This is a genomic window from Devosia psychrophila (genome assembly GCF_000971275.1).
GTDB lineage: Bacteria > Pseudomonadota > Alphaproteobacteria > Rhizobiales > Devosiaceae > Devosia > Devosia psychrophila.
This window is the reverse complement of record NZ_LAPV01000023.1, coordinates 1-55,963: the sequence shown is the minus strand read 5'-3', so window position 1 is coordinate 55,963 and position 55,963 is coordinate 1. Positions and strand designations below refer to the sequence as shown.

Here is a 55,963-nt window from a genome sequence, read left to right as displayed (position 1 = left end):
GGTGCGTAGTCCTCGGCCAAGTCCTCGACGTCGTCCGAGGTTCCGAAAACCGTGTATTGCGCGGTGAGGCTGTCCTCGGCGCCATTGATGCCGCGCGGGCGCTGCTTAAGGCGGCGATTGTATCGACGCAGGCGCTTTTCGATGTTGAGCGCCATCAATTCATAGGCGCTGGTGGCGTCGCCGCCCTGGGCATTGGCCTGTAGCGTGGCGCCGGAGTCGAGGTGGACTACGCAATCGGCGCGAAAGCCGATGCCGTCGGGGGTGAGAGTGAGATGTCCGTCATAGCCGCCATCAAAATACTTGCCGACAACCGCAGCGAAATGATCTTCCGCCTTGCCACGCAAGGCGTCGCCTACGTCCATGTTCTTTCCCGAAACGCGTAAAGTCATGGCTTCCTCTTCCTTTTGTCGTTGGAGAAGCCTTCCCGCTATGGGCAGGCTCCAGTGCTTCCGGTCACGTTTCCAAACCGCAAAAATGGCAAGCACTTTTGCTGGAAACGCGCCAGTCGACGCGAGGTCTCGAAAAGCCGGTTCCCGGGTTTTCGGGATCACGTCTGTCACACACTCGATCTGGGTATGTGACAGGCGCAATGCTAGACCCGCCTGCGCCAGTGACGCAATGCGCAAGTGCCCTTCGGGGTTCGTTTATCGCTTGGACTTCGCCTCACAATGGCCTTAGCCTTCGCGAGCGGTTAAGGCAGATCGGGTGATTTGTTGGGGGTGGGCAACGCCTCAATCCCGCGGTCGGTCACCATGCGGCATGGATTCGCGTTTAACCATCACCCCACCCTCATTCCCTCCCCATTCAGGGGAGGGAAGCGCCAGCGCTGAAGCCCGTGTTCATCGTCTCCCTCCCACCTGTGGGGAGGGATCAAGGGTGGGGGTCGTTTGGCCCCAATAGAGGTTCAATTCACCGCGCTGATTTTCCCTCGGGCTTGACCCGAGGGGCGTTCTCAATTCGGCGCAAGCGGTGAGTGGCCCTTGGATCGAGCCCGAGGGAGAAGGAAGGGGGGCGGAGCGTTCGTGCCATTCGGGCATAGCCCTCATGACCTTCTCAGCTACGTTCGCCGCACTGGGGCGAATTTGCCTTCGGCCGCTTCGAAGTTCTTCTTCTGTCGCCTTCTGATCACCGACGACGGGATGTTCATGCCTTCGCGGTATTTGGCGACGGTGCGGCGGGCGACGTCGATGCCTTGTTCTTTTTTGAGCATTTCGGCGATGGTGTCGTCGGAGAGGACATCGATCATAATTTCGGCATCGATCAGCTGGCGGATGCGATGGCGCACGGCTTCGGCGGAATGGTCGCTGCCGCCGTCGCTGGACGAGATGGCGGTGGTGAAGAAATATTTCATCTCGTAGAGGCCTCGCGGCGTCGCCATGTATTTGTTGGAGGTAACGCGGCTCACTGTCGATTCATGCATGTTGATGGTTTCGGCGACCATCTTGAGCGTCATCGGCCTGAGATGGGCGATGCCGTGGGTGAGAAAACCATCCTGCTGGCGGGTGATTTCGGCGGCAACCTTGAGGATGGTCTGGGCCCGCTGGTCCAGACTCTTGGTCAGCCAGTTTGCGGTGGCGAGGCAATCGCTGAGGAAGCTCTTTTCGCCGGGGCCGCGGGCCTTCTTGGTCACTGTGGCGTAATAGACCCGGTTGACCAGCACGCGCGGCAGGGTCTCGGAATTGAGCTCGATCTGCCAGGCACCATCATTGCCCCGGCGCACGAATACATCCGGCACCACCGATTCGACCGGGCCGGAATCAAAGGCCAGGCCCGGCTTGGGGTCGAGCTGGCGGATCTCGGCCAGCATGTCCTTGAGGTCTTCGCGGTCGCAGCCGACGGCGCGCATCAGGCCGGCCATATCGTGCTCGGCCAGCATGCCGATATTGTTCAGCAAATCCATCATCATCGGGTCGAGACGGTCACGATCGCGCAGTTGAATGGCGAGGCATTCGGGCACCGAACGGGCAAATACGCCGACCGGGTCGCAGCCCTGCAGCGCCTCCAGCACGGCGACGATATCGGCGAGTTCGGCGCCAAGCTGTTCGGCCAGCGCATCAAGGTCGGTGGTGAGATAGCCGGCTTCGTTCAGCCCATCGATCAGGTGGCGCGCGATCAGCCGGTCGGCCGCCGTACGCAGGATCATGTTGGACTGGTTTTCGAGATGCTCGCTGAGCAAGGGTTTTGAGGCAACGAACTGGTCGATGTCGGGCGCTTCGCCGCCTTCGCTACTGCCGTTACGGTCGAGCCGACTCTGCGGGTTGAGCTGGTCCTGCGCGGTCTGGTCAGGGAAGACGTTTTCGACGGCGGTATCATAGCCATCGGCGATGGAATCGGCGTCCTGGATGCGGTCGCCGCGATCGACGGTGTCTTCGTAGGCGTTGATTTCCTGGCTACGTTCGGGAATTTCGGCGGGCTCGGCATCGCCGGGTTCGGAGCCGTCTTCGCGCTCCAACAGCGGATTGCGCAACAGTTCGGCATCGACGAAATCATTGAGCTCAAGATGGCTCAACTGCAGCAGCCTAATCGACTGCATCAGTTGCGGCGTCAGTGTCAGGCTCTGGGCCTGACGGAATTCAAGACGCGGCGAAAGTGCCATTAAGTCCAGACCCTTAGTGCAAAACCATTGCCGCTTCCGGCGACTTCCCGGGCGGACCATGACTGATTTTTTGGCAGCGGGCAAGAGTGAGGGCAAGTTCTGTGCCAAGTGATTAACTCAGCGAAGAGTAGTCAGGAAGGAAGAATACCCCCACCTAGCCTCCCCCTGAAAAGGGGGAGGGACAGATCGCGTGTTTGGTACGGTCTGTGCCGGACACCGGACGCGACACCTCCCCCATCAGGGGGAGGTTGGGTGGGGGTACTGGGATGGTTCGGCTTTAAAGCTCGAATCCCTCGCCAAGATACACCCGGCGCGCGTCCGGGTCGGCGCTGATGGTTTCGGGTTTGCCCTGGATCATCACCTTGCCGCCGTGGATGACGTAGGCGCGATCGACCAGGCCCAGGGTTTCGCGCACGGCGTGGTCGGTGATCAGCACGCCGATGCCGCGGCGAGTGAGCTGGTGGACAAGGCCCTTGACCTCGATAACGGCGATGGGGTCGACGCCGGCGAACGGCTCGTCGAGCAGCATGAACACCGGATCGGCAGCGAGGGCGCGGGCGATCTCAACGCGGCGGCGTTCACCACCGGACAGGGCCAGCGCATTGGATTTGGCGAGGTGACGGATTGAGAATTCTTCCAGCAGGGCTTCGAGCCGAGCGTGGCGCTCGTCGCGATTTTTTACGTGGTTTTCGAGCACCGCCATGATGTTGCCGGCGACCGTGAGGCCGCGGAAAATCGAGGGCTCCTGCGGCAAATAGCCGATGCCGAGCCGGCCGCGCTGGAACAGCGGCAGCCGGGTGATGTCGCGGCCATCGAGGCTGATCAAGCCGCTGTCGGGCTTGAGCAGACCCATGATCATGGTGAAAACCGTGGTCTTGCCGGCGCCATTGGGGCCAAGCAGGCCCACCGCTTCGCCACGCCGCACGGCGATGGACACGTCACGCACGACGATGCGCTTGCCAAAACTCTTGGCGAGTCCATGGGCAACCAGCCAGCCGGTCTGGTCGACGCGCGGCTTGTCGGTTTGAGCGGTCATTGCGAGGTGAATACCCCGGTGACGCGGCCACCGCCGGTGCTGGTAAAGGTCGATACGTTGGTCTCGAGATTGACCACCAATTCATTGGCCGCAACGGTACCGCCACTGTTGACCACATTCACATTGCCGGTGAGGCGTAACATCTGGTCGCCGGGGGTGAAAACGGCCTTATCGCCGGTCGCGTCCTGCTCGGGGGTAACCAGGCGCACCGAGCCGGTAGCGACAAAGCTCTCGATATCGGTAGTGCCGCCTTCGCCATAAATGGCGACGACCTTTTCGGCCCAGACCTTTACCGATGGATGGACGACCACGACACTGCCGGTGAACACGGCTTCGCGGGTGGTCTCGTCGACGGTGAACAGATCCGCGGTGATTTTTACCGGTTGCTGGGCGGCAACGGGCAGCGCGAGCAGGGCCAGGGCAGCAATCAGCAACAAGCGCTTGATCATGGGACGGTCATCTCGGTTGTCTTTGCGGCTTCAGGATCGGCAGCTTCAGGATCGGCGCCTGGCGTATCGGGCAAGGTGACCGTGGAGCGGGTGAATGTCCAGATCATCGTGATCGCATTGTAGGTCAGGCCTTCGGCAACCAGATGGGTGCCATCGGCATAATCGATGGTGACCGGACCCTGGCCGACCAGCGACTGCGTTTTATAATCGAAGATGGAATCGGCGACGACGCCCTTGGTTCCCTCGGAGGTCGAGACATGGGCGATATCCTTGATCACCACCAGTTCACGGGTGGTATCCAGCAGGGCCGCCTCGGCCTCGACCGTGGTGGCAACGCCAGTGGGGCGGGTCATCACCAGCCGCGAATGAGTCAGCGCTATCTGGTCGGTCGCACCGGTTGCCGCCTGCGCCGATGTAGCCGAAACGCGATATGCGGTGCCATCATCGAGCAGGCCGGCATATTGGGGAGCATCGACGCTGACGCTCTCGCGGGTCACGGTGATCTTGCCGACGCCGAAGCGGCTGCCGAGGCTGGACAGATAAATCTGGCCGACCAGCAGCGCCAGCGCCACCGCACCCATGGCCGGCACGCCAAGGCGCAAAACGGCAACAACGCGATTGCGGGCCTGCAGACCCTGGTAGATTTTAAGGCGTTGAGCCGCGTCGGCGTGCAGATTCATTCATCCTCCGCCTTCAGCTGTGGGCGAAGATATCGGTTTCTTCCCAACCTAGCAGATCAAGCTCGCAGCGCGTTTTGAGGAAATCGAAACAGGCCTGTGCCAGTTCCATGCGGCCTTCGCGCTTCAGCATGCGATCGAGATGGCGCTTGAGATCGTGCAGGTAGAGCACATCGGAAGCGGCATAGTCGAGCTGCGCATCACTGAGCTTTTCGGCACCCCAGTCGGAGCTCTGCTGCTGCTTGGACAGGTCGACATTGAGCAATTCGCGCGCCAGATCCTTGAGGCCGTGGCGGTCGGTATAGGTGCGCACCAGCTTGCTGGCGATCTTGGTGCAATAGATCGGGCCGGTGACGACCCCAAAGCGGTTCTTGAGGGCCGCCACGTCGAAACGGGCATAATGGAAAATCTTGGTGACGGCCGGATCGCCGAGCAGCTTGACCAGGTTGGGGGCCTCGTTGACGCCCTGGGGAAGCTGGATCACGTCGGCACTGCCGTCGCCGGGCGACAGCTGGATAACGCAGAGGCGATCGCGATGCGGATCAAGCCCCATGGTCTCGGTATCGATCGCCACATCGCGGCCATAACGGGAAAGGTCCGGCAGGTCGCCGCGGTGGAGTCGGATGGCCATGGGATGCTCTCGAGAAATCAGTCGTATTCGTGATGACACAGCATCGGGGCAATGGAAAGGCAAGGGACGTGTTGCCGATGCTGCCTCAATAATCGATGTCATCCCGGCCTTTGAGCCAGGATCCATCCTGAGGTGGTTTATGCGCCACCTTGGGGCTGCCGCGCGGATCTGGGATGGGCCTCGGCTCAAGGCCGAAGTAACACCCTGGGTGGGTACGATCGTGAAAACGCAATAACAAGCCGAAAAAGCAAAACCCCGGCCGCGACTTGCGTCGAGACCGGGGTTTTGAAAATTGGTGCCCAGAAGAGGACTCGAACCTCCACACCTTGCGGTACACGGACCTGAACCGTGCGCGTCTACCAATTCCGCCATCTGGGCTAGCGGGGGTGTAACTAGGGGTGGCGCAGGCCCATGTCAATGCGCTTGTTGCGAGTTTGTCATTTTGCCAACATGGGCTTACCAGTTGGCGCCATCCCAGTGCTTGATCATGCTGCGATCGACCGCGATGGCGGGCTCGAGGCAGTTGACGTTGATCATAACCATGGCATTGCCCTTGCCGTCGCCACCGCGGGCAAAGCTCTCGATGCCGCAGGTCTTGCAGAACAGATGTTCGATATTTTCGGTGTTGAAGCGATAGCTGGTGAGGTTATCGGCGCCGCTGAGCAAAGTGAACTGACCGGCGGGGGCCGATTGCAGCACCCAGCCGACGCGGCGGCAGCGCGAACAATTGCAGTCGCCCATGCCATCGAGCGCCGTGCTGACATCATATTGTACGGCGCCGCAGTGACACTGGCCATGGTAGGTGTGGGCTTCGGACATGGCAAAACTCCTTCAATGCTCTCGAACAAATCAAGAACAAACTGCTGTCGGAGTCAAGCCGATTCCTGGCTGCGGGCCTCGACAGCGGCGGGCTGCCTGGGGTAGAAGCGGGGCTAAATACAGCCTTTTGCCGGAGCATCATGATGGACCGTATCGAACCCAAACTCGTCACCATTTTTGGCGGCGCGGGCTTTGTCGGCACCCAGATCGTGCAAGCGCTGGCCAAGAGTGGCCACCGCATCCGGGTCGCCGTGCGCCGGCCGGGCCTTGCCGGGCACGTCAAGATGTTCGGTAGCGTCGGGCAAATCCAGCCGATTCAGGCCAATATCCGCAATGCCGCTTCGGTGCAGCACGCGGTGCGCGGCGCCGATATCGTGATCAACCTCGTCGGTGTCGGGCAGTCGCGCGGCGTGCAGAGCTTTGTCGCGGTGCATACCGATGGCGCGCGCCACATCGCCGAGGCTGCCAAGGCTGCCGGCGTGACGACGCTGGTGCATATGTCGGCGCTGGGCGTCGATATGGCAGCCGGGGTCAGCGACTATGCTGCCAGCAAGCTGGATGGCGAAGTCGCCGTGCTCAAGGCGTTTCCCACCGCGATCATCTTGCGACCCTCGATCCTGTTCGGTCCGGGCGACGGCTTCTTCAACCTGATGGGCATGCTGGCGCGAATGCTGCCGGTGCTGCCACTGATCGGCGGGGACACGCGCTTCCAGCCGGCCTATGTGGGCGATGTTGCCGAGGCTTTTGCCATGGCGGCAGAAGGCCAGGTCAAGGCTGGCAAGATTTATGAGCTGGGTGGACCGCAGATCGAGACGTATCGCGACCTGATGGCCCGCATCCAGCGCGAAGCGGGCCGCAAGCGGCCGATGCTGCCGATACCGTCCGGCATTGCCAAGTTGCTGGCGCTGCCAATGTCCTTCCTGCCCTTCCCGCCGCTGTTGACCGCCGACCAGGTCGAACTGCTGGGCGTGGACAATGTCGTCTCCGATGCGGCGATCAGGGAAAAGCGCACCTTCGCCGCCTTCGGCATCACGCCGACCGAGATGGATGCGATCCTGCCGAGCTACATGTATCGCTTCCGCAAGCGCGGCCAGTATGACCGCGACAACGCACCGGCGCCGATACTGTAGTACCAATCCAAGCTGAATTGACGATCCCGTCCGGGCAACCGGGCGGGATTTTTTTTGTAGGGCAGCCCCTCCGAAAACTATCTCAAGATATATCTTGAAATCGCCGGGAGCCGCGCCGATCTCTTGTTCCAGTGAATCGAAGATATATCGGAGACCTATCATGGCTAATAATTGGAGAGACGGCGAACCCAACTGGCGCCGCATGGAAGAAATGGCGCGCCGCGGCTGGGGCCGGCTGCAGGCCGGCATGGAAAGCGGCGAGGGCTGGGGTAATATGGGCGGCAATTTCCGCATCGGACGGATGCTGGCCTCGGGCGACCTGCGGCTGGTGGCGCTGTTCCTGATCGAGCAGCAGCCGCGTCATGGCTATGACCTGATCAAGGCGATCGAGGAAAAGTCGGGCGGCTTTTACACGCCGAGCCCCGGCATTGTCTATCCGGCGCTGACCTTCCTTGAAGAGGCCGGCTATGTGACGTCGCAGGCCGACGCCAACAAGAAGCTCTATACGATCACCGACGAGGGGCGCGCCCACCTCAGCAACAATCGCGAGGCGATCGAATCGACGCTGGCTTTCCTGGCCAAGGCCGGCGAGCAGATGAACCGGTTTCGCGAATTCGCCAAGGCCGACTGGCCGTTTGGCCGTGACGAGGGTCATGGGCCAGAGGCCGGCAATCGCCCGCCGCATCGTGGCCATGGGCCGGGCTGGGGTCCGCGCCCGGATGCCGACCGCGACATGAAGGATGTGGTGCCGGAGCTGAACGATGCGCGGCGGGCGCTTAAGGAATCGATCAAGAAGGCCAAGCATGGGACGGAAGATCAGCAGCGGCATGCGGCTGAGATTTTGAAGCGCGCGGCGGCCGAGATCGAGGGACTTGGCGATGACGAGGTCGATATCTAGTTAGCAGTCGACACCCTCCCCCTTGAGGGGAGGGATCAAGGGAGAAGCGTTTTGGCCGCGATATCGTGGCTCTCGCACCCCCGCCTAGTCTCCCCCGTCTAGGGGAGGTACAGTGCGGCGTGTTCGGCTAGATCGGGGGCAAACACGATCGGCTCCTTCCCCTTTTCAGGGGGAGGTTGGGTGGGGAATTGTTGCTTTTACTATCCTGCGCCCGGCTTCCGCGCTCCTGACTGACATGTTAGCTTCGCTGCCATGCAGCAAACCACCACCCTCCCCCAATCCACTGTCCAACCCGCGCTTGATCGACAGGCGGCGGGTGAACGCGTTGCGGCGCGGCTCAAGGGCAAGGTGCGCGGCCGGACGCATACCGATCCGCTGATGACTTATGCCTGGAGTGGCGACGCCAGTTCGTATCGGCTGATCCCGGCCGTGGTGGTGTTTGTCAATTCCGAGGACGAGGTGCGGGCGGTGATGGCGGCGGCGCGGGCCGAGGGGCTGCCGATCACGTTCAGGGCGGCAGGGACGTCGCTGTCGGGACAGGCGGTGACTGACGGAGTGCTGGCGGTCCTCGGCGATGGCTGGCGCAAGCTGGAAATCCATCCGGGTGCCGGGCAGATCACGCTGGGGCCGGCGGTGATTGTGGCGCAGGCCAATGCGGCGCTGAAAAAATTCGACAGGAAAATCGGACCCGATCCGGCGAGCCAGGCGACCTGCAAGATCGGTGGCGTGGTCAACAACAACTCGAGTGGCATGTGCTGCGGCGTGGCGCAGAACACCTATTATACCATGGCGCGACTTCGGATCGTGCTGACAGACGGCACCATGCTGGACAGTGGCGAGGCGGCGAGCCGTGAGGCGTTTCGGGTGAGCCATGCAGCGATGCTTGAGGGCCTGCAGCAGTTGCATCACGCGGTGATGGAAGATCCCGATCTCGTGACGCTGATCCGCAAAAAATACCGGATCAAGAATACGGTCGGCTATTCGCTGAATGCCCTGGTGGATTATCACGACCCGCTGGATATTTTGATCCACCTGATGGTGGGTTCGGAAGGCACGCTCGGGTTCGTCTCGGAAGTGACTTACAACACGGTGCCGGAGCATCCGTTCAAGTCGACGGCGCTGGTGCCGTTTCCTGATCCGCAGGCGGCCGGGCGGGCGATCATCGAGATGGCGAACGGGGGCGTGCAGGTGACAACGGGTGTCACCGCGGCCGAGTATATCGAGCGGCGGGCGCTTGCGACGGTGGAGCATCTGGCGCCGATGGCGCCGCTGCTGCCTTGGCTGACGGATAATTCACCGGCGGTGCTGATCGACGTAACGGCTCCTGACTTAGCTACGCTGCATTCCGAGGTGGCAAAGGCTGAGGCTTTGCTGGCGCGGCATGGCGCGACGCATGTGGATTTTTCGACCGACGAGGCGCGCAGCCATGCGCTTTGGGACATTCGGAAGGGGTTTTTTGCCTCGGGTGGCGCTGCGCGACCCAAGGGCACCTCAATGCTAACCGAGGACGTGGCGGCGCCGATCGAGCGGCTGGCGGAATTCGTGGCCGATATGCGGGCGCTGCTCGACGGCCATGGCTATCAGGATGCGATCATCTTCGGGCACGCGCTGGCGGGAAACCTGCATTTCCAGATGAGCGATGATTTTTCCAAGCCCGGTTCGGCGGAGAAATTCGATAGTTTTTCCAAGGCGCTGAGCGATCTGGTGTCGGTGCAATATGGCGGCTCGCTGAAGGCCGAGCATGGCACCGGGCGGGCGATTGCGCCCTTCGTCGAGGCGGAATGGGGCGCCAAGGCCTATGGGCTGATGTGGCGGATCAAGCAGTTGTTCGATCCGGAGGGACTGCTCAATCCGGGCGTGCTGCTGAATGCCGACGACAAGGTGCATATCAAGAATTTGAAGGTGATGCCGCCGGCCGACGAGCTGGTCGACCTGTGCATCGAATGCGGCTTTTGCGAGCCGGCCTGTCCGAGCCACCAGATGACGCTGTCGCCGCGCCAGCGCATTGCCGTGACGCGCGAACGGGAGCGGCTGCGGGCATCGGGCGAGGATCCGGTGCGGCTCAAGCGGCTGGACGAAGATTTCCAATATCCGGGGCTTGATACCTGCGCGGTGTGCAATCTCTGTTCCATTCGGTGCCCGGTGGGTATCGAGACCGGAACGATGATTATCGGCCAGCGTGAGCGACGTCGTGGCAGCATGGCGCGTGGCGTGGCGGGGTTTGTGGCGGACCATCGCGGGGCGGTGGAGACGATAGTGCGGGGCGGCGTCGGGCTTGCCGATCTTTCCCGCGCTATCGTTCCCGCGGCGGCGGTGGAGGTGATAACCGAGACGGCGCGGCGGCTGACGGGGCAACGGGTGCCGCGCGTGTCGCGGGCGCTGGTGCAGGGGCCAGGGGCGCCGCAGGTGGTGCCGTCGCGGCAGGACCCGCGCAAGACCGGATTTCCGGTGCCGATCACGCAAAGCGGGCGGCAGTCGGTAGTATATTTCCCGAGCTGCGCGACGCGGATGTTCGGGGCGCCGGAGAGTCAGCATGACCTGTTGGCGACGCCCGACGCGATGCTGGCTCTATTGCAGCGGGCGGAGTTCGACGTGGTGGTGCCGGAGAACCTGAACGGGCAATGCTGCGGGCAGCCGTTCCAGTCCAAGGGGTTTCCCCAACAGGCTGCAGAGGTTGGCGGGGCGCTGAAAAAGCAGCTTTCAGCATTGTCGAATGCCGGACGGCTGAGTGTCGTGACAGATGCCTCGACCTGCGCCAAGCATCTGCGGGAATTTCCCGGCGATGCGCCAGTGCTGGATTCAAGCCAGTTCCTGCTGAGCCAGGTGCTGCCGAGATTGACGATCACGCAGAAGCTGCCGGTGGTGGCGGTGCATCACAACTGTTCGGCGCAGCGGCTTGCCGAGCAGCCGATGACCGAGGCAATCGCGCGGGCCTGTGCCGATGAGATCGCGGTGCTGGCATCGGTGACCTGCTGCGGCTATGCCGGCGACAAGGGGCTGTTTCTTCCCGAACTCAACGCGCATGCGACGCGGTTCGTGAAGCAGGACATTCCGGCCGGATGCACGCTCGGGGTGTCGACGGTGAGCACTTGTGCATCGGGGCTGAGCGAACACGCAGGGGTGCCGTTCGTGGGATTGGCGAGCCTGCTGGAGTGGGCGAGCCGGCCGCTGGAGTAATCAGTAAGGCCCCCTCACCCGCCCTTCGGGCGACCTCTCCCCCAAAAGGAGAGGTGAAGAAAGCAACACCCATGAGCGTCACCCTCGGGCCTGACCCGAGGGGACTATACTTTGAAACGCGACCGCTATGTGCAGAGCCCTCGGGTCAAGCCCGAGGGTGACGATCCGGGGTGGGGTGACGCCCGGGCGGAAACGCGGTAGTGCACCCTTCAGCAAGCTCCGGATCGTCATGACCATTACCACTACCATTTCCAGCCTCGGCCATAAGGGCGAGGGTGTTGCAGAGATTGACGGCAAGAAGGTCTTCATTCCGCTCGCGCTGCCGGGCGAGAAGGTCGAGATCGAGGCCGATGGCGAGCGCGGTACGCTGCTGGGCGTGATCAGCCCGGCCGAAAACCGCATCGAGCCGTTTTGTCCGCATTTTGGTGCCTGTGGTGGCTGCCAGCTGCAGCATATGGATCGGCCGAGCTATGAGGCGTTCAAGATCGCGCTGATCGAGACGCCGCTGCATTTTGCCGGAATCGACGTGAAGGTCAGTCGCTTTATCGATGCTGCGGGCGATGGCCGACGCAGGGCGACGCTGCATGCGCGCAAGGAGGGCGCCGGCTATATGCGGCTGCGCAGCCACCAGGTGCATGACATCGACGTCTGCCCGATCCTCGTGCCGGGGCTGGCGCGGGCGCCGGAAATTGCCCGTGCGGTGATGCAGGCGGTCGGGGAAAGCGATGTCAGCTTTACCGCGACGCTGACCGGGCTGGATGTATCCATTCGCACTGAGAAGAAACAGGCGCGGCATGATCGCGTGTCGCCGCTGGTCGGACGGTTCAAGCTGGCGCGGCTGTCGATGAATGGCGAGATGGTGCTGCAGGCGCAGGCGCCCACCATGGAAATGGCCAAGGCGCGGGTGGAAATTCCGATCGCCAGCTTTTTGCAGGCCACGGCTGCGGCGGAAAACGCGCTGGCCGACTATGTGGTCAATGCCGTGGGCAAGGCCAAGACGGTCGCCGACTTGTTCTGCGGCGTCGGTCCGTTTGCGCTGCGGCTGGCCGAGACGCGGCCGGTCTCGGCATTTGACAACGACAAGGCGGCTATTGCGGCACTCGACAAGGCGTGGCGGTTTACCAAGGGCATTCGCGAAGTGACGGCCAAGGCACGCGACCTGTTCCGCGATCCGATGACCCAGTTCGAACTGCCGTTCGAGGCCGTGGTGATGGATCCACCAAGGGCAGGCGCCGAGGCGCAGGTGCGCGAACTGGCCAAGTCGAAAATCAAAACGGTGGTGATGGTGGCCTGCGATGCGCGCAATTTTGCCCGTGACGCCGCACTCCTGATCGCCGGGGGCTACACGATGAGCGACCTCGTGGCGGTGGACCAGTTTACCCAATCAACCCACATCGAGATTGCCGCCACATTCAGGCGGTAGTCAGAGTTTACTCGGACTACGCAACCGGCAGCGACCTAAGCGCGTTGCCATGTCCGTAAATCAAACAAATAGCGACTGCGTGGGGCGGACGTTGTTGCTTGGAGAAAACCATGCATATCTTGAAGACCACATTCGCCGTCGCCGCCCTCTGCGCCACCACTGCAATGCCAGCTTTTGCCCAGGACGCAGCGGCTTTTGACACCAATGGCACGTTTGTCGACAGCTTCGGCACCTCGTTCACCTTTTCGCTGTGTGGCGAAGGGACAGATCTGTGCGGCACGCTGAATACGCTTGAAGGCAAATCGGCCACCGAAGAAAACCTGGCCTTTGTCGGCAAGCAGGTAATGCAGGCCAAGGCAACTGGCCCGAATGAATGGAAGGGCGCGCTCTCCGCCGGCGGCATCAGCGCCGATGCGACCGTGACCCAGACCAGCGCCGACACCATCGACATCCAGGGCTGCCGCGCGGCAATCCTGTGCCAGACTCTGACCTATACCCGCAGCTAAGACTTGAGCTCTTAATCGCGTTTCCGGGACGCAAAAACCGCGTCGCACTTTTGCTGGAAACGCTTTGGAACTACCTCGGCGCGCGCTTGGCGAGAATTCGCTGCAGCGTGCGCCGATGCATACTGAGTCGCCGCGCCGTTTCGGATACATTGCGGTCGCACAGCTCATAGACGCGCTGGATATGCTCCCAGCGCACCCGGTCGGCCGACATCGGATTTTCCGGCGGCTCCGGCTTTTCACCACCGGTGGCGAGCAGGGCATTGATCACATCATCGGCATCGGCAGGCTTGCTGAGGTAATCCACGGCGCCCAGCTTAACGGCGGTAACAGCGGTGGCGATGTTGCCATAACCGGTCAACACCACGGCGCGCGCATCGGGCCGCTTGGTGTGCAGGGCCGACACCACTTCCAGACCATTGCCATCTTCGAGGCGCAGATCGACCACGGCATAGGCCGGCGGCTTTTCCGCAACGGCTGCAAGGCCTTCGGCGACCGAGCTTGCGATGCGCACATCAAAGCCACGGCGCACCATGGCGCGCTCGAGACGCTGTAAAAACGCTGTGTCGTCATCCACAAGCAGCAAGCTTGGGTCGGTGGCTAGAAGGTCTTCGATCGTGCTCATGGGTGTCATTTAGGGCTTTGCGGGGGAAAGGTCAAAACTTTGGGTGGATTTGGAAGTAGCGGTTTCTTGCCGGGTACCCCCACCTTGCCTCCCCCTGATAGTGGGAGGAATACGGCCGATGTGTTTGGTACGATCTTGCCCGCTTCGCAGTTCAGATTCCTCCCCCTTTTCAGGGGGAGGCTAGGTGGGGGTATTCTTCCTGCCCCGCAACTTTACAGTCCCCTCGCCCACTTCCACCGCATCGCGCGGCCAGACAATGCGGACCCTGGCATGGCCCTCGGGGCCGATGTTCTCGAAGGCGAGGCGGGCGCCGGTGCGTTCCAGCAGGGTTTTGGCGATAAAGACGCCAAGGCCGAGGCCGCCAGGCTTGTTGGCATCGGGACCATGGGGATCGCGCGGACGGCTGGTGAGGTAAGGCTCGCCCAGGCGCGCGATCAGTTCGGGAGCAAAGCCGGGGCCGTCATCGGTGATGGTTACCGAGATCGCTTCGAGATCCCAGGCCGATTCGACGCGGACCGTGCTGCGCGCGAAATCGCTGGCATTTTCGATCAGGTTGCCGAGGCCATAGAGCAGGCCGACGCCGCGCTGGAACACGGGTGGCGGACCGGCGGATTTCTCGGAATAAAACAGGATCGCCTTGCCGTGCCCTTCGTGCGGGCGGGCCACTTCGGCCAGCAGGTCGGTCAACGGCACAGCCGCGAAGGGGTCACCGCCATCGCTGCCGAGATTGCGCAGCTTGGCGAGGATGGCGCGGCAGCGCGCCGATTGCGCGATGATCAGCTCGACGTCCTCGGCAAGGTCGCTGCCGGGCTGGACTTCGGCGCGCATTTCCTTGGCGGCAAGAGCGATGGTCGACAGCGGCGTGCCCAGTTCATGGGCGGCGGCTGCGGCCAAACCATCGAGCGCCGACAGACGCTCCCGGCGCGACAGGGCCAGTTCGGTGGCCGCAAGCGCATCGGCAATCTGGCGGGCATCGTGGGCGACGCGCATGGTATAGGCCGAGATGAAAACCACGCCACAGATGATGGAAACCCAAATGCCGATGACGTAGATGCGGTTAAAGACGATGCGCTCGACCGGGTCCCAGGGCAGCGGCAGGTGCCAAACCGATAGCGCCGAGGCGATGACGGCGGCGAGCAGCGCGATGAAGATTGTGGCGCGCTGCGGCAGCGTCGTCGCCGAGACCGATACGGGCGCCAGCAGCAGCAGCGAGAAGGGGTTTTGCAGCCCCCCGGTCAGCGCCAGCAGGCCACCGAGCTGGCACAGGTCGAAGGCAACTTGGCTGGCGGCCGAGCGCGACGTGGGACGATGCGAATTGCCGAGCCTGAGCACCAGCCAGAGATTGACCCCGGCGGAGAGGGCAATCAGCGCGAAACATTGCAGCAGCGGCAGCGGAAAACCGAGGCCAAACGCCACGAACAGCACGCCGATAGTCTGCCCGCCAACCGCCAGCCAGCGCAGCAGGACCAGGGTTTGCAGGCGCAAGGGCCGCCACGTCGAGGGCAAAGGCAGGCCATCGGCTTGAGTCATGCTCATTTCAGAATGCTTTCAGGGGCAAATTCGGTCTCGCCATAGTGAGGGGAAAACTGCATTTCAAGACCAAAAAATCACAGGCACAGCATTGATCCTACCCCGGCACGGGCCACGTATTGCTCATCGTGACTGGGAGAACGAAACCGAAATGAACACAGCAATCATCAAACCTCAATGGTCTCCTTTGACCATCGCCCTCATGGTCCTGGGCTTTATCACCTTCCCGCCGCTGGGCTTTATCGTGCTCGGCTATATCCTGTGGGGTGAAAAGTTTGGCGGCTCGCAGGAAAAGGCACAGGCCTATTGGAACAAGGGCCGGTCCTGGGTCAGCTCCAACAAGGGCAACCATCGCAACTGGAACAAGCAGCGGAGCTACGGCATGAACACGAGCGGCAATGCAGCCTTTGACGACTATCGCGCCGAACAGCTCAAGCGCCTCGACGAAGAACGCGCCCGGCTCGACGCCGAAATCGACGCCTTCCACGACTATATGGCCAATCTCAACAAGGCCAAGGATCGCGAAGAATTCGATCGCTTCATGAACGAGCGCCGCGGTTCGCGCCAAGGCTATGACCAGCCCAAGCCAACCGACAATGGCGAGCAGAACAACAACTGGGGCAACAACGGCTAAGGCCGGTTGCCTTCCAGGCGAGTAGCGATAGCGCCGCTCGCCACTTCCCCTCCTGAGCCGGTCGTCCCAACGACTGAACTGACGCCCCGCGAGGGGCGTCTTTTTTTTTGTGGAGGTGTTCAGTCACACCCTCCCCTTGCGGGGAGGGATCAAGGGGAAGTTCGGCCCAAATATCGGGGCCAGCCGCACTCCCTCCCAACCTCCCCCTCGACGGGGGAGGTTGGGAGGGGGGAGTCGGCGGGGCAATTTCACGCTATGATCTGTGCAGCGATTCCCGAGACGCCATGAACCTGTTTTTTCGCGCCAAAACTAAAATTCCCCCGAGTACCCTCGTCGAGATCGATGGCGTGGCCGTTACCGTCACGGTGCGGGTCAATGCGCGGGCCAAGAGCTATCGGCTGTCGATCCCCCATAGCGGCGGACCGCTGCTGACGCTGCCGCCGCATGGCAAATGGGCGGAGGCCGAGGCGTTCTTGCTGCGTCACCACAATTGGCTGGCGGCGCGGATCAAGCGAGCGCCCGAAGCGGCAAGCTTTGCCGATGGTGGTGTTGTGCCGTTGCGCGGAGTGGATCATCGGATCATTGCCACCGGGCGGGTGCGCGGGCGGGTTGAGGTGGCCGAACTGGATGGAGAGAAGGTGCTGCTGGTGCCGGGCGATGCGGCGCATCGGGCGCGGCGGCTGGTCGACTGGTTCAAGGACGAGGCGCAGGCCGATCTGGTCGTGCGCAGCGCGTTTCATGCCGAGCGGCTGGGCGTGGTGGTCAAGACCGTGAAGATGCGCAGCCAGGCGAGCCGCTGGGGCTCCTGTTCATCAACCGGCACGATCAATTATAACTGGCGGCTGGTGCTGGCGCCGCCGTTTGTGCTGGATTATGTGGCCGCCCATGAAGTGGCGCATCTGGTGGAGATGAACCACTCGGCGGCGTTCTGGGCGACGGTGCAGCGGACTTTGCCCGAAATGGAAAAAGGCCGCGCTTGGCTCAAGGCACATGGCCGGCAGTTGATGGCGCATGGGGGATAGGTGCCGGGCGAACAGCGATCCAGCCCATCATCGGCAGCAGCAGAACAACAGCTGTCCACAAGCCGGGCATGATCGAGCCGGTCAAGAGGCTTAGCTCGATATGGCTGGCAGCATTAAGCAGCATGATACCCGCAAAAAGACGCAGGACGAAACGGGTCCAGCATAACGGGCGAAGCGTTCCAATCACGGCCAGCGCAACCACGATTACGCTCAAAAGGATGACCATCGCTCCGAAGCGTTGTTGGGGCATGGCGGTAGCGATCCAGCCGACCTGAGGGTGGGCCGCGGCCCAGTCCGGCAGGCCGAAGAGCACCTCCTCGGCGTTGTGAATGAAAAAGGCGGCCGATGCGGCCGCCCAACTCCATTCAACAGGCTGCCGCATCGCAGCCCCTTAGTTCTGGTCGCCGCCGAAGATCAGGTCCATCAGGGTGCGCTGGCTGCGCTCGTTCTGGATTGGGACCGGCTGGCCGAGGTCGGCGGGAGGCTGGATCTGCTGCGGCTGCTGTTGCTGAGCCGGGGCGCTGGGCACCCAGACCTGCTGGCCAGTAGCTGGATCGACGACGAGGATCATCGGCAGGCCGGTGCTGGGGTCGATCGGCGCCTGGCCAGCGCCGGTGTTCTGGTCCTGCAACGGAAAGCCGGTAACCGGATCGATCGCTTGCGGCTGGATCACCTGATTGCCACCGACGACCTGGCCAACGACCTGACCGGTGGTCGGATCGATCTGGTTGCCATTGGCATCGACCAGCATGCCGCCGCCATTGGCAATGGGCATGCCGGTACTGGGATCGATCTGCTGGTCGCCGGCCGGCATGCCGGTGGTCGGATCGACCATCTGGCCGGTCTGGATCGGCTGGTTGGCCGACACGGCGGTGGCCGGAACATACTGGCCGGTGGCCGGATCAAGCTGCATCAACTGACCCGTTGCCAGGTCTGTCATGGTCTGGACCGGTGCGCCGGTGTTGGGATCGACATATTGGGTCACGGGCTGGCCGGTGGCCGGATCGACCACCTGCTGGGCGACGATCTGGCCGTCATAATTGCCACCCGGAATGGGGGCGATGGTCTTGCCCTCATGCGCCTTGGTCATGAACTGCGACCAGATCGCTGCAGGGACATTGCCGCCCGACAGGGTGGTCTTGGTGTCGTTGTCGTTGCCGAGCCAGACGCCTGTGACCATGGCCGAGGTGTAGCCGACAAAGAGCGCGTCGCGGGCGTTCTGCGAGGTACCGGTCTTTCCGCCAAATTCCCAACCACCGAGATTGGCGCCCTTGCCAGTGCCGACTTCGACGGCGGTTTCCAGCATGTCGTTCATTTCGGCCAGGATATTGGGCGCGATGACGCGACCGGGACCGGCATCGGAAGACTGATAGAGCTGCGTCCCATCCTTGGCCTGGATCGAGGTGACGACGTTTGGAATGACGCCCATGCCGCCATTGGCGAAGGGGGCATAGGCCGAGGTCAGCTCGAGGAGATTCACTTCCTGGGTGCCAAGGGCGATCGAGGGCACGGCGGTAAGCGGGGAGGAAATGCCCATGCGGGTCGCGACGTCGATCACCGCCTGCGGGGTGACGTCGATGGCGAGGCGCGCCGCGATGGTATTGAGCGAATAGGCCAGCCCCTGGCGCAGCGTCACGGTGCCGGCATATTTGCCCGAGGCATTGCGCGGGCTCCAGCCCTGATATTCGAACTGGGCGTCTTCGGCCAGAGTGTCGGGCGTGTAGCCCTTTTCCATGGCGGCGAGATAAACGAAGGGCTTGAAGGTCGAGCCGGGCTGGCGCTTTGCTGTGACGGCGCGGTTATACTGGCTGGCCTGGTAATCGACGCCACCAACCATGGCGCGCACGGTGCCATCGACATCCATTGCAACCAGCGCGCCCTGCTTGAAGCCGCGCTTGGGGCCTTCGGAGGCCACCAGTTCCTTGACGATGAACTCGGCGTCCTTCTGCATCTTGAAATCGATGGTGGTCTGCACGACCACGTCGGATTTGATATCGCCGATATAGGCGGTCATCAGCGACTCGACCCAGTCGGCGACGTAGGATTCAGAGCCGGCGACGCGGGTTCGCACGGTCTGGCTCGGGTCGATCTGGGCAGCCGCGGCTTCTTCCGGGGTGATGAAGCCGTCGCGTGCCATGGCGTTGAGCGACAGGCGCTGGCGCTCGATGGCGCGTTCCGGGTTGGACTTGGGATTATAGGCCGACGGCGCGGGCAGGATGCCGGCCAGCATGGCGGCCTGGCCGAGCGACAAATTACGCGCCGAGACGCCGAAATAAGTCTGCGCAGCGGCCTCGATACCCGTCGCACCGGCGCCAAAATAGACGCGGTTCATATAAAGTTCGAGGATTTCTTCCTTGGTGTAATTCTGCTCCAGCCAGACGGCCAGAATAGCTTCCTGCACCTTGCGGCCGAGGGTCTGGTCGGGCGTCAGGAACAGGTTCTTGGCGACCTGCTGGGTGATGGTGGACGCACCACGGGTGACGCCGCGCGCCTGCACCGATTCGATGGCGACCGAGATCAGGCCGAGCGGATCGACGCCAAAATGGCTCATGAAGCGACGGTCTTCCGAGGCGATGATGGCCGCGGGCACATAATAGGGCAGTTCGCGATAGGTGATGGCCTCGCCGCCGGTGGCGCCGCGATTGGAAATCAGGCTGCCATCGGCCGCGAGAATGCGGATATTGGGCGGGCGATCGGGAATGGCCCAGGTGTTGGCCGACGGCAATTGCGCGCCGTAGTAGACCACCACGCCGATGACCGCTATGCCGCCCCAGATGCAGGCAACAAAGCCCCACCAGAGCAGGCCCATGAGGAAACCGCCCGAACGCGAGCGCTTCTTCTTGGCAGGCTGAGCTTTGCCGCGACGCGGGGGTTTCGGTGGCTTGCCGCCGTTGCCCGAGCCGCCCGAACGCTCGCCGGCGACGGAAAAGCCCATGGACTTGCCCATGCTGGGCTCGACCCGGTCTCCGGCCTTGGCGCGTGGCTGTGCCTTGGGCTTGGGGCCCTTCGATGGCTGATTGCCTACGCGATCATCGGCGGAAATGCGAAAATCCATCAAGCAGACCTTAGAAAACTGGTGCCTTTTGCCCGCTTCTACGCTGTTCCGCTGCGTCGGGAAACAACAGGTTAGCGAGTGGTTAAGGCTGATCCTGATCGTCTCGCGGGCGCGGCATCCCTGCCGAGGCGCTTTCCGCGCGATCACACTCTTCTTCTCAGGGTCAATTGTGGCCGGTTTATGTGGGGTTTTCCGAGCAGGACCGCGGTGTTGCGGGGGTGTCACAGCGAGACGATTGCCTTGCTGCCGGCACAAAAGCTGAGTTATCTGCGCAGATGATCCGCTGTATTGTTGCTATCTGTATATTCCTGCTGGCCATTCCGACCCCTGCCAATGCGGCCAGTGCGCTTGACGCGGCACTCGATGCAGCGGTCGAGACGTTCGAAAAAGCCCTGCCCGAGCTCGGCGAAACCGAGTTCGGCGTGGACGTCGCCGCCTATCGCAATGCGCTGGGCCTGCAGCCGTTTCACTCGGCCTACTGGGGTGGCACGATCACGCTCGATATCGAGAGGCGCGAGGGGGCTACCGGCTCTTGCAGCAGCTTTGCGGCCTTCGTGGTGATACCGCCCGAGAATGGCACGGTGCGGCTCGTGCTGTGCCTACAGTTCTTCACGCCGGGGGCCGATGCGCTGCGCGAACTGACCATGCTGCATGAAATGGTGCATGTGGTGGCTGGAGCGGATGAATGCCGAGCGATGGCGTTCGCCGCCACGGCGCAAATGGCGGCGACGGGTGCGTTTACGTCGGTGGATGCCTATTGGCGGTCGAGTGGGTGTGAGGCGTCGAGGTATAGCTTGCCGAGCTGAGGTTGAGAGTCTCCGGCGCCTCCCGGCGGCTTTCAAAGCGGAACGCAGCGCTTCAAACAACCACCGGCTTTTCCCTCGGGCTTGACCCGAGGGTCACTATCACCACGGCACAAGCGACGAGTGGCCCTCGGGGTCAAGCCCGAGGGAGAAAGTGAGGGTGGGAGGGCTCAACGATCCCGAGGCGATTAGCGCCAGCTCAATGCCGGCGCCACCAGCGTTAAAATGCTTTCGATGACATGGGCGTTATACTCGACGCCCAGCTGGTTTGGCACGGTGAGCAGCAGCGTATCGGCCTCGGCGATGGCCTGGTCTTCGGCCAGCATCTTGATCAGCGCTTCGGGCTCGGCGGTGTAGCCGCGGCCGAACACGGCGCGCTTTTCAGGTTCGATATATCCAAACTGATCTTCCTCGGCGCGACCGGTGCCAAAATAGGCCCGGTCCATGTCGTTGACCAGGGCAAAGATCGACCGGCTGACGGAGACGCGCGGCTCATGGGCGTGGCCGGCTTGCTTCCAGGCAGTCCGATAGGCGCGGATTTGCTCGGCCTGCTGGATGTGGAACGGCTTGCCGCTCTCGTCGAATTTCAGCGTCGAGCTCTGCAGGTTCATGCCGAGCTTTGCCGCCCAGATGGCCGTGGCATCGCTGGCGGCTCCCCACCAGATGCGCTCGCGCAGGCCGGGCGAATGGGGCTCCAGTCGCAGCTTGCCGGGCGGATTGGGGAACATCGGGCGCGGGCTGGGCTCGGCAAAGCCATTGCCCTTGAGCACTTCGAGGAACACCTCGGTCTGGTCACGCGCCATGTCGGCGTCGGTCTTGCCGTCGGCCGGCGCATAGCCGAAATAGCGGTAGCCATCGACGACCTGCTCTGGAGAACCGCGGCTGATGCCGAGCTGCAGGCGGCCCCCAGAGATCAGATCAGCCGCGCCGGCATCCTCGGCCATGTAGAGCGGGTTTTCGTAGCGCATGTCGATGACGGCGGTGCCCAGTTCAATTTTTTTGGTCTTGGCACCGGCAGCCGCCAAAAGCGGAAAGGGCGAGGCCAATTGGCGGGCAAAGTGATGCACCCGGAAATAGGCGCCGTCGGCGCCCAGTTCCTCGGCCGCCACGGCCAGGTCGATCGATTGCAGCAGCGCGTCGCCGGCCGAGCGCGTGCCCGACTGGGCCGAGGGCGACCAGTGGCCGAAGGAAAGAAATCCGATCTTTTTCATGGGAGCCGTCCGGTTGGCGCGATGAGTGTCACCGCCTGTTGCCTTCCTATATCGGCCTCGGGCGCTGGAAAGCCAGCGCCTGAACGGAGTGATCCGGATCGACGAACAATCACCTCGCCACGTCAGAGGAGCCTGACCGGATGGCCAGGCTCATTGGCAGGTCTGGTGGAGAGTGATGGCTAGCGTGCCAGAAATTTCAACAGCTCGGCATTGAAGACTTCGGGATGGCTGACATTGACGCCATGCGGGGCATCGGGCACCACGACCAGCGTGCTGCCGGCGATAGCGGCGTGGGTCCGCTTGCCAGAGCCTTCGAATGGCACGATCCCGTCAGAATCGCCGTGGATCACTAGCGTCGGTACAGTTACCTTGGCCAGGTCGTTGCGGAAGTCGGTGGTGGCGAAAGCCTTCATGCAACCGAGAGCCGCCGTCTGGTCGGACTGCAGGCAGACTGTGAGCGCGTCCTGGCGTTCCTGCTCGGTCAACTTGAGCTGGCCCTTGGCCGAAAAGAAGTCCTTGGTGAACTGGTCAAAGAAAGCTTCGCGGTCGGCGCGCAAGCCGCTTTCCATCTCGTCGGCCTTCGCCTTGGTGAGAGGACCTTCGGGATTGTCAGGCGTCTGGATCAGGTAGGGCGGCACTGCCGAGGCAAAGACCACCGAATGCAGCTTGCTCTCGCCATAGGTTGCGATGTAGCGGGCAACTTCGCCGCCGCCCATGGAAAAGCCGACGAGAGTAACATCGGAGAGGTTGCGATCATCGATCAGGCCAGCCAGGTCGGCGGTCAGTGTGTCGTATTCATAGCCGGATGCTGGCTTGTCGGACTGGCCAAAGCCGCGGCGGTCATAGGTGATGACCCGATAACCGGCTTGCTGGAGCGCGGGAACCTGTTTCTCCCAAGCTGCGCCCGATAGGGGCCAGCCATGGATCAGAATGACGGGACGGCCATCGCCGCCGGTGTCTTCGGTAAAAATCTTGATGAGTTCGGAAGCCACGAGGCCTCTCCTTAATTGGTACGCCCGGACAGGGCACCAATCAACGAAGGCTCAGCGGCAATGTTCCTACACGATTATTTGGGTAACGACGGATATGCACATGCACACGACTTCAGACGTCGAGGTTGCTGACGCTGAGGGCGTTTTCCTGGATGAAATCACGGCGGGGTTCGACGAGGTCGCCCATCAGGGCGGAGAAGATGGCGTCGGCTTCGTCGGTTTCCTTGACTTCAACCTTGAGCAGGGTGCGCGCGTTGGGGTCGAGCGTGGTTTCCCAGAGCTGGGAGGCGTTCATTTCGCCGAGGCCTTTATAGCGCTGCAGCGACACGCCCTTGCGGCCCGAGTCCGTGACTGCCTTGAACAGGCTGGATGGCCCAAAGATCTGGATGGTTTCACCCTTGCGGGTCAACGTCGGTACGCCGCCATAGATTTCGTCCAGCCGCTCTGCGAGCTGGCGAAGTTTGCGCGCATCGGCGCTCTGTAGCAGCGGCTTGTCGAGCAGGTGACGTTCGGTCACGCCGCGCACGGTGCGCGAAAAGGCAAGGTCTTCGGTATCGGTGATTTCGCCGGACCAGCCCTGTTCGAGCTCGTCGGAAATACGATCAAGGCGGCTGGCGACGCGGCTCATCAATTCGCCGATCTTGTCGGGATCGTTGAGCCCTTCGGGATCGAGACCGCCGACGATGGCGGCTTGTTCCACGAGGCTGCGATTGTAGCGCGTGTTGAGGTTGTCGATGGCGCTGACGATTTGGCGAGCCTGCTGCACGATGCCCTGCAGGTCGGCGCCGCCATGCTGGTTGCCGTCGCGGGTGGTGAACACCGCGTCGTCGAGGCCAGCCTCGATCAGGTAGTCATTGAGCGCGTTCTCGTCCTTGAGATACTGCTCGGACTTGCCGCGCATGGCTTTGTAAAGCGGCGGCTGGGCGATGTAGATATGACCCCGCGCCAACAGCTCCGGCGTCTGACGGTAAAAGAAGGTCAGCAACAGGGTGCGAATATGGGCGCCGTCGACGTCGGCGTCGGTCATGATGATGATCTTGTGATAGCGTAGCTTGTCGGCGTTGAACTCTTCGCGGCCGATGCCGGTGCCGAGCGCCGTGATCAGCGTGCCGACCTGGTCCGATGAGATCATGCGGTCGAAGCGGGCGCGCTCGACGTTGAGGATCTTGCCACGCAGCGGCAGCACGGCCTGGTTGGAACGGTCGCGGCCCTGCTTGGCGGAGCCGCCGGCAGAGTCACCTTCGACGATGAAGATTTCCGACTTTGCAGGATCGCGTTCCTGGCAATCGGCAAGCTTGCCGGGCAAGGACGAGATTTCCAACGCACCCTTGCGGCGGGTCAGTTCACGCGCCTTGCGGGCTGCTTCGCGGGCGGCTGCGGCTTCCGCCACCTTGCCGACGATGATCCTGGCTTCGACGGGGTGCTCTTCGAACCACTGGCCTAGCTTTTCGTTGACGATGTTCTCGACGACGGGACGAACTTCGGACGAGACCAGCTTGTCCTTGGTCTGCGACGAAAACTTGGGGTCAGGCACCTTGACGGACAGCACGCAGGTGAGGCCCTCACGCGTGTCGTCACCCGTCATGGTGACCTTTTCTTTTTTGGCGATACCCGAACTTTCGGCATAGCCGACAACCTGGCGCGTCAGGGCGCCGCGCAGGCCGGCAAGGTGGGTGCCGCCATCGCGCTGCGGGATGTTATTGGTGAAGCAAAGCACGTTCTCGTGGTAACTGTCGTTCCACTGCAAAGCGACTTCGACGGTAATACCGTCCTTCTCGCTGATCATGGTGATCGGCTTGTCGATGACGCCGACCTTGGACTTGTCGAGATACTGCACGAAGGCTTCGAGGCCGCCCTCGTAATATAGGTCGATATTGACCGGCTCCGGGTGGCGCAGGTCGTTGAGCAGGATGTGCACGCCCGAATTCAGGAACGCGAGCTCGCGCAGGCGATGCTCCAGCGTCTTGAAATCGAACTCGACCATGGTGAAGGTCTGGTCGGACGGGAAAAACGTGATCTCGCTGCCGCTGCGGCCTTCGTGGGTGCCGGGCTGCCTGTCTTCGACATAGGTGCCGGTCTGCTTCAGCGGCGCATCTGAATTGCCATGGGTAAAGCTCATCTCGTGAATCTCGCCGTCGCGGCGGATCTTGATCTTGAGCCAGGCTGACAGCGCGTTGACCACCGAGACGCCCACACCATGCAGGCCGCCGGACACCTTGTAGGAATTCTGGTCGAACTTACCGCCGGCATGGAGCTGTGTCATGATGACCTCGGCTGCCGAAATGCCCTCTTCCTTGTGGATGCCGGTGGGAATGCCGCGGCCATTGTCGATGACCGTCACCGAGCCATCGGAATTGAGCGTCACCGTCACCAGGTCGGCGTGGCCGGCCAGGGCCTCGTCGATGGCGTTATCGACCACCTCATAGACCATGTGATGCAGGCCCGAGCCGTCATCCGTATCGCCGATATACATGCCGGGGCGCTTGCGCACCGCGTCGAGGCCCTTGAGCACCTTGATGCTGTCGGCGCCGTATTCTTCGGGAACTGGATTTTCGCTATCGGTCATGGGGTCCGAATCAGGTCGTTTGTACAAGGATTTGTTCTAGCGGATAGAGGGTATATCCCCAAGCAAAATGGGCTTTTGAGGGCGGTTTGGCGGGGATTCCTTGCCCCTTCTGCCACCTGCGGGATGATCTGCTCGACTACCCCAGCCACCGCCCCTTCCTCGGACTTGATCCGAGCACCATTCGCCGCTTTGTGCCGGGCTGGAAATGACCCTCGGGTCAAGACCTAGGTAAAAGAAAGTGGGTGGAAGGATAAATAGTGAAGACGGCAAACTCTCAGTCGTTATAGACCCGGCCGTCCCTGACCGTGATCATCTGTGCCCGCTCACCCAGGGCCTCGAAAAGCACGCGGTCGGTGCCGGTGAGGAAGCACTGTGTGCCGAGCCCGTCCAAAGCCAGGAACAGGGCGCGGCGGCGGTCGGGATCAAGGTGGGCGGCGATTTCGTCGAGCAGCAGGAACGGCGTGATTCCGCTGCGCTGCTTGACGAGGCGAGCGTGGGCCAGAATGAGCCCGATCAGCAGGGCCTTTTGTTCGCCTGTCGACCCTAGTGCCGCCGGCATGGCCTTCTGGGCGTAGGTGACTTCGAGGTCGACGCGGTGAGCACCTGATATGGTGCGTCCTGCGGCCCGATCAACCCCGCGCGAGGCGCGCCAGAGGGTCGCGAGGGCGGCTTCGAGGGCCGCCGAGGAGGCTGGTTCCTCCCCCTGCTCGAATAGCGGCGTCAGCGCCAGATGGGCGGCCGGAAAGCTCTGGTCATCGAGGCTCTGTTCGATCAGCGCCTGCAGGTGGGTCAGGCTATCGGTGCGTGCCAGGTGGATCGAGGCGCCAAGCTCAGCCATCTGGGACTCGATGGCAGTGAGCCAGGCGGCGTCGCCATTGTCTTCGAGCAAGCGATTGCGCTGGCGCATGGCTTTTTCGTAGTCGCCGACCGAGGCGGAGTGGGACGGGATCAGCGTCGTCACCAGCCGGTCGAGAAAGCGCCGCCGATCGCCCGCCGGGCCGGAGAACAGGCCATCCATGCTGGGCGTCAGCCAGAGCACGCGCAGATAGTCGCTCATCGCCTCGATGGAGCGTGCATTGGCACCATTGATGCGGACGCGGCGGCCACCATCGGGCGAAGCGCCAGTGCCGATATCGGAGGGGCCATCGTCGGTTTCCACCGTTGCAGCCACCGCCCAGGGCAGGTCGCTGCCCTGGCTTTGCAGTGTGTCAAAGCTCGCCCCACGCAGGCCGCGGCCGGGCGACAGCACGGATACGGCTTCGAGCAGGTTGGTCTTGCCGGCGCCATTGGGGCCGGTCAGCACGACATGGCGGGAATCCAGGTCGAGCGCCGCCGCCGTGTAGTTGCGGAAGGCGGTGAGGCGCAGTCGGGAGAGGTGGCGGGTCATTTGAACATGGCGTCTGAGAAAGGCCCCCTCAGCCGCCCTACGGGCGACCTCTCCCCCTGGGGGAGAGGTGATGCTACGGCGAACGCGACGCCCTCTTCACCTTTCCCTTGGGGGGAGAGGTCGGCACGCAGCGCCGGGTGAGGGGGCCTTCCCAAAGAGGAGACAGAAAATCGCATATGCGGCACATCCGGGCCCTGCGAGCCTAGCTCTTCGGGCCTAGTCGGCTTAAATTGCTCCACTGGAACGATTTCCCCTTCGGGACGTCGCCTAGACACGCATCGGCATCAGCACGTACAGCGCGCGGGTTTCGCCATCGTCTTTCACCAGCGTGGGCGAGCCGGCGTCGTTGAACATGAAGACGGCGCTTTCGCTGCGGATCTGGCCGATGATATCGAGCAGGTAGCGGGCATTGAAGCCGATCTCGAAGCCGTCGGTGTCAAATTCCACCGCCAGTTCTTCGCTGGCCGTACCGTGGTCCGGATTGGTCACCGAAAGTTCGAGCAGTCCATCCTTGGCCTGCAGCTTGACGGCCTTGCCACCGCGATCTGAGGCAATGGTGGAGACGCGATCAACGGCGATGGCGAAGCTGGCGCGGTCGACATTCATCTGCTTGTCGTTGTTCTTGGGCGTCACGCGATCGTAATCGGGGAAGGTGCCCTCGATCAGCTTACTCAGCAGCACGACCGAGCCCACGGTGAAGCGGATCTTGGTGTCGGAGACTTCGACGCTGACGTCGCCATCGGCGCCATCGAGCAGCTTCTGGACTTCGCCAACGGTCTTTTTCGGCACGATGATGCCGGGCATGCCCTTGGCGCCTTCCGGCGCGTCGATTTCGGCGCGGGCCATGCGGTGACCATCGGTCGCCACGGCGCGCAGCACGGTGCCCGTGCCGGTGATATCCACGGTGTGGAAATAGATGCCGTTGAGGTAGTAGCGCGTCTCTTCGTTGGAGATGGCAAACTGGGTGCGCTCGATCAGCTCGCGCAGCGCCGAAGCAGGCATGGTGAACTCGTGGCCGAAGGCGCCGGACTTGAGATCGGGGAAGCTGTCGGGCGAAAGGCAGGCGAGGTTGAAACGCGAACGGCCGGAGGTCAGAACCATGTTCTCGCCGCCATCGGTCTCGAGGCGCACTTCGGCGCCGTCGCTGAGCTTGCGCACGATTTCATATAGCGTATGGGCTGGAACCGTAGTGGTTCCGGGGGTCGAAACCATGGCCGGCACGCTCTCGGTGACCTCGATATCGAGATCGGTGGCGCGCAATTCAACCTTGTCATCAGCGGCCTTGAACAGCACGTTGGCGAGAATTGGATAGGTATTCCGCCGCTCCACAACCCGGTGCACATGGCTCAGCGACTTGAGCAGATGATTGCGTTCGAGCGTGACTTTCATACGGCATCTTTCCTGGCACTACGCGCTGCACTGTGGCAGCAAATCTCCCGGCAGGCCGGGGGTTGGACATTTACAATTTCGTAAGGAATTAGCAAGGGCGCGAGCCGCTTGCGCACATGGAATTCCCCGACTTTAGCGGGTGGATCATTGTGCGGGCGGCCCTAGGGGACATGTTATCGCCACGCGGACTAGTCTAAGCTCACAAGCAACGCAATGACACGGGATAGTCGATCATGGTCGAGAGTTTTGCAGCAGGCGGCGTGGCCGTGATCACCGGCGGCGCCAGCGGCATTGGGCGCGCTGCGGCGCGGCGGGCAGCGCAGGCCGGGATGCGGATTGTGCTGGCCGATGTGAACGAGACCAAGCTGGCGGCGACGGCTTCCGAGCTGGTTCAGGTGGTCGGCGCCGGGAATGTGCGGGCGGAAACGCTCGATGTTGCCGATGCCGCGGCGATGGTGGCGCTGGCGCGGTCGGTCGAGAGCCAATGGGGCAGTCCGACGCTGCTGATGAACAATGCGGCGTTCTTCGTTTCGGGCGGCGCCGGCGGCATTCTCGATCCAATCGAGAACTGGCAACGTACCTTCGCGGTCAATGTGCTGGGGCCGGTCAATGGCGTGCAGGCCTTCTTGCCCGGCATGCTGGAGACGGATCGTCCAAGTGTCATCGTCAACACCGGCTCCAAGCAGGGGCTGACCAATCCGCCCGGCAATCCCGCCTATAATACCAGCAAGGCGGCGGTGAATGCCTATACGCAGAATCTGGCGCGCGACCTGCGCGAGCGCCAAGGCAGCAAAGTCAGTGCGCATCTGCTGATCCCCGGCTGGACCACGACGGGCGAGGCCGAGCATCGCAAAGGCGCGTGGCTGGCCGAGCAGGTGGTGGCTTACATGGAAGCGGCGATCGGGCGGGAAGAATTTTTCATTCTGTGTCCGGACGAGGAGACGCCCAACGAGACGGACCACAAGCGGATATTGTGGAACGCGCTGGACATCATCGAGAGCCGCCCCGCATTGTCACGCTGGCATCCGGAGTGGAAAGAGCGGTTTGCGGCGTTCATGGCGCGGGATTAGGCGCGCTATTCCAGATTATTGGCAACGTGGCCAAACGACCCCCACCCTTGATCGCTCCCCACGGGTGGGAGCGATACGATGAACACTGGCACCGCAGCCTGCGCCTCCCTCCCCTGAATGGGGAGGGAATGAGAGTGGGGTGATGGGAGCCACAAAGGCAGAGCTGGGGATATAGATAGGGCTCTTGAGCCCAAGTCCGCCCCTACTCCTCCAGCATACGCTTGAGCAGCTCGATTTCCTGGGCCAGTTCCACGTCGTCCTTGATCATCTGTTCGACCTTGCGGACCGAGTGGAGAACCGTGGTGTGATCGCGGCCGCCGAAGCGTCGGCCGATTTCGGGCAGCGAGCGCGAGGTCAGAGCCTTGGCGAGGAACATGGCGATCTGGCGCGGGCGGACGACGTCCCGAGAACGACGCGCCGAGAGCAGTTCGTTGCGCGGCACTTTATAGTGGCGGCTGACCATCTTGAGGATATCTTCGATACGGACGCGACGGGCTTCGCGCGCACGGATCAGGTCGCCCAAAGTTTTCTCAGCCAAAGGCACGGTGATCAATTCGCCGGTCAGCTGGTTTGCCGCGACCAGACGGTTGACGGCGCCATCGAGATCGCGGCCGTGGCTGATAACGGCGCGCGAAATATAGTCGATCACCGGCGTCGGGAAATGCATGCCAAAGCGGGCGGTGGCCTGATCGGCGCGGCGCTGCACGATGGAGCGGCGCAGCTCGAGGTCGAAACCCGAGATCGGGACCACGAGGCCGCCGGAAAGCCGCGAGCGGATGCGCTCGTCGATCATTTCGAGATCGCGCGGCGGCGCGTCGCCAGCCACCACGACCTGCTTGGCGCCAGTGAGCAGCGTGCCCAGCGTATGGCCGAATTCGGTGGCCGACTTGCCCTGCAGGAACTGCATGTCGTCGATCAGCAGCAGGTCAACGCGACGCAGCCAATCCTTGAAGCCGAGCGCCGACTGGCGCTGCACGGCAGCAATGAAGTGGTACATGAAATGGTCGGCGGTCAGATAGACGATGTTCTTGGTCGGATCGGCCGACTGCACCGCATGGGCGATGGCATTGAGCAGGTGGCTCTTGCCAAGCCCGACGGTGGAATGAATGTAGACCGGGTTGAAGGTCACGGTGTTGTTGGCGGCCGCGGCAGCGATCTGCTTGGCCACACCAAGTGCCATTTCATTGGCTTCGCCCGGCACAAACGTATCGAAGGTCATGCGCGGGTCGATGGCGCTACCGGCCAGGGCGTCGCCCTTGGCGGCAGAATTGTCGCGCACCAGGCGCGGCTGGGCCAATTGCACCGGAGCGGGCGCAGCGGCGGGCGCCGATTGTTCGGTGATCGCAGTCGACTCGGTGGCGGCGGGGTTCAGGCGCGGGCGGGCCTGACCATTGACGCGCAGCGTTACCTGGAGGCGGGCAACATCTTCAGTGTCGAGACGGAATGCCTCGAGAATGCGGTCGGAATAATTGGACTGCACCCAAGAGCACAGGAAGCGCGTCGGGGCAGACAGATGCACAACGTCCTCGACCAGCTCTTCAAGCTCGAGGCGGGCGAACCAGGAGGAAAACACATCCTCGCCGACACCGGCCTTGAGACGAGCACGCACCCGGTTCCAGAGATCGCGCTGGCCTTCGGATGTGTCGGAGATGCTCATGACAGGTGTTTCACCTTTGATGGTCGGAAGAGAGGGAGAGGGATTGGATTGAACCCAATCGTCTCCTCCGGAGGTTGCCTGTCGCATCATTATTGTGCCCCAATTTTCTTCAGTTCCGCATGGCCCGCAAAGCCGCACGGCAGTTTGTTTCATCTACCCGAAACCATTCTGGTCCCGGTCAGAGCTTCGCCGGTACGCCCGCCGCAAGCAGGCGTACTTCTCCTTTCCGGCGGCAACCCACCGGCATCAAACCTAGTCTTGTCGTGAACCCGGCCGAGCTGGCCGAAGGCTTTGAACTATACCTTAACGGCCCTGATCGAACCGGCTGCCAAACATGCAGCCAATACGACCCTTACCGGTACAACACCTCAACACTGCTGCCGAGAAGCCAAAAAACTACGCCCCGAATACGACCCCGACAGCTTGGTAGGACACTCTAGTCTGGTGTCCTTTCCGCCGCTGACCAGATCACTTTAGAGGGTCGGTTTTAGGCCCGCAACCGTGGAATCTTTAAAATGGGGGCTTGACTCCGAGGTAGTCTTTTTTGCCCTGCAGCCCCAGGAAATATCTGGCGAAGCAAGGGCCTGTGACTCAACATAGAATCGCGTCATGAAGCCCTGCGGCTGGGTAAAAATATTATTTCCGGAGAGCCCGTTTTTTATGACGGTCCGCGGCGGCATGCTCTGGCACGGAATGTCAGACATTCTCGCAAAGCATTGATGACACTCTAAAAACCGCATCGGGCCGATTGGCACTGTGGAAGTCCGCAGTGTCACGTAGCCGACACAAAACTGTCAAATCGGAAAAACCTTGCGGCGCTACCATACAAAGAAAAAGGGCTCCTCGCGGAGCCCAAATTCAAATATCTGCGGCTGCCTGCTAGCGGCGCCGTTACGGATGGATCAAACGCTCAGCGCCTTGACGCGGCTGTTGAGGCGCGAAATCTTGCGGGCTGCCAGATTGGCATGAACGATGCCGCGGGTGGAAGCACGGTTGATCTCGGGAGCGGCTGCATTCAGCGCTTCCATGGCAACCTTGTGGTCACCGGCAACAATAGCCTCTTCAACTTTGCGGATGAAGGTGCGAACGCGCGAACGGCGCGACTTGTTGACCGCGGTGCGGGCTTCGATCTTGCGGGTAGCCTTTTTGGCTGAAGGCGTATTGGCCATAACGGTCCTCTTGGCGTCCAACCGGCCGATAGCGCACGAGTCGCAGGCGTCCGGAGATAAAATGAGATCGGCGGCACATCGACTGCCGCCAAGTTGGGCGGTCTATAGGGGATGACAGGGTAAGCGTCAACTGGATTGTAGCCCGCGCAGGTCAGGGTTTCTTCTGGCACACCGGGCAGAAGAAGGTAGAGCGCCCCGATTGGACGATACGCTGAACCGTGCCGCTACACAGCGGCGTCGGGCACGGCTCGCCTTCCCGATCATATACAGCAAACCGATGCTGGAAATAGCCCGAACCGCCCTGGGCATTGCGGAAATCGCGCAGCGTGGAGCCGCCGACCTCAATGGCCTCGATCAGTACCTGCCGCACGGCGTGGGCGAGATCTTCCAGCGCAGCCTTGGGCTTGCCCTTGGCGGTAACCAGCGTGCCGGCTAGTATGGTGGGCAGGATATGGCTGCGGTGCAAAGCTTCCGCCACATAGATATTGCCAAGGCCCGCCACGACGCGCTGATCTAGAAGTGCCGACTTGATCGGGGTCTTCTTGCCGGTGAACTTCTCGGCCATTTCGGCGGCGTTGAAGTCATTGCCCAGCGGCTCGGGGCCGAGGTCTTTGAGGTACGGGCTATCGGCAATGTCGTCATAGAGATCGATGAATCCGAAGCGGCGCGGATCGGCGTAGATCAGGTGGCTGTGGCCGTGCTTGGGGTGGGAAATCTCCCAGACCATATGATCGTGCTTGGGCTCCTCGCCTGGCTCGTAATAGCGCGGCGGCTTGTCGATGCCGTGTTCGGCAAAGCGCCAGGAACCGGTCATGCCCAGGTGGCTGAGCACTGTCTTGCCGTTGTCGAGCAGGAGCAGCAGGTATTTGGCGCGGCGGCCGACCGAGACTACCGTGGTGCCCTCGATGGCCTTGGCCAAGCCGTCAGGAAAGGGAAAGCGCAGATTGGGGCGGTTGAGCGTCACCTTGTCGATGCGCGCGCCGACCAGCCAGGGCTCAAGTCCACGCCTGACGGTTTCGACCTCGGGCAGTTCGGGCATGTTTTACCTGTGCTCCTTTGTGCCATGGCAAAGCCGGATTGGGTTGCTTATGGTGCGCGACAACAGATCCATGAAACGAGCAATGCCATGACCGAGGCGCAGGAAACCACTCATTTCGGCGAGCAGACCGTAGCGATGGGTGACAAGCAGGGCATGGTCGATGCGGTGTTCCACAATGTCGCCGACCGCTACGACCTGATGAACGACCTGATGAGCGCCGGGGTTCACCGCATCTGGAAAGATGGCATGGTCAACGAGCTGGCGCCGCCCAAGACCGGATCGCGGCCATTTCGCGTGCTCGACATGGCGGGCGGCACTGGCGATATCGGCGAGCGCATCATCAATGCCTCGGTGGGTTATGCCGAAGTCGTCGTATCGGACATCAACAGCGACATGCTGCGGGTCGGCGCCGACCGGGCCAAGAGCTGGCGCTATCCGGCGCAGGCGAGCTTTGTCGAGGCCAATGCCGAAGAGCTGCCGTTCGAGGACAATTCGTTCGACGCCTATACGATCGCCTTTGGCATTCGCAACGTGCCGCGCGTGCAAAAGGCGCTGAACGAAGCCCATCGCGTGTTGAAGCGCGGCGGGCGCATCCTCGTGCTCGAATTCAGCCAGGTCGACGTGCCGGGCCTCGATGCCTTCTATAAAATGTATTCGAACCGGCTGATCCCGCCGATGGGTAGGCTCGTCACCGGCGACGCGCAGCCGTATCAGTATTTCATCGAATCGATCCGCAAGTTCCCGGCGCCAGCAGCCTTCTCCGGCATGCTGACCGAGGCTGGCTTCAGCCGTGTGAAACACACCAGCTACACCGGCAACATCGCCACGCTGTTTTCCGGGTGGAAGATCTAACCCATGATCCTCGGTGCCTATTTTCGCCTGATCCGGGCCGGGTATGTGCTGGCGCGCGAGGGTGCGCTGTCCCTGGTGCAGGAGCTGCCGCCGGCGCTTGCGCCACTGCGCTTTGGCATATGGTTGGGCCGGCTGGTCGAACGACCCAGTGTGCGCAAGACGGGGCATGTCGAGCGGCTGAACAAGGCGCTGAACCGGCTGGGGCCGACCTATGTGAAGTTCGGCCAGACGCTGGCGACCCGCCCCGATGTGGTTGGACCGCAGGTTGCCAATGACCTGGCAGGCCTGCAGGACAAGATGGAGCCGTTCGATCCGGCGCTGGTGCCGGGGATTTTGCTGGCGGCGCTGGGCGACAAGGCCGCGGAGCTGACCGAGCTCAGTGCGCCGATTGCTGCGGCGTCGATTGCCCAGGTGCATCGCGCTCGGCTGAAGCCCGCCGGTGGCTTGCCCAAGACCGTGGCCGTCAAGGTGCTGCGGCCCGGCGTCGAAGCGCGTTTCATGGCCGATATCGAGAGCTTTTACGCCGTGGCCCGGCTGGCCGAACGTTTCGTCAAATCCACCAAGCGGCTGCGCCCCGTCGAGATCGTTGAAACGCTGGATCGCTCGGCCCGGCTGGAGCTCGATCTGCGGCTGGAAGCTGCTGCCATTTCGGAAATGGCCGAGAATATCAAGGACGATACCGGCTTCGTCATCCCCAGCGTCAGCTGGGACCAGGTGGCGCAGAATGTGCTGACCACCACCTGGGTCGATGGCATACCGATCCGCGACCATGCGGCGCTCGATGCGGCCGGGGTCGATCGCAGGGCGCTGGCTTCGAACCTGTTGCAGAGCTTTTTGAAGCACGCCATTCGTGACGGCTTCTTCCACGCCGACATGCATCCGGGCAACCTGTTCGCCGATCCGCGAACTGGCGATGTGATCGCGGTGGATTTCGGCATCATGGGCCGGATCAATCGCAAGGAACGGCGCTTCCTCGCCGATATCCTCTACGGCTTCATAACCCGCAATTATCGCCTGGTGGCCGAGCGTCATTTCGAGATCGGCTATGTGCCCAAGGACCAGTCGGTCGACGACTTCGCGCTGGCGATCCGCTCCATCGGCGAGCCGCTGCACGGCCGCACCGCCAGCGACATTTCCATGGCCAAGGTGCTGGGCCAGTTGTTCACCATCACCGACCTGTTCTCGATGCAGACGCGGCCCGAACTGGTGCTGCTGCAAAAAAGCATGGTGCTGGTGGAAGGCGTATCGCGGGCGCTCGATCCGAACCTCGACATCTGGACCGTGGCCGAGCCCGTCGTGGGCGACTGGCTGCGCAAGGAAGCGGGGCCGCTGGGGCGCCTACAGGACCTCAAGGGGCATTTCGATACTATCGCGGAGGCTGCCGGCCGGCTGCCGATCATCGCGGCACAGGCCGAACTGGCGTTGGCCGATTATCACGCCGGCAAGATGGAACCGCGCGACAGGCTGATGCGCGGCGCCATGCTGGCGCTGATGGCGATTGCCGGCGTGACCCTCCTGGTCGCCCTGTGGCGCATGTTGACGCTATGAAAAAGCCGATCGGACAGATCGCCGTGGCGGCGCTGCTGGCGCTTGGCCTCAGCGCCTGTGTCGATGCAAATCTGGAGGTCGCGCTGACCAGCGACACCAGCGCCAAGGCCACGCTGTTGCAGGAGATGCGGCCGGACTCTTTTACCGCAGTTACACTCGCCGATACGTTGGGCGAGGCGGATTGGCAGGCCAAAGTGAAGGCTGTCGGCGACGCCACTTTGGCCAAGTCCGAAGCCGAAGCGGCGGGCAAGGATGCTTCGACGATCGTCATACCGCTGCTGCCACCCTTCTATCAGGCGCTGGCAGCCAATTTCTGCAGCACTGGCGGTTTGCTCAAGCGGGTCGATGGCGGTGCAAGCTGTATCGATGCCAGCGAGGCCGCATTCGACGAAATCGCCCTGGGTCCGCTGCAGCAGCAGTTGAGCTTCACGCCCCAAGGTGACGGCCTTGTCCGCATCGTCCTGTCGACGCAGCAGCTTCTCGATGCCGTCCGCCCCGATCTGGCGCTCAGTCCCGAGATCGAACAGAGCATCCCGGCACTGTTTTCAGGCCGCAAGATCGTCATCCGGTTTTCCGGCATGGAGGTCACCGAGAGCAACATGACCGTGGCCAAAGACGCAAAGTCGGCAAGCCGGGACATCCCTATCCTCGAGCTGATCTCCGGCAAGGCTGACCTACCCGCCGAACTCTACGCCGTGGTGCGGGCGCCATGACTGTCTCCGTTCAGCTGCGCTGGCTACCGCACGGTATCGGCCTGCCGCTGCCGCGCCAGCAGAGCGCGGGTGCCGCCGGACTGGACCTGGCGGCGGCGCTGGGGCCGGATGAGGTGATCGAGATTTTGCCCGGCGATTACGCCAAGATCCCGACCGGGCTCGCTCTTGCCCTGCCCGAGGGCTACGAGGCGCAAGTGCGGCCACGGTCCGGGCTGGCGGCCAAGCATGGCGTCACGGTCCTCAACAGTCCGGGCACGGTGGATGCCGATTATCGCGGTGAAGTCATGGTTCTGTTGATCAACCATGGCAAACAGAGCTTCCCGGTGCGCCGGGGCGAGCGCATCGCGCAGATGGTTATCGCGCCGGTCAGCGCGGTGACGTTGGTCGAGGTCCACGCGTTGGACGAGACGACACGGGGTGAGGGCGGGCATGGTTCGACTGGTCGTTAGTTTTTTTGCTCTACTGGCCGGAGTTTTTCCTGCCATGGCCGGCGATCGGGCTTTGCTCGAGGTGATCGGCTATTCCGAAGATGCGCGCTATTTTGCCTTCGAGGAATTTGGCATCCAGGATGGCTCGGGATTTCCCTATTCCTCAATCTACATCATCGACCTCAGTACCGATTCCTGGGTGGTCGGCACCCCGTTTCAGCTGGTGGGTGGGGACGACAGCCGGACGCTGCAGCAGATCCGCGCCGCCGTGCTGGTCGATGCCACCCAGTCGATCGAGGAATTCGGCATCGATGTGCCAGCCGAAATGGTTGCCATGGTGGGCGAAGGCGTGCCGGACAGTGATGCGACGAGCCTCCGTTTCGGCGCGCCCGGATATGATCCGGGAGCCGTCAACGGTAATTCCGAACTGCGTCTTTCCACATTTGTCACCACGGCTCTGGCGCCCTGCGGCGAGTGGTTTTCCATCGACCCGCTGGGCTATGAACTGTCCCTCACAGACGGCGACAATGAGCGGGTGATACATCGCGACGGCGCCCTGCCCCGCTCGCGCGGCTGCCCCACCGCCTATCGACTGTATGGCGTGGCGCTGCCGTTCATGGCGCAGTCTAGTGAGCATGCCGTGGCCCTGATTTCGGTTTATCCCGGCGGCTTCGAGGGGCCGGACCGGCGCTTCATCGCGGTGCCGCTTGGGCTCTGATCCACTCTCCCCCGAAGAAACCCGGCGCTACGCTCGCCACCTGACCCTCAAGGGCATGGGCGGCGCGGGCCAGCAGGCGCTGAAGCGGGCGCGGGTGCTGGTAGTTGGAGCGGGGGGATTGGGCAGCCCGGTCGTGGCCTATCTGGCGGGGGCGGGCGTCGGTACGCTGGGCATCGTGGATCATGACGCGGTGTCGGTGAGCAACCTGCATCGGCAGGTAATCCATACGCAGATCGGCGCCAACAAGGCCGAGAGCGCTGGGCAGTTTGCGCGGGCGCTCAACCCGCATATAAATGTGGTGGTGCATGGCGAGCGGCTCGATGCAGGCAATGTGACCGCGATAGTGTCGGGATATGACCTGGTGCTCGATGGCACCGACAATTTGCTTACCAGACGTCTCGTGGCAGCCGCCGCCGAAGCCCTCAACCTGCCACTCGTCTCCGGCGCGGTCTCGATGTTCGACGGACAGGTTACCGTATTCGCCCCCGGCGGCACTTGTTTTGACGATCTCTATCCGGCCGAGGCTGACGATGCCGATCTACCCAGCTGCGAAGCCACCGGCATTTTGGGCCCACTGACCGGGGTCATCGGCACGTTGATGGCCATGGAAGCGGTCAAGCTGATTACGGGGATCGGCGAGCCGCTTGTAGGACGGGTGCTGACGTACGACGGCAAGGGCGGCCGGTTCAGCGAGTTTGAGTATTAGAGGCGGGCAGTTTTGGAAGTTGGGGTTCGGCACATCGCCCCCACACCCACCGTGTCACCCCGGCCTTGAGCCGGGGCCCATCCCGAGATCACGCAACTGCCGCAAGGTCGATCGGGTATGAACCCACATCTCAGGATGGGTCCCGGCTCAAGGCCGGGATGGCATCGTGGATGGGGTTACAATGGTGGGCAGAATAAGCGCCGGGACAGACAGGAGCTAACTAGCCCTAGGCATCCGGATGCTTGAACACCAGTGCCGCATTGGTGCCGCCGAAACCGAAGGAATTGCTCAGCACCACGCCCAGATCAACATCATCCCGCCGCTGGCGGAGGATGTTCATGTCTTCGAAGGCCGGGTCGAGCACTTCGATATTGGCGCTTTCGGCGATGAAGCGGTGCTTCATCATCAGGATCGAATAGATCGATTCATGCACGCCGGTGGCGCCCTGGCTGTGGCCGGTCAAGGATTTGGTGGCGGAGATGGGCGGGCAATTGTCCTCGTTGCCGAACAGCGCGCGGATCGCTTCGATTTCGCGCAGGTCGCCCACCGGCGTCGAGGTGGCATGCGGGTTGATGTAGTCGACCTTCTGCCTGACGTTTTTCAGTGCCATGCGCATGCAGCGCTCGGCGCCTTCACCCGAAGGCGCGACCATGTCGAGGCCATCGGAGGTCGCGCCATAGCCAACCAGTTCGGCCCAGATTTTGGCGCCGCGTGCCTTGGCGTGTTCGTATTCTTCCAGCACCAGCACGCCGGCGCCGCCTGAAATGACGAAGCCGTCGCGCGCTGCGTCATAGCATCGGCTGGCCTTGGATGGCGTGTCGTTGAAGTCCGAACTCATGGCGCCCATGGCGTCGAACAGGTCGCTCAGGGTCCAGTCGAGGTCTTCGTGGCCACCCGCGAACACAATGTCCTGCTTACCCATGATGATCTGCTCCATGGCATTGCCGATGCAATGCTTGGAGGTCGCGCAGGCGGCGGTGATGGTGTAATTGATGCCCTTGATGCCAAAGGGCGTGGCCAGCGTCGCCGAGGCAGTCGAACCCATGGCTTTGGGCACGGCCAGCGGCCCGATACGCTTGGGGCTGTTGTTCCTGCGGGTAATGTCCGCCGCTTCGACGATGGTGCGGGTAGACGCGCCGCCCGAGCCCATGACGATGCCGGTCATCGGGTTTGAAATGTCCCTCTGCTCGAGGCCCGCATCTGCGATAGCCTGCTGCATGGCGAGGTAGTTCCAGGCCGCGCCTTTGCCCATGAAGCGGGTGACGCGGCGGTCGAGGATTTCAAACGGATCGAGGATCGGGTCGCCCTTGACCTGGCTGCGGAACCCCAGCTCGGCGTAATCGGGTGCGGCGATGATGCCGGGCTTGGCGGCGCGCAGGCTCGCGGTGACCTCGTCCAGCGAATTGCCGATCGAGGAAATGATACCCATGCCGGTGACGACAACTCGTCTCATCGTGGCCTCGCTCCTTCTCAAGTCTCTTACGGGCGCTTTGCAGCGGCGCCTCTTTATGGTTCGGATCGGACCGGATTATGGCCGATCAGGCACTCTTCTGCTCACTCATTTGTGCATCGGTAAACAGGCCGACGCGCAGATTGGCGGCTTCGTAGATCACCTTGCCGTCAGCCTTGACCCAGCCATCGGCGATACCGAGGGTCAGGCGACCCCTCATCACGCGCTTGAGGTCGATGCCGTATTCCACCAGCTTGACGTCGGTGGTCACCTGGCCGGTGAACTTGATTTCACCGCCGAGCGCGCGACCACGGCCGGGCTGGCCGATCCAGCTCAGGAAAAAGCCGGTCATCTGCCAGACGGCGTCGAGGCCGAGGCAGCCTGGCATTACCGGGTCGCCGATGAAGTGGCACTTGAAGAACCAGAGGTCCGGATTGACGTCGAGCTCGGCGCGGACTTCGCCCTTGCCGTGAGCGCCGCCGGTCTCGGAAATCGTGGTGATGCGATCAAACATCAGCATCGGGGGTGCCGGCAGGCGGGCGTCGCCCTGGCCCGGCAATTCGCCACGGCCATGGGCCAGCAGTTCTTCATACCCAAATGCGTTTTGCCGCTCGGCCATGCTCGATAACCCCGGTTAACCTTATGTCTGGTCTCGTACAGGCGCACACAATGAGGGTCAAGTCAGGCGCTATTGGCCTTTGTGGGCAAAGACGGGCCTGCGGCGCGGGTGCCGCTTGTGTGAAATTTATGCGATAGTTATAAGGAAGCCAACAATTGCGGCCCTTCCGTCTCCAGGACTCAATGACCGATCGTATCCAAACCGCCCGTTCGCTGCCTTCGCACAAGCCTTGCCTCACCGCAGTCCTGCGCATGGCCAATCTCCGCCCGACCCGTCAGCGCGTCGCTTTGGCCGAGTTGCTGTTCGGCGGACCGCACCGCCACGTCAGCGCCGAGCAACTGCATGGCGAGGCCACCGATGCCAAGGTCGGCGTGTCGCTGGCTACTATCTACAATACGCTGCACCAGTTCCATCAAGCGGGCCTGCTGCGCGAAGTGGCCGTCGATGCCTCGCGCTCGTATTTCGATACCGACACCTCGGACCACCATCACTTCTACGTCGAAGACGAGCAACGGATGATCGACATCCCGGCCTCCTCCGTCGAATTCGCCGCCCTGCCCGACGCCCCCAAGGGCATGAAGGTCAGCCACGTCGACGTCGTCATCCGCGTCCGCAAGGCGCAGGGGTAAGATTGCTGGCACTATGTGCCACCAAGCCTTTGTCCAGCCCCCGCGCGCAGCGAAATCGCTCGGGGTGCCGGTGACATGGGCGGTCCGATAACCCATATTGCAGGTCGTCTATAAACAGCCGCAAGGGTGGCCAATGAGCCAAAAGGTCAATCTGAACGCGTATTTCGAGCGAATCGGCTTTGCCGGATCGATCGCCCCGACCTTGGCGACTCTCGAAGCGATCCATGCGCTGCACCCCGCAGCGATCCCCTTTGAAAATATTGACCCGCTGATGGGCCGGCCGGTGCTGCTCGATCAGGCGAGCCTTGAGCAAAAGCTGCTGCACAAGGGGCGTGGCGGTTATTGCTTCGAGCATAATACGCTGCTGATGAACGTGTTGCGCGACCTCGATTTCACGGTCCGCGCCCATGCCGCCCGCATGCTGTGGGGCCATCCCGAAGGCGGCGCGCCGATCATCAGCCATATGGTGCTGTTGGTCGATATCGCCGGCGGCAGTTACCTGTGCGACGTCGGCTCCAGCAGGTTCATGCTCACCGCCCCTCTCAGGCTGCGCGACGGCGTCGAGCAACAGGTGGGCAAGGAACTGTACCGCCTGAGCAAGACCGCCGAGGGCTGGCGGCTCGAGGTGAAAGTCGACGACGACTGGCGCGGCGTGTTCCAGTTCGATTTGGTCGAGCAGAGCGAAAGCGATATTGCGGCCCTCAATAGCGCCGTCGAGGCCGAATATTTCAACCGCGGGCAGTTGCATGCGGCACGGGCCGAAGGCGATGTGCGCAGCCGGCTGTCGGGCAACCGGCTCAGCATCTATCGACCGGGCGAAGAGCCCGAACGGCGCTATGCCGGGGATGTCGATGCGCTCAAAGCGATGCTGGTGGAGGTGTTTCGCATCACCCTGCCATTGGCGCTCGACTTGCTCGATCCCGCGCTGCAGCGGGTGATCGACACTGCGCCCCCAGCGCCGGACGCCTGATCGTGGCGCCCGTCGTGGTCGACCCCGACAAGGTGATGGAATTTGCCACCCGGCAGGCGTTCTACGACTGGCTCAAGGTCAATCACGACACGGCCGACGAGGTGTGGATCCGCATCTTCAAGAAGGCCAGCGGCAAGGCCACTATCACGCCGGTTGAAGCCATCGACGTTGTGCTGTGCTGGGGCTGGATAGACGCCATCCGCAAGTCATGGGACGAAGAAAGCTTCGTCCAGCGCTATACCCATCGCGGCAAGAAGAGCCTGTGGAGCCAGATCAACAAGGACAATGTGGCCCGCCTCGTCGAGGAGGGCAACATGACCGGCCACGGGCTGCGCCATGTCGATCTGGCCAAGGCGGACGGCCGCTGGGAGGCGAGCTATGGCACGACCATGGACCCGCCCGAGGACTTGCTGGCGGCTATCGAAGCCAGTCCGAAGGCCATTGAGTTTTATCGGACGCTGAGCGCACAAAACCGCTTCGCGCTGATTTTCCGGACCATAAACCTCAAGACCCCGGCCGCCCGCGCCCGCAAAATTGTAGGCTTCGTCGATATGCTGGAGCGTGGCGAGACGATCTATCCGCAGGGCAAGGGGAAAGCCTGATGGCACTGTGGTTCGCATTCCTGCGCGGTATCAACCTCGGCAAGCGCCAGGTCAAGATGGCCGAACTGCGTGACGCCATGGCAGAAGCGGGCTTTGCCGAAACAAAGACCATGCTGGCCAGCGGCAATGTGCGTTTCGTCGCCGAGGGCACGGCAGAGGCGATCAAGAGCAAACTCGAAAAGCTGATCGAGGCGCGGTTTGGGTTCGAGGTCGGCGTGGTGCTGCGCTCCGAGGCCGAACTTGCCAGCATGCTCGACACGCATCCCTTCGACAGCCTCGATCCCACGGCCGATTTCACCCGGCATGTGCTGATGTTTGACACGCCCCTGCCGGACGGCACTGCGCTGGATGGGCTGCCCGGTCACACCGAAATCCTGCGCATCGATCCGCGCGAGATCTATTTCGTCGGCTATCGCCAACCGAACGGACGCTATACGGAAGGCGTCGATGACGTGCTGAAACCGCTTTATGCCAGACTGGGCAAGGGCGTGCTCGACACGGCGCGCAACTGGAACACCATAGAGAAGATGCTGGCATGATCACGGTTTTCGGCTCCACCAATCTCGATCAGGTCGGCACTGTTAGTCGCCTGCCCAAGCCCGGCGAAACCGTTGCCGGCGGCACGTTTTCGATGGCGGCCGGTGGCAAGGGCGCCAATCAGGCGCTGGCCGCGCGTCGCGCCGGAGCCGAGGTGCGCCATGTGTCGGCCGTGGGCAAGGATGCCTTTGCCGCGCTGGCGCTGGACCTGCTGGAAAAGGACGGCGTCGATCTGTCCGCCCTCAAGCATGTCGACGGCCCGACCGGCATTGCGATGATTTTCGTCGATGGCCATGGCGAGAATGTCATCGCCGTACTGCCCGGCGCCAATGGCACGATGACCGCCGCCGATGCGGACGCCGCGCTGGCCCAGGTCAATGGCGGCATCCTGCTGCTGCAGCAGGAAATCCCGCAGGCGGCAACCGAGCGGGCGCTGGACCTCGCCAGGCAGAACGGCATCACCGCCATTCTCAACACCGCGCCGTTCCTCGACACCACCAAAGCGCTCGCCCCCAAGGCAGATATCCTGATCGCCAACGAAACCGAATTCGCCCTTCTTACAGGTCGCGGCATCGACGAACTCGACGCCGCCATGGCCGACTGGGCCAAGGCGCATGACCAGACCGTCATCGTGACCCTCGGCGGCGACGGCGCCCGGGCCGCCACCGCCGACGGCAAGACCATCTCGGTTCCCGCCCTCAAAGTCACCCCCATCGACACCGTCGGCGCCGGCGACACATTTTGCGGCTATTTGGCTGCGGGACTGGATGCGGGGCTGGAGCTCGAAGCCGCAATGCAGCGCGCCGCGGTGGCCGCAAGTCTGGCGTGCCTCAAGCCGGGCGCGCAGCCGGCGATTCCGATGGCGGATGAGGTTGAAGCGGCGATGCGGGGCTAGTGCGTATCTAGGACGTCACCAATTGGTGGTTAGCGCAGTTTGAACTTGTTCGTCTGTCCAGTCGGCAGGCACCCAAAGTCCGACCTTGCGACCCTCTTGATCGACCGTCGCGTGGCGCATTTTGGTCGCGCCAGAACCTCCGGGATGTTCGTCGTGGTCATAAGTAGGCAGTTCGTGGCTAAAATCTTTTCCCTGCCAGTCGCCGGTGTGAAGCCACTTACCGGTAAAATTCTCTTCGGACGCGCTCATTTCAACCTCGCTGTTTTTAAAACAACGCAAACAAGTGCAGCTGGCTCCATAAAACAAAAAGGTCCGCATCGTGCGGGCCTTTTCTAATTCTCAAAACCACGCTCGGCGCCGGCGATACATTTTGCGGCTACCTCGCCGCCGGGCTGGATGCGGGACTGGAGCTCGAAGCCGCAATGCAGCGCGCTGCAGTGGCGGCAAGTCTGGCCTGCCTCAAGCCGGGGGCGCAGCCGGCCATTCCAATGGCGGCCGAGGTCGAAGCGGCGACGCCGGCTTAGCGCATCATCGCGTTGGTTGATTATGGACAGTCCACTGAAGTAGGAAATTCTGAGGTGCATGTGTACAGGGTTGTTCGCGTTATTGCGTAGCAGACAAATAAAGCGAACATTGCGCTCTGGTATTAGCCGGAGAAAAATGGTGCTCCCGAACGGAACGCGAAACTTCACAATCGAGGTGAAGTATTATCTCAGCTGCTACCGTGCTTGGGAAGATGCCGACCGAGCCATACAAACCCTCCGTGGCCAAAAAATCTCTTACACCGACTGGCGTGTGCAGTGGGCCGGCATCTGCGCAATCATGAAATCTTCTGTTCATGTGATGTTGGTGGACGCCAAAAGATGCTTCTCCACCGAACTTCGTGACAGTTTAAAAGCGCGATTCCGCCTATTAGGAGAGCACAAATCATCGTATCCGATTTTTTGGCAGTTCATCGACCGCGAGAGACATAACATTCTCAAAGAGTATCAATTCTCCGCCTATGCGGAGGCTATCGCTGATCCTGACAACGACGGAAAAGACCTTCCTACCCTCTTCTCAAGCATGATGGCAGAGCGGGAACTCCGGCTCAAAGGTGGCCTCTATGACGGAAGGTTAGCGTTAGACGTGGCAGATGAAGCATCACAATGGTTGAAAGATTACCTTGAAGAAACCGTGCGCTTGGGAGGCTTTATGCCTGATGAGCGAATTCAGTCCGATGGCTTCCTGTGGCATCGTGTACCCAAGGCGGACCTTGCCGCAACGGCTCCATGGTGGGCAGCCCCAGACGACGCACTGGGGGACGCTGGCCCCGAAACTCACGAACACCCGGTTAAACCTCCGCAGCCAGAATAGCTTCTGCCATGGCCACCCGACCGCAGCCCCGCCACACAGCAGTGACATCTTCGCGGCCAAGTCTCGCAAAGTCTGGCCCCGCTTAATCTCTGCTTAAATAGTCCGAAGGGGACGCAAGCGGCCCTACCCATTACCACAAACAAAAAGGCCCGCATTGTGCGGGCCTCTTCAAAATTCTCAAAACCACCGTCGCCTTACTTGGGCGCCAAGACCATGACCATTTGGCGGCCTTCGGAGCGGGGCTGGCTTTCGACTTTGGCTACGGGCTCGAACTGGTCCTTGACCTTGACGAGCAGCAGCATGCCGAGTTCCTGGTGGGCCATTTCGCGACCACGGAAGCGCATGGTGACCTTGACGCGGTCGCCATCCTCGAGAAAGCGTTCGACGGCCTTCATCTTGGTCTCGTAGTCATGCGTGTCGATATTGGGACGCAGCTGGACTTCCTTGACCTCGATCACCTTCTGCTTCTTGCGGGCCTCGGCAGCTTTTTTCTGCGCGGCATACTTGAAGCGGCCGAGGTCGAGCATCTTGGCGACTGGCGGCACAGCGTTGGGAGAGATCAGGACGAGGTCGAGCCCCTGTTCCTGCGCTTCGGTCATTGCGGCGCGGGTGTTCACGATACCGCGGTTCTCGCCTTCAGCGTCGATGAGCTGAACATCGGCGCTGGTGATATCTTCGTTCGAGAGCGGCCCATCTTTCTGGGGCGCGACTGGTCTCATTGGACGACGAATGGCAAAGGATCCTTGTGTAATTTAGCCAAGTGGTGAATTCAGCCGTAAAATCGTGTTACGCGGACGATAAGTCAACAGGCAAACGGCCATAAATCGGGCAGTTTGCGCCATTGAAGCGCCGCGATCGACAATCTCCTGCGGCGTGACTAACGCAACGTATGCGCCTTGGGAAGCAGAACATGACCATAACACAGAAAGCCGCCGTCCGCATCACTGTCGGCGAGGGGGGCCAAAACCGCGAAATCGCCGTCGAACGCCGCGCCGGCAAGGCACCCGGCCTGTTCTGGCTGGGCGGCTTTCGCTCGGACATGATGGGCAGCAAGGCCATGGCGCTCGACGCGCTGGGGGCCGAGCGCGGGCTCATGGTCACGCGCTTCGATTATTCCGGCCACGGGGTTTCCGGCGGCGACTTCAACCATGGCACGATCAGCCGCTGGCTCGAAGAGGCCGAGGCGGTGTTTGCGCTGACCTCCGGTCCGCAGATCATCATCGGCTCCTCGATGGGCGGCTGGATCGCGCTGCTGCTGGCGCGGCGCCTGCTCGCCAAGGGCACGCCCGCCCATGGCATGGTGCTGATCGCGCCTGCTCCGGACATGACGCATGAGCTGATGCTGCCGGGGTTTACCCCGCAAGAGCACGACAGCCTGCAGAACAATGGCTATGTCGACCAGCCCAGCGAATATTCCGATACGCCCTATCGCATCACCCGCGCGCTGATCGAAGACGGCAAGCAGCACCTGTTGTTTGGCGGCGTTATCGAGACCGGCTGCCCGGTGACCATCCTGCAAGGCGGCAAGGATGTGGACGTGCCGCAGGCGCATGCGATCAAGCTGGTGACCCATATGCTGCATGACGCGGTGACGCTGACGCTGATCCCCGATGGCGACCATCGGCTCAGCCGCGACGAGGACCTGGCGCGGTTGAAGGACGCGGTGATCAGGCTGGTGGGCTAGCCCCGCGTCACCAGCTTGGTCCTCTGCATCCCGTCCGGTCCGAAATTATCCGGGCTCAACCAGCGCTCATATTCCGCCCGTAAGGCCGGCCAGTCCTTGTCGATCATCGAGAACCAGGCGGTGTCGCGGCTTTCGCCCTTGAGGATCATGTCCTGGCGGAACAGGCCCTCATATTGAAAGCCGAAGCGCGTGGCGGCGGCTTTGGACGGCTCGTTGCGGTCGTTGCATTTCCACTCGAAGCGCCGATAGCCGAGGTCGTCGAAAGCGTGGCGGGCAAACAGATACAGGGCTTCGGTGGCCAGCGGCGTGCGGGCCATCGGCAGGCCCCAATAGACCCCGCCGATTTCGATCGAGCCATGTTCGGGGCGGATGCGCATCCAGCCCTGCTGGCCCACCACCTTGCCGCTGGCCTGATCGACCACCGCGACGTAGCGGTTCTCGCCCCAGGTGGTGTCGGCGATGCGCGCTTCGACCTCGGCCAGGGTTTCGGGCGCGGTGCTGAACAGCCAGCGATAGCGCTCGGCGCCGCCCGGCATGCTGGAAATTTCGAAAATGTCGGCCGCATGATTGGCAGCAAGCGGCTCCAGCCGCACATAGCGGCCTTCCAGCACGATGCGCTCGGGCGCGGACTTGGCGGGGATTGGCGCGCTCACTTCATGATCTCCCAGATGGCGGTCAGGCTTTCACGATAATTTGGATGCAGCAGTTCGACACCCAGCGCGGTCTTGATAGCCGCATTGGAGACGCGCTTGTTGTCGGCATAAAAACTGCGCTGCATCGGGGTAAACTGCGCATCCTCGAAAGCGATCTCTGGCGGCGGCTCGATCCCCATCAGCCCTGTGGCATAGGTCACCAGATCCTGCGGCGGGGCCGGCTCGTCATCGGCCATGTTGAAAGTGCCGTCCAGTCGCGCCTCGGCGGCGAGCATGGTGATGCGGGCGATGTCCTCGACATGGATGCGATTGAACACCTGGCCCGGCTTGATCACTCGCCGCGCTGAGCCGTCGGCCAGCTTGTCGAAGGTCGAGCGGCCGGGACCGTAGATGCCGGCCAGCCGGAGAATGGCGAGTTTGATGCCACGCTCGGCTGCGTAGTCGCGCCAGGCCTGTTCGGCCAGCACGCGGCGGTCCGAGCGGTCATTGCGCGGCACCAGGGGCGCCGACTCATCGATCCAGGCGCCACCGAAATCCCCATAGACGCCGACTGTGGAATAATAGCAGAGCCACTCGAGGTTTTCGGCCGCATCGAGATCGGCACGATGATGAACCAGCGCCGGATCGCCGTCTTCGCCGGGCGCGATAGACAGCACCACATGACTGGCGCTTCTGAGGTCCGGGCCCAGTGTGGCGCCCGGCGCGGTGCCGTCGAAGACATGCGCTGAAATGCCATCATCGGCTAACCGTTTGGCCTTGTCTGCGGTGCGAACGGTGCCTGAGATGTTAACAGTCTGTGAACCAATTCGCATGGCTTGCGCAGCCGCGAGTGACGAATAACCCAGCCCAAAAAAAAAGGCGCGCATCAGATATCCCCGGTCCATTCCAGCAGCACCGAGCTATCGCTTTCCTTGGCTGCATAGGCAAGTCTCAGATGCTCCGCCCGCTCCGGCGCCAGCTTGCGCAATGCCCAGACCGCAGCGCCGCGAACCAGCGCATCTTCGGACCCGAGCCGCGCCTCGACCAGCGGGATCAGCGTATCATCGCGTGAATTACCGATTGCGATCAGCACGTTGCGCAGGAACCGCGCCTGACCGATGCGCTTGATCGGCGAGCCGGCAAACAGACTGCGAAACGCATCGTCATCCAGTTGCACCAGATCGGCCAGCTGTGGCCGCTCGAACTCAGGCCGCGCCCGCAGCTTGGCTTCGCGGCTGATCGAAGCGAACTTGTTCCAAGGACACACCGCGAGGCAATCGTCGCAGCCATAGATGCGATTGCCCATCGGCGCCCGGAACTCCAATGGAATCGGGCCTTTATGCTCGACGGTGAGGTAAGCCAGGCACCGCCGCGCATCGAGCCGAAATGGCGCCGGGAAGGCGTTGGTCGGGCAAATATCGAGGCAGCGCGTACAGGTGCCGCAGCTTTCCTGGTGCGGGCTATCGGCAGGGAGTTCCGCCGAGGTCAGAATGGCACCGAGGAACAGCCACGATCCAAACTCGCGGCTGACCAGTACCGAATGCTTGCCCTGCCAGCCCAGCCCTGCGGCTTCCGCCAGTGGCTTTTCCATTAAGGGCGCTGTATCGACGAAAACCTTGACCTCTGCGCCGGAACGCCGCGCCAGCAGGCTCGCCATATCCTTGAGCTTGCCCTTGATGATCTCGTGATAATCGCGATTTCGCGCGTAGACTGAAATCGTGCCCAGCGAGCGCTCCCCGAGGATCGCCAACGGATCACTTTCCGGCCCGTAGTTGATCCCGAGCAGGATAACCGACCGCGCCTCTGGCCACATCCCATTGGGACTGCCACGCCGCTCGGCGGTCTCTTCCATCCACGCCATATCGCCATGCCACCCCGCCGCCAGCGCTGCGTTGAGCTTCTCGGGCAGGTCCGGCCGCGCGTCGGCCGGGGCAATACCAAAGCTGTCAAAGCCCAGCGCCGTGGCGCGGGTACGCAGTTCGGCGACGAGCTTGTCGGTGTTGGCAATGCCAGAGCTGGCCACGGGTACTTCCACCCTACAGATCAGTATGTGAGGCAGCTGGAGAACGTCCTCAAAAATCGAGATCCGCATAGCCCTTTTGCGGTGGCATGGAGACGACGCGGTCGTTGAGCAGCGTGCGGAAGGCGGGGCGGGATTTGATGCGGGAGTACCAGTCGCGGGTTTCGCCAGCCTTGCCCCAGTCGATGTCGCCGAGATAGTCGAGCGTCGATAGGTGGGCCGCCAGAGCGAAATCGGCCAGCGTCAACGCATCGCCGCCCAGCCAGGCACGGGTGGCGAAGAGCCAGTTGAAATACAGCATGTGCTCGTTGAGATTGGCCTTGGCCACGCGCAACACGGCGGGATCGGGCGTGGCGCCCTTCTGGTCACGCTTGACGATTTTTTCTTCCAGCACGTAGCGCGTGACTTCGTCGTTGAGCTTGACGATGACCCATTCGATCAGCCGCCACATTTCGGCGCGCGGGCCGGGGTCGGGCGGGATCAGTCCGGCGACAACACTCGGCGTATAGAGATCTTCGACCGTGTGGATAGCCGCGAGAATGCCGACAATGGGCTGGTCGCCTTCGCCGATCAGGATCGGCAGCGTGGCGGCTGGATTGATTTCGAGCAGTTGCGCATCGCGCAGCCACGGCTTGATTTCTTCCATATCCAGGGGGACGCCATATTCGGCGCACATCAATCGGATCAGGCGCGAAGACGGGTCTAACGGATGATGGATGAGGCTCGGCATTTTGACGCTCGTCTCTTTTTGAGGACCGTTGCGGCACAGCTGTTGGCGCTACCGCCAAACAGCGCTAGAAGCTTGCCGCATTATTATGGGCCTATTGGACTGAATTAGGGGATCAAATGAACGCCGATCAAGGTCTTTTTGTGCCGCTGATCCTTGGAATTCTCGAAGGGCTTACTGAATTCCTACCCGTCAGCTCCACCGGCCACCTGCTGCTGGCAGGTCATTTCTTCGGTTTGACCCAGCCGACCACCTTCATCGTGCTGATCCAGCTCGGGGCAATCCTCGCCGTCATCACGGTGTATTTCGCCAAGCTGGGGATGCTGATCCGCGATGCGCTGACCGGCAAGGCCTATGCCTGGCAGTTCGCGCTGTCGGTGATCCTGGCGTGTTTTCCCGCCGTTATCGCGGGCGTGCTGCTGCGCGATTTCATCCAGGGCGACCTGTGGGAATCGGCATCGCTGATCTGCTGGACGCTGCTGATCGGTGGCGTCATCCTGCTGATCGTCGATCGGCTACCGCTCAAGCCCAAGTATGACGATATCTATCAACTGCCATGGCATGTGGCGCTAATCATCGGTCTGTTCCAGATGTTGAGCCTTGTGCCCGGCGTGTCGCGCTCGGGTTCGACCGTGGTGGGCGGCATGCTGTTTGGCGCCTCCAAGCGCGCCGCGGCGGAGTTCACCTTCTTTATCGCCCTGCCGATCATGATCGGGGCTTTCGGTTATGACCTTTACAAGAGCCGCGACCTGATCGACGCATCGATTGCGCTCAATGTTGCCATCGGCTTCGCCGCGGCCTTCGTGGTCGGGGCGCTGGTGGTGCGGTATTTGCTGGGCTTCGTCAGCAAATACGGTTTCGCGCCGTTTGCCTACTGGCGCATCGCCGTGGGAATTGCGGGTCTGGTCGCGATCTACGCCTTCGGGCAGTAGGCGGCCTGAACCACCAATGCCTTCGGCATTGGGCGGCCAAAGCCACTTTTTTCCCTCGGGCTTGACCCGAGGGAGAAGCGCGGTGGGCGTGGCGAGTTTACTGGCCCTCCGCCGGCGTTACGGCCGTCCCGAAGAGATAAAGCCCTACTGCTCGCGCGCTTTGTAGTTGGCGGGGATGGAGAAAAAGCTGCGCGGGATCTGCTGGCCTTTTTCTACATCATAGAGCGAGAATGTGAGCTCGGCGCCGCTGGGCTCGACCAGGCTCCACTGCGCCAGTTCCTTGGTGTCGGTATCGAAGATCAGCGACACCTGCACCGTGCCGGCCACCGTCTCGTCGATGACGGTGATGGAAATATAGCCATCCGAGCTGGTCACATCGACCACATTGGCGTTGAGCAGGTCGATCGTGTCGCCGAGGAATTGGCGTAGGGGGATCGAGTCCTGCGGGTAGGCATAATAAGTCTCGTCGCGACGGTTGAGCACATAAAAACCGCGGCCGATGGAGACGATTTCCTCGCGGCTGGGTGGCGCATAGCGGAACGCGATCTTGTCGGGGCGCTCAAGGAAGAACGTCCCCTCCTGCCGACCGCCATTGGTATCGATCTGCAGGAAGCGGCCGACCATGGTGCGAATAGCCGAGTTATGCGTGCCAATATCGGCGATCAACTGCTGCTCCTCGGGCGTCAGCGCCCGGTCCAGCGCCCAGGCTGGAGCGCTCAGGGCGAAGGCGGCGGACAGGCCGAGCAGGAGTGCGTCGCGTCGAATCATGGACAAGGTCCCCGGATAGGTGTCGGTGTTAAAGCTAGCCTAGAAAGCAATTGCGGCAACAGGTGGTTCCGTAGCGGTACTTGGCGACGCACACGCAGGCGTGCTCACATGGGACAAAGTGGAGGAATAAAATGCGGACCCTGATCGCAGCAATCGGCTTGACCCTTGCGGGCAGCAGCACAGTTCTCGCGGCCCTGCCGCCGCAATACCAGCGGCAGGCGGAGCTGCTGGCAATCATCGGTAATGAGGGCGTCATCGACGCCTTCGGCTTTGGCGGCATCGAGGTCGTGGAGCTCAACGGGGTCGATCACTACATCGTCCGGGGCGGAGACTGCATGCTGGACGTGATGATCGAGGATTTGCCAAACGAGCGTGAGGCCGGCTGGGCTGGGCCGCGTGAGTTCAAGCTGGTGTTGGGTGAGCCGGTTTGTGAGGGGGCGGAGTGAGAGCAGAAAGCAAGGATAGCCCCACCTAGCCTCCCCCTGAAAAGGGGGAGGAATCTGGCCGTTGATTGTCGCAGATAGTGCCCCGAACCCGATCGGTCCCTCCCCTTCTGCAAGGGGAGGCTAGGTGGGGATGGACGCACCGGACTCAGAAAAAAGCCCCAGCGCTAAGGCCGGGGCTTTTTCATTTCATATCCAACAGCCTCAATAACCCTCGGAATTATTGCCGACCAATATCTCGCGCTTGCCGGCGTGGTTGGCCTGGCTGATGACGCCTTCGCGTTCCATGCGTTCGATCAGGGTGGCGGCCTTGTTGTAGCCGATGGCGAGGCGGCGCTGCACGTAGGAGGTCGAAGCCTTCTTGTCGGTGAGCACGATGTGGACGGCCTTGTCGTAAAGCTCATCGCCCGAACCGGCGTATTCGTCGCCGCCTGCTGCGCTGTCGCCACCCGCTTCGCCGCCTTCATCGTCTTCCTCGGTGATCGAATCGAGGTAATCCGGCGAGCCCTGGCCCTTGAGATGGGCCACCACAGCTTCGACTTCACTGTCGGCCACGAACGGGCCGTGCAGGCGCTTGGCGCGGCCACCCGAGGCCATGTAGAGCATGTCGCCGTTGCCCAGCAGCTGCTCGGCGCCCTGTTCGCCCAGAATGGTCCGCGAATCGATCTTGGAGGTCACCATGAACGAGATACGCGTCGGGAAGTTGGCCTTGATGGTGCCGGTGATGACGTCGACCGACGGACGCTGCGTCGCGGTGATGATGTGGATGCCGGCGGCGCGCGCCATCTGGGCGAGGCGCTGTACGGCGCCTTCGATGTCCTTGCCGGCGACCATCATCAGGTCGGCCATTTCGTCGACGATAACCACGATATAGGGCAATGGCTCAAGATCGAACTGCTCGCTCTCAAAGATCGCCTCGCCGGTTTCGCGGTCGAAGCCGGTCTGCACGGTGCGGGTGATGACCTCGCCCTTGGCCTTGGATTCGGTAACGCGCTGGTTGAAGCCGTCGATGTTGCGGACGCCGATCTTGCTCATCTTGCGATAGCGGTCTTCCATCTCGCGCACGGCCCATTTGAGCGCCACGACGGCCTTCTGCGGGTCGGTCACGACCGGCGTCAGCAGATGGGGAATGCCGTCATAGATGCTCAACTCGAGCATTTTTGGATCGATCATGATCATGCGGCACTGCGCCGGGGTCATCTGGAACAGCAGCGACAGGATGAAGGTATTGATACCCACCGACTTGCCCGAGCCGGTGGTGCCGGCGATCAGCAGATGCGGCATGCGCGCGAGATCGGCGATGACAGGTTCGCCGCCGATAGTCTTGCCGAGGCAAATCGGGAGCTTGCCCTTCATCTTCTCGAAATCGGAGCTGGCCAGCATTTCGCGGAAGTACACGGTTTCGCGATTGTGGTTGGGCAATTCGATGCCAATGGCATTGCGGCCCGGCACCACGGCGACGCGGGCGGAAATGGCTGACATCGAGCGGGCGATATCGTCGGCCAGCGAGATAACGCGCGAGGATTTGATGCCGGGCGCCGGCTCCAGTTCGAACAGTGTGACCACCGGGCCGGGACGGACATTGATGATGTCGCCCTTGACGCCGAAGTCTTCCAGCACGCCTTCGAGCTGGCGCGCCATGGCCTCGAGGCGCTCAGGCGCGTGCTCTGGCGACGGACCGTTATGCTTGGGTTCGGAGAGAAGGCTAAGCGGCGGCAGCTCGAAGCCGCCAGGTTCGCTGAAGAACGAGCTTTGCGCTTCGCGCTGTACGCGCTGGCCCTGGGCCGGGCGTGGTGCGGGGGCGGTGACGCGGGGCTTGGCCGGATCGACAGGGTGGAAGCGCGAATCGCCGCGCTGCTGGTGATTGACCACGGCGGGTGCAGCCGGCAGGTCGGGCACGAAGGGGACTTCGTCCTCGACCTCGTCGGGGTATTCAACTTCGGTATCGTCATAGCTCGGCCGTGCATTGATGCGCGGCGAGATTTCGGCCTCGTCGCCATGGCCGGGCCGGGCGTCGAACGATGGCTCGACCGGCGCGTGGATGCGGCGGGTACTGGGGGCAATCGCCGGCTCGCAACGTTCGTTGCCGGATGCAGGACCATCCAGGCTCGGTTCGACATCGTCGCGCCAGGTGGCCTCATCGGCGGCGCGGCGTTCGGCATGGCTGGCGCGGGCGCGACGAAAGGCGGTGCGCATCGAATAGCCCATATGCACCATGGCGCCGAGGGCAACGTCGAAAATTGGGTTGGTTTCGGGCTCGTCGTCATCGGCGGGGGCAGAGACGCCCTTGCGGCCGGCTGCAGCAGCGGCAGCCTTGATCTTGGGACCGGTCGGGACGGACTGGCCGAGACCCATGGCGATCCAGAAGGTGGCGAGTGCCGGAACGGCGATGATGATGGCAAACAGCACCGCGGTCACCGCCTGCGGCCGGTCACCGGTAACGAGGGTTGCGAGGCCGGTGAAGCCATTTCCGATCAGGCCGCCCAGACCCGTAGGCAGTGGCCAGCTTGCTGGCATCACAACAAACGACAGCACGCCCGCAACCAGCAGGGTCGAGGCAATCCAGCCAAGCAGGCGCATGCCCAGGTGGGTCGGCATGCGGCGCCGCATGAAGGCCCAGCCCCACAGCGCGGGCGGCACCAGCAGCGCCAAGGCCGACAGGCCAAAGGTTTGAAACAGGGTGTCGGCGATCACTGCGCCGGGAAAGCCCAACCAATTGGCCGGCGCCTTGGCTGTTGCATAGGAAAAGCTCGGGTCATCGACCGACCAGGATGCCAGGGCCACGAGGCAGACAGCCACGAGGCCCAGCAGCACGAGGCCCGCAATACGCACCGGAATTCGAATCGCCAAGGCCGGCGGCGGGGCGGGCAGCGCCTTGGTCGCACTGCTGCGCGCGCTACGCTGCGGCACGGAGCGGATTTCATCAAGCACTGGCGAGGGAGAACTGGGCATGGGCGAACTCAATACTGCCCGGATGAGACCGGGCCCACATTGCCTGCATGCTACCGAGATCGGGTTAACCCAAGGCTAACCATGGCAATCGGAGAGCCACCGCGCTCACCCTCACCCTTGATCGTATCATCACCTAGCCTTTGCGGCTCCCATCACCCCACCCTCATTCCCTCCCCATTGTATGTTTGCTTTGAGGCTGTGATTGACGATGATCGGCCTTGGGGCATCGTGTTTTGCGATGCTCCGGGTCAGATAGCGTGTGTCCCCTTAGAGCCAAGCGAGCTCGTCCCTGAG

At 62.3% G+C, this 55,963-nt stretch carries 53 protein-coding genes, 1 tRNA gene and 1 pseudogene (1 of these 55 cut by a window edge); 25 read left to right on the top strand and 30 right to left on the bottom strand.

The genetic code is table 11. The features are described 5' to 3' along the window. From WH91_RS02835 to WH91_RS02800, 8 genes are all read right to left on the bottom strand, one after another. Positions 1-389 carry the 5' portion of a ribosome hibernation promotion factor gene (locus WH91_RS02835; RefSeq protein WP_046169505.1) on the bottom strand. Its footprint begins 187 nt before the window's first position, so only the first 389 of its 576 coding nucleotides appear in the window; it begins with the start codon at positions 387-389; its stop codon lies beyond the left edge, outside the window. 668 nt (positions 390-1,057) lie between these two features. After that, complete coding sequence (gene rpoN / locus WH91_RS02830) at positions 1,058-2,596, bottom strand: RNA polymerase factor sigma-54 (RefSeq protein ID WP_046169504.1); 1,539 nt, start codon at positions 2,594-2,596, stop codon at positions 1,058-1,060. Between the two features lie 277 nt (positions 2,597-2,873). Further along, positions 2,874-3,632, bottom strand: a complete 759-nt coding sequence (gene lptB, locus WH91_RS02825; RefSeq protein WP_052952547.1) for an LPS export ABC transporter ATP-binding protein — start codon at positions 3,630-3,632, stop codon at positions 2,874-2,876. After that, positions 3,629-4,081: an LptA/OstA family protein gene (locus WH91_RS02820; protein ID WP_046169502.1), complete on the bottom strand. Its 453-nt coding sequence runs from the start codon at positions 4,079-4,081 to the stop codon at positions 3,629-3,631. Before WH91_RS02820 ends, lptB begins: the two co-directional genes overlap by 4 nt. Continuing rightward, a complete protein-coding gene (locus tag WH91_RS02815) occupies positions 4,078-4,761 on the bottom strand; it encodes a hypothetical protein (protein ID WP_046169501.1) in 684 nt (227 codons plus the stop codon). Before WH91_RS02815 ends, WH91_RS02820 begins: the two co-directional genes overlap by 4 nt. Before the next feature lie 13 nt (positions 4,762-4,774). After that, positions 4,775-5,389: a ribonuclease D gene (locus tag WH91_RS02810; RefSeq protein WP_046169500.1), complete on the bottom strand. Its 615-nt coding sequence runs from the start codon at positions 5,387-5,389 to the stop codon at positions 4,775-4,777. 293 nt (positions 5,390-5,682) lie between these two features. Continuing rightward, positions 5,683-5,767, bottom strand: a tRNA-Leu gene (locus WH91_RS02805). 78 nt (positions 5,768-5,845) lie between these two features. Next, entirely contained in the window at positions 5,846-6,208 is a 363-nt protein-coding gene (locus tag WH91_RS02800; RefSeq protein ID WP_046169499.1) for a GFA family protein, read from the bottom strand. A 143-nt stretch (positions 6,209-6,351) separates the two neighbouring features. On the opposite strand from WH91_RS02800, the gene WH91_RS02795 reads away from it, so the two are divergent. The 5 genes from WH91_RS02795 (at position 6,352) to WH91_RS02775 (ending at position 13,342) form a co-directional block, all read left to right on the top strand. Next, complete coding sequence (locus WH91_RS02795) at positions 6,352-7,338, top strand: complex I NDUFA9 subunit family protein (protein ID WP_342028120.1); 987 nt, start codon at positions 6,352-6,354, stop codon at positions 7,336-7,338. 160 nt (positions 7,339-7,498) lie between these two features. Next, positions 7,499-8,236, top strand: coding sequence for a PadR family transcriptional regulator (locus tag WH91_RS02790; RefSeq protein ID WP_082101961.1), 738 nt, complete (start codon positions 7,499-7,501; stop codon positions 8,234-8,236). A gap of 252 nt (positions 8,237-8,488) precedes the next feature. Beyond that, entirely contained in the window at positions 8,489-11,413 is a 2,925-nt protein-coding gene (locus WH91_RS02785) for an FAD-binding and (Fe-S)-binding domain-containing protein (protein WP_052952546.1), read from the top strand. A gap of 229 nt (positions 11,414-11,642) precedes the next feature. Continuing rightward, positions 11,643-12,836 (top strand): class I SAM-dependent RNA methyltransferase, encoded by a 1,194-nt coding sequence (locus tag WH91_RS02780; RefSeq protein WP_046169496.1) that lies wholly within the window; start codon positions 11,643-11,645, stop codon positions 12,834-12,836. Positions 12,837-12,946: 110 nt separating this feature from the next. Then, positions 12,947-13,342, top strand: a complete 396-nt coding sequence (locus tag WH91_RS02775; RefSeq protein WP_046169495.1) for a hypothetical protein — start codon at positions 12,947-12,949, stop codon at positions 13,340-13,342. A 70-nt stretch (positions 13,343-13,412) separates the two neighbouring features. Here the strand turns inward: WH91_RS02775 and WH91_RS02770 are convergent, their stop codons facing one another. Next, the gene (locus tag WH91_RS02770; RefSeq protein ID WP_171910581.1) at positions 13,413-13,964 is read right to left on the bottom strand and encodes an ActR/PrrA/RegA family redox response regulator transcription factor; all 552 of its coding nucleotides are present in this window, start codon (positions 13,962-13,964) and stop codon (positions 13,413-13,415) included. A gap of 180 nt (positions 13,965-14,144) precedes the next feature. Then, a complete protein-coding gene (locus WH91_RS02765) occupies positions 14,145-15,500 on the bottom strand; it encodes an ActS/PrrB/RegB family redox-sensitive histidine kinase (RefSeq protein WP_082101960.1) in 1,356 nt (451 codons plus the stop codon). 145 nt (positions 15,501-15,645) lie between these two features. Between WH91_RS02765 and WH91_RS02760 the strand changes: the two genes are divergently transcribed. Continuing rightward, positions 15,646-16,128, top strand: coding sequence for a DUF2852 domain-containing protein (locus tag WH91_RS02760; protein WP_046169493.1), 483 nt, complete (start codon positions 15,646-15,648; stop codon positions 16,126-16,128). Positions 16,129-16,412: 284 nt separating this feature from the next. Further along, positions 16,413-17,150, top strand: coding sequence for a M48 family metallopeptidase (locus tag WH91_RS02755; RefSeq protein ID WP_046169492.1), 738 nt, complete (start codon positions 16,413-16,415; stop codon positions 17,148-17,150). Here the strand turns inward: WH91_RS02755 and WH91_RS02750 are convergent. Both WH91_RS02750 and WH91_RS02745 read right to left on the bottom strand, forming a co-directional pair. Then, entirely contained in the window at positions 17,110-17,532 is a 423-nt protein-coding gene (locus tag WH91_RS02750; RefSeq protein WP_046169491.1) for an HXXEE domain-containing protein, read from the bottom strand. The genes WH91_RS02755 and WH91_RS02750 overlap by 41 nt on opposite strands. A gap of 9 nt (positions 17,533-17,541) precedes the next feature. Then, positions 17,542-20,205: a transglycosylase domain-containing protein gene (locus WH91_RS02745; protein ID WP_052952545.1), complete on the bottom strand. Its 2,664-nt coding sequence runs from the start codon at positions 20,203-20,205 to the stop codon at positions 17,542-17,544. 275 nt (positions 20,206-20,480) lie between these two features. Here WH91_RS02745 and WH91_RS02740 point away from each other — a divergent pair, with 275 nt between their 5' ends. Beyond that, positions 20,481-21,011, top strand: coding sequence for a hypothetical protein (locus WH91_RS02740; RefSeq protein WP_046169490.1), 531 nt, complete (start codon positions 20,481-20,483; stop codon positions 21,009-21,011). Between the two features lie 185 nt (positions 21,012-21,196). Here WH91_RS02740 and WH91_RS02735 read toward each other — a convergent pair whose 3' ends face one another. From WH91_RS02735 to dnaN, 5 genes are all read right to left on the bottom strand, one after another. Further along, a complete protein-coding gene (locus WH91_RS02735; RefSeq protein WP_046169489.1) occupies positions 21,197-22,219 on the bottom strand; it encodes an LLM class flavin-dependent oxidoreductase in 1,023 nt (340 codons plus the stop codon). Positions 22,220-22,398: 179 nt separating this feature from the next. Beyond that, positions 22,399-23,211: an alpha/beta fold hydrolase gene (locus tag WH91_RS02730; protein ID WP_046169488.1), complete on the bottom strand. Its 813-nt coding sequence runs from the start codon at positions 23,209-23,211 to the stop codon at positions 22,399-22,401. A 112-nt stretch (positions 23,212-23,323) separates the two neighbouring features. Continuing rightward, positions 23,324-25,777 (bottom strand): DNA topoisomerase (ATP-hydrolyzing) subunit B, encoded by a 2,454-nt coding sequence (gyrB, locus tag WH91_RS02725; protein ID WP_046169487.1) that lies wholly within the window; start codon positions 25,775-25,777, stop codon positions 23,324-23,326. 274 nt (positions 25,778-26,051) lie between these two features. Further along, positions 26,052-27,164, bottom strand: a complete 1,113-nt coding sequence (gene recF, locus WH91_RS02720) for a DNA replication/repair protein RecF (protein WP_046169486.1) — start codon at positions 27,162-27,164, stop codon at positions 26,052-26,054. Between the two features lie 267 nt (positions 27,165-27,431). Beyond that, positions 27,432-28,553 (bottom strand): DNA polymerase III subunit beta, encoded by a 1,122-nt coding sequence (gene dnaN, locus WH91_RS02715; RefSeq protein WP_046169485.1) that lies wholly within the window; start codon positions 28,551-28,553, stop codon positions 27,432-27,434. A 233-nt stretch (positions 28,554-28,786) separates the two neighbouring features. On the opposite strand from dnaN, the gene WH91_RS02710 reads away from it, so the two are divergent. Beyond that, positions 28,787-29,623, top strand: coding sequence for an SDR family NAD(P)-dependent oxidoreductase (locus WH91_RS02710; protein WP_046169484.1), 837 nt, complete (start codon positions 28,787-28,789; stop codon positions 29,621-29,623). 202 nt (positions 29,624-29,825) lie between these two features. On the opposite strand, the gene dnaA is transcribed toward WH91_RS02710, so the two are convergent. The 3 genes from dnaA to mutM all read right to left on the bottom strand — a co-directional run bounded on the left by dnaA (position 29,826) and on the right by mutM (position 33,488). Then, positions 29,826-31,280 carry a chromosomal replication initiator protein DnaA gene (gene dnaA, locus WH91_RS02705; RefSeq protein ID WP_046169483.1) on the bottom strand — a complete coding sequence of 485 codons (1,455 nt, stop codon included), beginning with the start codon at positions 31,278-31,280 and terminating at the stop codon, positions 29,826-29,828. A gap of 902 nt (positions 31,281-32,182) precedes the next feature. Beyond that, a complete protein-coding gene (gene rpsT, locus WH91_RS02700) occupies positions 32,183-32,449 on the bottom strand; it encodes a 30S ribosomal protein S20 (protein WP_046169482.1) in 267 nt (88 codons plus the stop codon). Between the two features lie 151 nt (positions 32,450-32,600). Continuing rightward, positions 32,601-33,488 (bottom strand): bifunctional DNA-formamidopyrimidine glycosylase/DNA-(apurinic or apyrimidinic site) lyase, encoded by an 888-nt coding sequence (gene mutM, locus WH91_RS02695; RefSeq protein ID WP_046169481.1) that lies wholly within the window; start codon positions 33,486-33,488, stop codon positions 32,601-32,603. A gap of 87 nt (positions 33,489-33,575) precedes the next feature. Here mutM and ubiE point away from each other — a divergent pair, with 87 nt between their 5' ends. Genes ubiE through WH91_RS02665 form a run of 6 tightly spaced genes read left to right on the top strand, consistent with a single transcriptional unit; the run spans position 33,576 to position 38,453 of the window. After that, entirely contained in the window at positions 33,576-34,340 is a 765-nt protein-coding gene (ubiE, locus tag WH91_RS02690) for a bifunctional demethylmenaquinone methyltransferase/2-methoxy-6-polyprenyl-1,4-benzoquinol methylase UbiE (RefSeq protein ID WP_046169520.1), read from the top strand. A 3-nt stretch (positions 34,341-34,343) separates the two neighbouring features. After that, positions 34,344-35,888 (top strand): 2-polyprenylphenol 6-hydroxylase, encoded by a 1,545-nt coding sequence (ubiB, locus tag WH91_RS02685; protein WP_046169480.1) that lies wholly within the window; start codon positions 34,344-34,346, stop codon positions 35,886-35,888. Further along, the gene (locus WH91_RS02680; protein ID WP_046169479.1) at positions 35,885-36,601 is read left to right on the top strand and encodes a hypothetical protein; all 717 of its coding nucleotides are present in this window, start codon (positions 35,885-35,887) and stop codon (positions 36,599-36,601) included. The genes ubiB and WH91_RS02680 overlap by 4 nt, the downstream gene beginning before the upstream one ends. After that, positions 36,598-37,050 carry a dUTP diphosphatase gene (gene dut, locus WH91_RS02675; RefSeq protein ID WP_046169478.1) on the top strand — a complete coding sequence of 151 codons (453 nt, stop codon included), beginning with the start codon at positions 36,598-36,600 and terminating at the stop codon, positions 37,048-37,050. Before WH91_RS02680 ends, dut begins: the two co-directional genes overlap by 4 nt. 34 nt (positions 37,051-37,084) lie before the next feature. Further along, positions 37,085-37,747, top strand: coding sequence for a DUF2259 domain-containing protein (locus WH91_RS02670; protein ID WP_046169477.1), 663 nt, complete (start codon positions 37,085-37,087; stop codon positions 37,745-37,747). Further along, the gene (locus tag WH91_RS02665) at positions 37,737-38,453 is read left to right on the top strand and encodes a HesA/MoeB/ThiF family protein (RefSeq protein ID WP_046169476.1); all 717 of its coding nucleotides are present in this window, start codon (positions 37,737-37,739) and stop codon (positions 38,451-38,453) included. The genes WH91_RS02670 and WH91_RS02665 overlap by 11 nt, the downstream gene beginning before the upstream one ends. A 226-nt stretch (positions 38,454-38,679) precedes the next feature. On the opposite strand, the gene fabB is transcribed toward WH91_RS02665, so the two are convergent. Together fabB and fabA are read right to left on the bottom strand one after the other, a co-directional pair. After that, positions 38,680-39,906 (bottom strand): beta-ketoacyl-ACP synthase I, encoded by a 1,227-nt coding sequence (gene fabB, locus WH91_RS02660; RefSeq protein ID WP_046169475.1) that lies wholly within the window; start codon positions 39,904-39,906, stop codon positions 38,680-38,682. Positions 39,907-39,991: 85 nt separating this feature from the next. Beyond that, positions 39,992-40,522, bottom strand: a complete 531-nt coding sequence (gene fabA, locus WH91_RS02655; RefSeq protein WP_046169474.1) for a 3-hydroxyacyl-[acyl-carrier-protein] dehydratase FabA — start codon at positions 40,520-40,522, stop codon at positions 39,992-39,994. Between the two features lie 182 nt (positions 40,523-40,704). Between fabA and irrA the strand changes: the two genes are divergently transcribed. From irrA to WH91_RS02630, 5 genes are all read left to right on the top strand, one after another. Continuing rightward, positions 40,705-41,151 (top strand): iron response transcriptional regulator IrrA, encoded by a 447-nt coding sequence (gene irrA / locus WH91_RS02650; protein ID WP_046169473.1) that lies wholly within the window; start codon positions 40,705-40,707, stop codon positions 41,149-41,151. A gap of 133 nt (positions 41,152-41,284) precedes the next feature. Further along, positions 41,285-42,121, top strand: a complete 837-nt coding sequence (locus WH91_RS02645; RefSeq protein ID WP_046169472.1) for an arylamine N-acetyltransferase family protein — start codon at positions 41,285-41,287, stop codon at positions 42,119-42,121. Positions 42,122-42,123: 2 nt separating this feature from the next. Further along, a complete protein-coding gene (locus WH91_RS02640) occupies positions 42,124-42,723 on the top strand; it encodes a YdeI/OmpD-associated family protein (RefSeq protein ID WP_046169471.1) in 600 nt (199 codons plus the stop codon). Further along, positions 42,723-43,262: a DUF1697 domain-containing protein gene (locus WH91_RS22340; RefSeq protein ID WP_052952544.1), complete on the top strand. Its 540-nt coding sequence runs from the start codon at positions 42,723-42,725 to the stop codon at positions 43,260-43,262. Before WH91_RS02640 ends, WH91_RS22340 begins: the two co-directional genes overlap by 1 nt. Next, positions 43,259-44,155, top strand: a complete 897-nt coding sequence (locus tag WH91_RS02630; protein WP_046169470.1) for a ribokinase — start codon at positions 43,259-43,261, stop codon at positions 44,153-44,155. The genes WH91_RS22340 and WH91_RS02630 overlap by 4 nt, the downstream gene beginning before the upstream one ends. A gap of 15 nt (positions 44,156-44,170) precedes the next feature. On the opposite strand, the gene WH91_RS24020 is transcribed toward WH91_RS02630, so the two are convergent. After that, entirely contained in the window at positions 44,171-44,404 is a 234-nt protein-coding gene (locus tag WH91_RS24020; RefSeq protein ID WP_074797626.1) for a hypothetical protein, read from the bottom strand. A gap of 98 nt (positions 44,405-44,502) precedes the next feature. On the opposite strand from WH91_RS24020, the pseudogene WH91_RS23020 reads away from it, so the two are divergent. Together WH91_RS23020 and WH91_RS02625 are read left to right on the top strand one after the other, a co-directional pair. After that, a pseudogene (locus WH91_RS23020) lies at positions 44,503-44,679 on the top strand (PfkB family carbohydrate kinase); the annotation flags it as partial. Positions 44,680-44,815: 136 nt separating this feature from the next. Beyond that, the gene (locus tag WH91_RS02625; protein ID WP_046169469.1) at positions 44,816-45,511 is read left to right on the top strand and encodes a hypothetical protein; all 696 of its coding nucleotides are present in this window, start codon (positions 44,816-44,818) and stop codon (positions 45,509-45,511) included. Between the two features lie 194 nt (positions 45,512-45,705). Here the strand turns inward: WH91_RS02625 and infC are convergent, their stop codons facing one another. After that, positions 45,706-46,242, bottom strand: coding sequence for a translation initiation factor IF-3 (gene infC, locus WH91_RS02620; protein ID WP_171910582.1), 537 nt, complete (start codon positions 46,240-46,242; stop codon positions 45,706-45,708). A gap of 179 nt (positions 46,243-46,421) precedes the next feature. On the opposite strand from infC, the gene WH91_RS02615 reads away from it, so the two are divergent. Further along, positions 46,422-47,195, top strand: coding sequence for an alpha/beta hydrolase (locus WH91_RS02615; RefSeq protein ID WP_046169467.1), 774 nt, complete (start codon positions 46,422-46,424; stop codon positions 47,193-47,195). On the opposite strand, the gene WH91_RS02610 is transcribed toward WH91_RS02615, so the two are convergent. From WH91_RS02610 to WH91_RS02595, 4 genes are read right to left on the bottom strand one after another with little or no spacing between them, the layout of a single operon-like run. Beyond that, on the bottom strand, positions 47,192-47,848 hold the full coding sequence (locus WH91_RS02610) for a GNAT family N-acetyltransferase (protein ID WP_046169466.1): 657 nt from the start codon (positions 47,846-47,848) through the stop codon (positions 47,192-47,194). The two genes, WH91_RS02615 and WH91_RS02610, sit on opposite strands and share 4 nt — an antisense overlap. Beyond that, on the bottom strand, positions 47,845-48,714 hold the full coding sequence (locus WH91_RS02605) for an SDR family oxidoreductase (protein ID WP_046169518.1): 870 nt from the start codon (positions 48,712-48,714) through the stop codon (positions 47,845-47,847). Before WH91_RS02605 ends, WH91_RS02610 begins: the two co-directional genes overlap by 4 nt. After that, positions 48,714-49,850, bottom strand: coding sequence for a tRNA epoxyqueuosine(34) reductase QueG (gene queG / locus WH91_RS02600; protein ID WP_046169465.1), 1,137 nt, complete (start codon positions 49,848-49,850; stop codon positions 48,714-48,716). The genes WH91_RS02605 and queG overlap by 1 nt, the downstream gene beginning before the upstream one ends. 49 nt (positions 49,851-49,899) lie before the next feature. Beyond that, positions 49,900-50,577, bottom strand: coding sequence for a glutathione S-transferase family protein (locus WH91_RS02595; protein WP_046169464.1), 678 nt, complete (start codon positions 50,575-50,577; stop codon positions 49,900-49,902). Between the two features lie 116 nt (positions 50,578-50,693). On the opposite strand from WH91_RS02595, the gene WH91_RS02590 reads away from it, so the two are divergent. Further along, positions 50,694-51,506, top strand: coding sequence for an undecaprenyl-diphosphate phosphatase (locus WH91_RS02590; protein WP_046169463.1), 813 nt, complete (start codon positions 50,694-50,696; stop codon positions 51,504-51,506). A gap of 144 nt (positions 51,507-51,650) precedes the next feature. On the opposite strand, the gene WH91_RS02585 is transcribed toward WH91_RS02590, so the two are convergent. Further along, positions 51,651-52,274 carry a LolA family protein gene (locus WH91_RS02585; RefSeq protein ID WP_046169462.1) on the bottom strand — a complete coding sequence of 208 codons (624 nt, stop codon included), beginning with the start codon at positions 52,272-52,274 and terminating at the stop codon, positions 51,651-51,653. Between the two features lie 131 nt (positions 52,275-52,405). Here WH91_RS02585 and WH91_RS02580 point away from each other — a divergent pair, with 131 nt between their 5' ends. Then, positions 52,406-52,720: a hypothetical protein gene (locus WH91_RS02580; RefSeq protein WP_046169461.1), complete on the top strand. Its 315-nt coding sequence runs from the start codon at positions 52,406-52,408 to the stop codon at positions 52,718-52,720. A 201-nt stretch (positions 52,721-52,921) separates the two neighbouring features. Here WH91_RS02580 and WH91_RS02575 read toward each other — a convergent pair whose 3' ends face one another. Beyond that, positions 52,922-55,669 (bottom strand): DNA translocase FtsK, encoded by a 2,748-nt coding sequence (locus WH91_RS02575; protein ID WP_082101955.1) that lies wholly within the window; start codon positions 55,667-55,669, stop codon positions 52,922-52,924. Between the last annotated feature and the right edge of the window lie 294 nt (positions 55,670-55,963).

Coding starts and splice junctions, on each gene's coding strand:
- rpoN (WP_046169504.1), bottom strand. CDS start 2,596: ATGGCACTTTCGCCGCGTCTTGAATTCCGTCAGGCCCAGAGCCTGACA.
- lptB (WP_052952547.1), bottom strand. CDS start 3,632: ATGACCGCTCAAACCGACAAGCCGCGCGTCGACCAGACCGGCTGGCTG.
- WH91_RS02820 (WP_046169502.1), bottom strand. CDS start 4,081: ATGATCAAGCGCTTGTTGCTGATTGCTGCCCTGGCCCTGCTCGCGCTG.
- WH91_RS02815 (WP_046169501.1), bottom strand. CDS start 4,761: ATGAATCTGCACGCCGACGCGGCTCAACGCCTTAAAATCTACCAGGGT.
- WH91_RS02810 (WP_046169500.1), bottom strand. CDS start 5,389: ATGGCCATCCGACTCCACCGCGGCGACCTGCCGGACCTTTCCCGTTAT.
- WH91_RS02800 (WP_046169499.1), bottom strand. CDS start 6,208: ATGTCCGAAGCCCACACCTACCATGGCCAGTGTCACTGCGGCGCCGTA.
- WH91_RS02795 (WP_342028120.1), top strand. CDS start 6,352: ATGGACCGTATCGAACCCAAACTCGTCACCATTTTTGGCGGCGCGGGC.
- WH91_RS02790 (WP_082101961.1), top strand. CDS start 7,499: ATGGCTAATAATTGGAGAGACGGCGAACCCAACTGGCGCCGCATGGAA.
- WH91_RS02785 (WP_052952546.1), top strand. CDS start 8,489: ATGCAGCAAACCACCACCCTCCCCCAATCCACTGTCCAACCCGCGCTT.
- WH91_RS02780 (WP_046169496.1), top strand. CDS start 11,643: ATGACCATTACCACTACCATTTCCAGCCTCGGCCATAAGGGCGAGGGT.
- WH91_RS02775 (WP_046169495.1), top strand. CDS start 12,947: ATGCATATCTTGAAGACCACATTCGCCGTCGCCGCCCTCTGCGCCACC.
- WH91_RS02770 (WP_171910581.1), bottom strand. CDS start 13,964: ATGAGCACGATCGAAGACCTTCTAGCCACCGACCCAAGCTTGCTGCTT.
- WH91_RS02765 (WP_082101960.1), bottom strand. CDS start 15,500: ATGAGCATGACTCAAGCCGATGGCCTGCCTTTGCCCTCGACGTGGCGG.
- WH91_RS02760 (WP_046169493.1), top strand. CDS start 15,646: ATGAACACAGCAATCATCAAACCTCAATGGTCTCCTTTGACCATCGCC.
- WH91_RS02755 (WP_046169492.1), top strand. CDS start 16,413: ATGAACCTGTTTTTTCGCGCCAAAACTAAAATTCCCCCGAGTACCCTC.
- WH91_RS02750 (WP_046169491.1), bottom strand. CDS start 17,532: ATGCGGCAGCCTGTTGAATGGAGTTGGGCGGCCGCATCGGCCGCCTTT.
- WH91_RS02745 (WP_052952545.1), bottom strand. CDS start 20,205: ATGGATTTTCGCATTTCCGCCGATGATCGCGTAGGCAATCAGCCATCG.
- WH91_RS02740 (WP_046169490.1), top strand. CDS start 20,481: ATGATCCGCTGTATTGTTGCTATCTGTATATTCCTGCTGGCCATTCCG.
- WH91_RS02735 (WP_046169489.1), bottom strand. CDS start 22,219: ATGAAAAAGATCGGATTTCTTTCCTTCGGCCACTGGTCGCCCTCGGCC.
- gyrB (WP_046169487.1), bottom strand. CDS start 25,777: ATGACCGATAGCGAAAATCCAGTTCCCGAAGAATACGGCGCCGACAGC.
- recF (WP_046169486.1), bottom strand. CDS start 27,164: ATGACCCGCCACCTCTCCCGACTGCGCCTCACCGCCTTCCGCAACTAC.
- dnaN (WP_046169485.1), bottom strand. CDS start 28,553: ATGAAAGTCACGCTCGAACGCAATCATCTGCTCAAGTCGCTGAGCCAT.
- WH91_RS02710 (WP_046169484.1), top strand. CDS start 28,787: ATGGTCGAGAGTTTTGCAGCAGGCGGCGTGGCCGTGATCACCGGCGGC.
- dnaA (WP_046169483.1), bottom strand. CDS start 31,280: ATGAGCATCTCCGACACATCCGAAGGCCAGCGCGATCTCTGGAACCGG.
- rpsT (WP_046169482.1), bottom strand. CDS start 32,449: ATGGCCAATACGCCTTCAGCCAAAAAGGCTACCCGCAAGATCGAAGCC.
- mutM (WP_046169481.1), bottom strand. CDS start 33,488: ATGCCCGAACTGCCCGAGGTCGAAACCGTCAGGCGTGGACTTGAGCCC.
- ubiE (WP_046169520.1), top strand. CDS start 33,576: ATGACCGAGGCGCAGGAAACCACTCATTTCGGCGAGCAGACCGTAGCG.
- ubiB (WP_046169480.1), top strand. CDS start 34,344: ATGATCCTCGGTGCCTATTTTCGCCTGATCCGGGCCGGGTATGTGCTG.
- WH91_RS02680 (WP_046169479.1), top strand. CDS start 35,885: ATGAAAAAGCCGATCGGACAGATCGCCGTGGCGGCGCTGCTGGCGCTT.
- dut (WP_046169478.1), top strand. CDS start 36,598: ATGACTGTCTCCGTTCAGCTGCGCTGGCTACCGCACGGTATCGGCCTG.
- WH91_RS02670 (WP_046169477.1), top strand. CDS start 37,085: ATGGCCGGCGATCGGGCTTTGCTCGAGGTGATCGGCTATTCCGAAGAT.
- fabB (WP_046169475.1), bottom strand. CDS start 39,906: ATGAGACGAGTTGTCGTCACCGGCATGGGTATCATTTCCTCGATCGGC.
- fabA (WP_046169474.1), bottom strand. CDS start 40,522: ATGGCCGAGCGGCAAAACGCATTTGGGTATGAAGAACTGCTGGCCCAT.
- irrA (WP_046169473.1), top strand. CDS start 40,705: ATGACCGATCGTATCCAAACCGCCCGTTCGCTGCCTTCGCACAAGCCT.
- WH91_RS02645 (WP_046169472.1), top strand. CDS start 41,285: ATGAGCCAAAAGGTCAATCTGAACGCGTATTTCGAGCGAATCGGCTTT.
- WH91_RS22340 (WP_052952544.1), top strand. CDS start 42,723: ATGGCACTGTGGTTCGCATTCCTGCGCGGTATCAACCTCGGCAAGCGC.
- WH91_RS02630 (WP_046169470.1), top strand. CDS start 43,259: ATGATCACGGTTTTCGGCTCCACCAATCTCGATCAGGTCGGCACTGTT.
- WH91_RS24020 (WP_074797626.1), bottom strand. CDS start 44,404: ATGAGCGCGTCCGAAGAGAATTTTACCGGTAAGTGGCTTCACACCGGC.
- WH91_RS02625 (WP_046169469.1), top strand. CDS start 44,816: ATGGTGCTCCCGAACGGAACGCGAAACTTCACAATCGAGGTGAAGTAT.
- WH91_RS02615 (WP_046169467.1), top strand. CDS start 46,422: ATGACCATAACACAGAAAGCCGCCGTCCGCATCACTGTCGGCGAGGGG.
- WH91_RS02605 (WP_046169518.1), bottom strand. CDS start 48,714: ATGCGCGCCTTTTTTTTTGGGCTGGGTTATTCGTCACTCGCGGCTGCG.
- WH91_RS02595 (WP_046169464.1), bottom strand. CDS start 50,577: ATGCCGAGCCTCATCCATCATCCGTTAGACCCGTCTTCGCGCCTGATC.
- WH91_RS02590 (WP_046169463.1), top strand. CDS start 50,694: ATGAACGCCGATCAAGGTCTTTTTGTGCCGCTGATCCTTGGAATTCTC.
- WH91_RS02585 (WP_046169462.1), bottom strand. CDS start 52,274: ATGATTCGACGCGACGCACTCCTGCTCGGCCTGTCCGCCGCCTTCGCC.
- WH91_RS02580 (WP_046169461.1), top strand. CDS start 52,406: ATGCGGACCCTGATCGCAGCAATCGGCTTGACCCTTGCGGGCAGCAGC.
- WH91_RS02575 (WP_082101955.1), bottom strand. CDS start 55,669: ATGCCCAGTTCTCCCTCGCCAGTGCTTGATGAAATCCGCTCCGTGCCG.